Below are 46,008 nucleotides of genomic sequence, written 5' to 3' on the forward strand. Positions count from 1 at the left end.
CCCTCCAACGCGGCGCTGGTGCAACGGGCGGCGGCGCTTTGCGAGACATACGAACGCCCGGTGGCCAGTCCCGCGCAGGCGCGCGAGATACTGGGGCTCAGGGCTGCGGTATGAGAGATTTTGTTGAAACCGACGGGCGGGTGCTTCACGTTGATTTCCGCGCCGGCGCAAGAGGTCGGCGCGCGGTTGTCTTTGCCAACTCGCTTGGCACGGATCTTCGGATCTGGGATGCGGTTGTGGCAGCCCTGCCCGCCGAGACCCCGGTGCTGCGACTCGACAAACGCGGACATGGCCTGAGCGATATGGGGCCGGTCACAATCTCCGGTCTGGCCAATGACACGGGCGCCGCTATAGATCGGTTCGGGATTTCGGACGCGCTGGTTTGCGGTGTTTCGGTGGGTGGCATGGTCGCCCAGTCGCTTGCCGTGGCGCGGCCCGACCTTGTGGCAGGTCTGATCCTGTCAAATACCGGCCTTGCCATCGGCACACCCGAGATCTGGACCCCGAGGATAGAGACGGTGCGCGATGCCGGAATGGAGCCGATTGCCGACGCGGTGCTCGAGCGGTGGTTCTCGGCCCGTTTCATGGAAACAGAAACTGAAACGGTGCGCGGTTACCGCAACATGCTGATCCGCTGCCCGTCAGAGGGCTATGCCCGCACCTGCGAGGCGATCCGGGATACGGACCTGACGGCGCAGGCGGCGCGCATCACGCAACCGGCGATCTGCGTGGCCGGCGGGGCGGATCTGGCCACGCCCCCTGCCCTTGTGACAGCTTTGTGCGAGGCGCTACCGCGTGCGGAATTCCATTTGCTGGAGGATGCGGGGCATCTACCCTGTATCGAAAGCCCGGACCACATCGCCGCACTGATCGCGGATATGTTGGGTCGATTGCCGCCCTCAGTCTCTGGACAGGGCGGCGTCCGATGAACAGAGTAGGTGTTGGACGATGGGTGATCGGCGAGGCTGGCGACAATCGCCATGCCGCGACCGCGCACCACAAATGAAGGGGAGGAAAGAAGTGAAACGTATAGGACTCAAATTCGCGGCGATGTCCGTGATGGCGGGGCTGGTTTCAGCCACGGCAGCACAGGCACAGGACTTCACGTTCAAGCTGCATCATTTTCTCGGGGCCAAAGCGCCCGCGCAGACCCAGATGCTCGAACCCTGGGCGCGTCAGGTGGAGGAAAACTCCGATGGACGCGTGAAGATCGAGATCTACCCGTCGATGACGCTTGGCGGGCGGCCCCCCGAACTCATCCAGCAGGCCCGCGACGGTGTTGTCGATCTGGTCTGGACGGTGAACGGCTATACACCGGGACTTTTCCCGCGCACCGAGGTGTTCGAACTGCCCACCGTATTCAAAAATGATCCGGTGGCAGCGAATCTCGCGATGTTCGACATGTTCGAAGACGACCTGAAAGAGGAATACCAAGGCGTCGAAGTGATGTTCCTGCATGTTCACGCGGGTCAGGGCCTGCATATGCGCAACACGGAAGTGCGCACCCCGGCCGATCTGGATGGCAAGAAGTTGCGCATTCCGACCCGCACCGGCGCCTGGGCGATCGAGGCACTTGGCGCCTCTCCGGTTGCCATGCCGGTGCCGGAACTGCCCCCCGCCCTTCAGAAAGGCGTGGTGGATGGGGCGATGATTCCGTGGGAGATCATCCCGCCGCTGAAGATTCACGAACAGACCGAATATCAGATCGAGGGCCACGACAAGGAACGGTTCGGCAGCACTTCGTTCCAGGTGTCCATGAACGCGGACCGCTGGAATGGCCTGCCCGACGACATTCAGCAGGCGTTCCGGGATGCTTCGGGGCGCGACTGGTGGGGCAAAGTTGGTGAGGTCTGGCGTGGAACGGATAACTTCGGCATCGAGCTTGCCGTGAAGTCCGGAAACACGCATATCACACTGACCGAGGAAGAGACGCAAGCCTTCCGCGATGCGCTGGCCCCGGTGGTCGATCGCTGGATCGAGGATGTGTCCGCCAAAGGAATTGACGGCGACGATTTGGTGGAAAAAGCCCGGGATCTGATCGCCGACAATACCGGGGCAATGTAAGTGTCTGACGTCGAAATGAATAGCCGCCCCGGTCTTGCCGGGGCGGCTGCCCGATTGATCACCCTCTGGGCATTGCTGGGAGGTGTCCTTCTGCTGGTTGTGGTTATTGTCAACGTGGTCTCTGTGATCGGAGGCGTTGTCTGGAAACCCTTTCCGGGGGACTTCGAACTGACCGAAATCGGGGTTGCGGTGGCGGCGTTCGCCTTTCTGCCCTATTGCGAACTGATTGGCGGCAACGTCACAGCTGATATCTTCACCGCCCGCGCCGGACCGCGCCTTATCGCGTTTTTCAAGTTTCTGGCCTCGCTCATGGCGCTGATCTTCGCCTGCATCCTGCTTTGGCGGATGTATCATGGCTTGCTGAACCAGAAGGATTATAACTACACCACCGCGATCCTTCAGATTCCGCTCTGGTGGGGGTTCGTTCCGATCCTGATCTCTCTGGCGTTGCTGGCCGTCGCGGCGGGTTTGTCCCTGCGCGATAGCCTGCACAGTTTTGCAGAGGCGAAACACGCATGATCGACTCCCTTTCCCTGGGCATCGGCTCTCTGGTGGTGCTGGTTCTGCTGATCGCCATCCGCATACCGATCGCCTACGCGATGATTTTTGTCGGCGGGGTCGGAATCGCAATCGTGAACGGGAGCGACCTGCTGTTCAATCAGCTCAAGACGCTGGCCTATGGGCAGTTCTCGATCTACGACCTGTCGGTGGTGCCAATGTTCATCCTGATGGGCAGTCTCGCCTCACGCGCGGGGCTGAGCGCGGCGCTTTTCCGGTGGGCCAATGCCTGGCTTGGATGGTTGCGCGGCGGCACGGCCATGGCCGCAATCGCGGGATGCGCGGGCTTCGGGGCGGTTTGCGGGTCATCACTGGCGACCGCGTCGACCATGGGGCGCGTCGCGCTGCCCGAGCTGAGGCGATATCGTTATTCCGGCGCGCTTGCCACCGGATCTCTGGCCGCGGGAGGGGTTCTGGGCATTCTGATCCCGCCCTCTGTCGTGCTTATCATCTATGCGATCATCGTCGAGGCGAATGTGGTGACGATGTTCGCCGCGGCCATGCTCCCCGGTTTGCTCGCCGTGGTTCTGTTTTTGCTGACCATCGCGGTCTATGTTGCGATCTGGCCCGATGCCGCGCCTCGCCACGGCGGTGTGGACCGGCAGGAGTTTCGCGCGGCAACCATCGGCGTCCTGCCGGTCCTGCTGATTTTCGGAATCGTGCTCGGCGGGATATACGCCGGGTTCTACAATCCGACCCCTGCGGCGGCTGTGGGTGTGGCACTGGTGTGGGCCTATGGCGCGCTGTCGCGTGAGCTGTCTTTTGGCGATCTGATTGATGCGCTGAAGGAGACGGCCAGCACCACCGGCATGATCTATCTGATCCTGCTTGGCGCGGAGTTGATGAAGATCTACATGTCGCGCATCGGTCTGCCACAGGCCACCGCCGAATGGATCATTGCCACAGGCATGTCACCTATGCTGGTCATGGCGCTTCTCCTGCTTGGTCTCATCTTTCTCGGGTGCCTGATGGACAGCCTTTCGATGATCCTTCTGGTGATCCCCTTCTTCTGGCCGGTTCTCGTCGACCTCAACGGCGGGCTTTACATGACTGCCGAGGGTTCAGGTTTCGGCATGTCCACCGAAGACCTGAAGATCTGGTTCGGAATCCTTGCTCTGGTGGTGGTGGAGCTTGGCCTCATCACGCCGCCGGTCGGAATGAATGTCTTTGTGATCTCTGCGCTCGCCAAGGACACCCCCATGATCGAGACGTTCAAGGGCGTGATACCGTTCTTCGCGGCAGAGATTATCCGGGTGCTGCTGCTTCTGAGCTTTCCGATTCTGGTGCTCTGGGTGCCCCGGTTGCTCAGCGGGTAGAGCCCCGTTCAGGGCTTTGCCCGGCCCCGATGTGGCCCGAATGCCACCTTCACAGCCGAGGCTGCCATCAATTGAAGAGAGATGAATGTAGCGGCGCAACTGACGCTAGACAGCGCCAACCCTGCGCGTTTATGAATAAATGTGCAATATGGGGACTTCGATGGCGTCTTTTCTCGTTCTTAACGGACCTAATCTGAATCTGCTCGGGCAACGGCAGCCGGATATCTATGGCAGCACAACCCTAGACCAGATCGAGGCCCAATGCCTCGACCATGGTGCGAGGCTCGGACACGATGTCGTCTGTGTCCAAAGCAATCATGAGGGCGCCCTCATCGACGCCATTCATCAGGCGCGCGGTGTTCACGCGGGCTGTGTGCTGAATGCTGGCGCCTATACCCATACGTCCATCGGCCTTATGGATGCGATTGCCGCGACCGAACTGCCAGTGGTGGAGTTGCACCTGTCCAACATTCACGCACGCGAACCCTTCCGGCACAAATCTTATATCGCGTCAGTCGCCATCGGGCAGATCTGCGGATTCGGCCCGCGCGGGTATCTGCTCGCGCTCGATGCGCTTGTCGGAAATCTGCGGGATCGAGGCGGATGATTTTCGAATATCTCTGCAATCTGACCAATGCCCCCACGCTGGAAGAGCTGTGGCGCATGCATACTGCCAAGATGGCGGAGTTCGGGTTTGATCGGTTGCTTTACGGCTATACGAATTTTGTATCACGGCACTCTATCGGAGATCCCGACGACTTTGTTGTCCTGAGCAATCATGACCGGGCCTATGTCGATGCCTTTATCGGAGACAGACTGTACCTGAACGCGCCGATGGTGCGTTGGGCCCTGAGGAATCACGGCGCACAAAGTTGGCGCATTCTGTCCGAACAGGTCAAATGCCACGCGTTGAGCAGGGCGGAACAAGAGGTTCTCGAATTCAACCGGCGTATGGGCGTGACCGCCGGTTACACGATCAGCTTCAACTCGGTCTCTGTTCGGGCGAAAGCAGCGATCGCGTTGACCGCACGGTGCGGCATGACACAGGACGATGTGGATGCCATCTGGCAGAAACATGGCGATGAGATCGTCCTGATGAATAATGTCGCGCACCTGAAAATCCTGACGCTGCCATACACCCATTTCAAACGTGTACTGACCAAGCGACAACGGGAGGTTCTCGAATGGGTGAGCGATGGCAAGACCGTGCAGGACATTGCCGTTCTGATGCAGCGCAAGCCGGCCACTGTTGAAAAGCACCTGCGACTTGCACGAGAGGCGCTCAACGTCGAAACAACCGCACAGGCCGTTCTAAAAGCGACGTTCCAGAACCAGATTTTCGTTCTGGAGCAGTGACCTCAAAAGCTTTCATATTTTTCCAAAAGGTCAGGATTCCCCCACTTTCCTAATATTTGGTTAACTGCAAAAATCGAGAGGTTCCGTGAGTGGTGGCTTTGGCCTGGGAACAACGGTCGGAAAATCCCTGTGATTTCAGGGCGCTTCCGATCGCCGGTTTGACCGGAAGTCGGTCTTCGGGGTGTATTGATCCGCCTCGGCGGCCGGCGCCATCGGGTGCGTCGTTTCATCCCCATGTTTGATGCTTCCGAGTTTGAACGGTGTCGCACAGCAGTGCGGCACCGTTTTTCTTTCTATAGTTGACAAAAATTGGGCGCCGTGGTTTTGCCACAGCGCCCTGACTTCGATCTTGAGGCAGTTGCGTCAGCTTTGCGCGACCTTGGCCACTTCGGCAGCAAAATCTTCCTGCTCTTTCTCGATCCCCTCACCAACTTCGAGACGGACGAACCCAAGGATTTCCACCCCCGCTTCCTGCGCGGCCTTTTCCACCGTGAGGTCGGGATTGATCACGAAAGACTGTCCTAGAAGTGTGACTTCGCCGAAAAACTTGTTCATCCGGCCGACAATCATCTTCTCGATCACGTTCTCGGGCTTACCCGATTCACGGGCCTGCTCCGTCAGGACGGCCTTTTCACGCTCGACAAGGGCCGGGTCCAGATCGCTTTGACCAAGAGAGGCGGGATTCACGGCGGCGATATGCATCGCCACCTGCTTGCCGAACGACTCATCGTTCCCTTTGAGAGCGACCAGAACACCGATCTTGCCCATATCATTGGCCGCAGCATTGTGAACGTAAGAGACAACAGTCTCACCCTCGACCGAGGCCATGCGGCGCAGGGTCATGTTCTCGCCAATCGTCGCGATCTTGTCGGTGATGGTGTCAGCAACGGTCTTGCCGCCGAGATCGGCAGCAGCCAGCGCTTCGATATCGTCCACCTTCAGCGCAGCGGCGGCAATGTCACCAACCATCGACTGGAAGTCGGCATTTTTTGCGACAAAGTCGGTTTCGGCGTTCACTTCGACAGCGACGCCTTTTCCACCCTCGACCTTGACGGCCACGAGACCTTCAGCCGCGGTGCGACCGGATTTCTTGGCGGCCTTGGCAAGACCCTTGGTGCGCAGCCAGTCAATCGCCGCCTCCTTGTCACCATCGGTTTCCGTCAGGGCCTTCTTCGCATCCATCATGCCTGCGCCGGTCATTTCGCGCAGTTCCTTGACCATAGCTGCTGTGATCGCCATGCTGGCTCTCCTCGTTCTAATGGGGTCATGTGCCGGGGCCGGGCTTATCCTGCCCCGGTATCAGAAATGTAAAACCTACGCGTTGGCGTTGGCGTCAGCATCGGTGGCCGGAGCCTCCTCTGCGACGGCCTCTTCGGTCGGGGCATCTTCGAGCTCGCCAAGATCGACGCCAGCGGCGCCAAGCTGAGCGGTCATACCGTCAAGCGCGGCGCGGCTCACCAGATCGCAATAGAGCGCAATGGCCCGGGCGGCATCGTCATTGCCCGGAATGATATAATCGATCCCCTCGGGCGCGCAGTTGGTATCGACCACGGCCACGACGGGAATACCGAGCTTGTTGGCCTCGGCGACGGCAAGCGCCTCTTTCTTGACGTCGATGACAAAGAGCATATCGGGCACGCCGCCCATTTCGCGAATACCGCCGAGTGATGCTTGCAGTTTCTGCTGATCACGCTCCATTCCGAGACGCTCTTTCTTGGTCAGCCCTTCGGCACCACCGGCCATACGCTCGTCAATTTCCTTCAGACGGTTGATCGACCGCGACACGGTTTGCCAGTTGGTCAGCGTGCCACCCAGCCAGCGGTGGTTCATGTAATACTGCGCGCATTTTTCGGCGGCATCGGCGATCGGGCCAGAGGCCTGACGCTTGGTGCCGACGAACAGCACCCGTCCATTCTTGGCGACGGTCTCGCGGATCGCGTTCAGGGCCGCGTCGAGCATCGGAACGGTCTGTGTCAGGTCGATGATATGGATGCCGTTGCGCGCGCCATAGATGAACTCGCCCATGCGGGGGTTCCAGCGTTGCGTCTGGTGGCCGAAGTGAACGCCTGCTTCGAGAAGCTGGCGCATGGAAAACTCGGGAAGAGCCATGCGTGTATTTCCTTTTCCGGTTTGCGCCTTGACGGGGGAGTGTAAGAGCGGATGCTCCAACCGGCGGACCGACAGGGATGTCTCCCCTGCACGAGCCCAAACCCCGCCTGCGGATTTGAATACGCGCGAGGTATGTCATTTGTCACGAGGACGCAAGGCCAATCGGTATATTTTCGCGGTCAGGCAACGGCCTGTGCCAAACCCGCGCGCACAGTTTCCTCGCAATAGGCGGCAAGCGCCTTGCGGTCGTGGAAATCGATCACCGCGACCGGCGGATGGTAGACAACGGTGACCGATGCTCCGCCACCATGTGCGAGCACCTGAAGGGCATGCGCAGCGAACTCCATGTCCCCCCACCAGCACAGAAAACGAGGATCGTGGTGCGCCGAAGCGCGATAGGCCACGCTCACGGGTTGAACCATCATGCGATCCCGCAATGGGGGGTCGAAGAAGGCCGCGAACAGCGTCGATTTGAAACGCAGCACGCGCTGTCCGTCGCTCGACGTGCCTTCGGGAAAGAAGAGCAGGCGATGACCGACCGCCAGCCGTTCGCGGAATTGATCGGTTTGCACCCGCGCGTCGCGGGGATTTCGCGTGATGAAAAGCGTACCGACGACACGGGCCAGACCGCCGATCAACGGCCATTCGGCGACCTCGGACTTTGAGACGAAGAAGACGCGTTTGCGCGTGTTGAGCACGAAAATATCGAGCCAGGAACAGTGATTGGCCACCAGCACACCGGGCTGGCGCATGGGCGCGCCCTGTGTGCGCAAACGCAATCCCAGCAACACAAGCATCAGCCGGCTTACGACCTGAACAGGATAGGCGGACAGGGGGCGGCCGGCACCGCAAAACGGGCGCTCGGCCATCCGCAACAGCAGAAGAATGACCAACCCGGTCAGGATCAGGATCAGTGCAAGAAACCCGCGCAGGGCAACACGCGCCCAGCCTGCCACCGTGATGCGTGGAAAATCGGGATAGGTCCCTTCCCCTTTCCAGGTCGGATTCACGCTGTCGCCCCGCGCATGTAGAGGGATTTCTGCCGCGTATTGAGCCGTTCGGTATCCATCACGAGACAGACATCGGTCGTATTGAAGACATGATCGACATAAGCCCCGTCGCCAACAAAGCCCCCAAGTCGGAGATATGCCTTGATCAGCGCCGGGGTATTGAGCGTTGCGCGGCGCCTGTCGATTCGCGCCTCGGGGATCAGGTTCATCGGCTGGTAGTGCCACGAATGGGCCTGCACGCGCAGGTCCTCGGGCGCGAGATGCCGATGATAAAGCAGGCTGAGCGGCTCGGCGAGCGCGGCGATATCGGTGCCATGAAAGCTGGCCGTTCCAAAAAGGATCTCGACCTCATGTCGCGCGACATAATCGGCAAGGCCCTGCCACATGTGAAACATCGCAGATCCACCGCGATAATCGGCATGAAGACAGGACCGGCCCAGCTCCAGCAGCTTTCGCTCGCTTCGGCGCAGCGTCGAGAGATCGAATTCATCCTCTGAATAGAACTGTCCGATCTGTTTTGCCTGATCGCACCGCAGCAATCGGTAAACGGCCACAACGCGATCCTCGGGCGGGACGCTGCGGGCCTCGTCGATCAGGATCAGATGGTCGAAATACGGATCGAAGCGGTCGCGTTCCAGACGGTTTTCATGGTCCACCATGTCCCCTGAGCCACCGAGTTCTTCCACGAACACCCGGTAGCGCAGCCGCTGCGCCGCGACCAGATCGGCGTCGGTTTCGGCCAGTTTCAAAGTAAAGACGGGGGCAGAACCGGTCATGCGCGAGGGCCTTTTGATCAGTGAACCCGCTTTTAGGCAAGACGAAATGCAAGCACAACCAACCAAGTGCCGCCGGCAAGGCGACGACGTTGTTCACAAAGGCTGAATTTACCTTTAGTCAATCTTTCGGTGGTTCCATCACCGGGATCAACGTAACTCTGGAGCCGTCAATGACGACCTTGCCCTCCTCTCGGAAATTGACGGTGATCCGGCCACCGATATTCGACTGCACCTGCCCGGTCCCCCAATCGGGCCGGTCGGGGTGGCGCACCAGCATTCCCGGCTCGAGAAAATCGTTCAGTTCATGCATGACAAGGGCTCACCTCCGAGGGAAATATGGATCAGCCTAAAGTGAAACTCGCCGCTCTGGTAGGCTCTCGTATCTGCCATGACCTAGTCAGCCCGGTGGGCGCGATTGGCAATGGGCTTGAGCTTCTGGAAATGTCCGGCGGCGCGGCGGGGCCGGAACTCGATCTCATCCGCGAAAGCGTCGAGAACGCCAATGCGCGTATCCGCTTTTTCCGCGTGGCCTTTGGACATGCCGGTCTGACAGAATTGGTCGGAGAGCCGGAGGTGCGCGCCATGCTGCGCGATATGGGCAATGGCGGACGTGTGCAGTATGATTGGCATCCTGCTGGCGATATCCTTCGGATGGAGCTGTGCCCCATCTTCCTTGCGATCATGTGCGTGGAAAGCGCCCTGCCCTATGGCGGGGCGATCTCGGTGCACCATACCCATGGCAAATGGGAGGTGGAGGGCGCCCACGAAAAACTCAGGGTCGAAGACACCCTTTGGTCTGACCTTGAACGCGGCAAAGTCGCGGACACCATCACGCCGGCGCGGGTGCAATTCGCCCTTTTGCCCGAGAGTGTTGCCAACCTTCGACGAAAGCTGACAATCGAGCTGGCTGAAAACCGGGTCACGCTCGGCTTCTGAACACCGCTGCCGGATCAGGTTCGCACCGTACCGTCGCCATCCACAAGATACTTGAAGCTCGTCAACTGCTCCGCCCCGACGGGGCCGCGCGCGTGCAGCTTGCCGGTGGCAATGCCAATCTCCGCCCCCATCCCGAACTCCCCGCCATCGGCAAACTGGGTTGAGGCGTTTCGCATCAGGATCGCGCTATCGAGACGCTGAAAGAAGCGGTCGGCCGCCGCGTCATCCTCCGTGAGGATGCAATCGGTGTGGCCGGAGCCATAGCGCCGGATATGGGCAATGGCATCGTCGACCGTGTTCACCACCTTTGCCGCAATATCCATGTCAAGGTATTCGCGCCCCCAATCGTCCTCCATGGCCGGGATCGTGCCTTCGATCTTTTGCAACGCGGTGTCGGCATGAACCCGCACACCCGCGTCCAGAAGCGCGCGGATGACCCCCTGCCCCACCGTCTCCACGATGTCGCGGTGAAGGAGAAGGCACTCCGCCGCGCCGCAAATTCCGGCGCGGCGGGTCTTGGCATTCATGACCACATCAAGCGCCTTCGCGGGATCGGCTTCGGCATCAATATAGATATGCACGATGCCTTCGAGATGCGCGAAGACAGGCACCCGCGCCTCGCGTTGCACCAGGTCGACAAGACCCTTACCGCCGCGCGGCACGATCACATCCACCGTTCCGGTCATGGTCAGAAGCTCCGAAACGGCGGCGCGATCGCGCGTCGGGATAAGCTGGATCGCGTGTTCCGGCAGACCGGCGGCCTTCAGCCCCTCGACAAGACAGGCATGGATCACGCTGGAGGAATGGAAACTTTCCGATCCGCCGCGCAGGATCACGGCGTTTCCCGATTTCAGGCAGAGCGCCCCGGCGTCGGCGGTGACATTGGGGCGGCTTTCATAAATGACACCAACCACGCCAAGCGGCGTGCGCACACGGCGGATGTGCAGACCGGACGGCATGTCCCATTCAGCCATCACCTTGCCCACGGGATCAGGTTGCGCCGCGACGGCCCGAAGCCCGTCAACAATGCCCTGAATGCGCCTCTCATCGAGCATCAGCCGATCCATCATGGCCGGGCTCAGCCCCTTTTCGCGGCCAAAGGCCATATCCTCTTCATTGGCAGCGATGATGTCGGCTCGCCGGGTCCACACGGTTTCGGCGGCCGTCAGAAGCGCCTTTTCCTTGGCGTCTGACGGGGCGAAGGCAAGCTCGGCTGCCGCGGTGCGGGCCTTGGTGCCAATTTCCGCCATCAGCGCGGGGATGTTTTCTATGTCTTTCATCATGAGAGGCCTTTGAGCGTGCGATCTGGATGCCTTGAACGGACGTACTGTAATACGAGAGAGATCAAAGGGCCATGTCATCGCGGTGGATGAGCGCGGCGCGGCCCGGATAGCCAAGCGTTTCCTCGATCTCGGTACTGCGGCGGCCCAGAATGCGGACGGCCTCCGCCGCGCTGTAGGCCACGAGCCCTTGCCCAATTCGACGCCCGTCCGGCCCCAGAATGGCAACGGGATCGCCCCGCGTAAAAACGCCGGCAACCAAGGTCACACCCGCAGGCAGAAGGCTTTTGCCTTTGCGAAGTGCGGTGGCCGCCCCCGCATCAATGGATATCTCGCCCTGCGGCTTCATCGAACTGATCCAGCGTTTGCGGGCCTGTTGCGGCGTGCCCTGAGCGGTAAACCACGTGGCGGGCGCCCCCTCCTGAAGAGCCTTGATCGGGCGCATCACGCCCCCTTCGGTGATCACCATGGCGCATCCGCCGGACGTGGCCGTCTTGGCCGCCATGAGCTTCGTGACCATGCCGCCCTTGGACAGGCCGGAAGTGCCTTCGCCGGCCATTGCCTCCATCTCGGGTGTGATGGTCTCAATCACATCGAAACGCCGCGCGGCCGGATCTGTCATCGGATTGCCGGAATAAAACCCATCCACGTCGGACAGGAGTATCAGGTGATCTGCCCCAGTGGTCAGTGCCACCTGTGCGGCAAGCCGGTCATTGTCGCCATAGCGGATCTCGTCCGTGGCGACGGTATCGTTCTCGTTCACGATGGGAACAACGCCCAGTGCAAGCAATTGCGCCAGCGTGGCCCGCGAATTGAGATAGCGCCGCCGGTTCGCGCTGTCCTCCAAAGTCACGAGCACCTGTCCCGTCGTGATGCCATGCGGAGCCAGCGCTTCTTCATAGGCCCGCGCGAGCTGAATCTGGCCAACGGCGGCGGCTGCCTGGCTCTGTTCCAGCGGCAACTCTGTGCGCGGCAATCCCAGAACCCCGCGACCCAGTGCAATGGACCCCGAGGAGACAAGTATCACATCGACGCCATTACGCTTCAGGCCCGCCACATCCTCCGCCACTCCGCGCAACCACTCGCCGCGCAACCTGCCGCTGTCCCTGTCGACAAGAAGGGATGAGCCGATCTTGATGACAACGCGCTGCGCCGTGCTCAGGGGCGCCACGACTCGGTTTCCTCTTGTTCGGGTTCACGGTGACGCAGACGGTCGTCGTCGATCCGGGCGCGCAGGGCGCGCAACACCTCCGGAATGCCCTCGCCCGAAACGCCCGACATGAGCAGAACCGGCGAACCTGCCGCGGCCTCCAGCTCGTCGCGAAGGAAACCGCGCTCTTCCTCATCCAGTGAATCGATCTTGTTCAGGACAGTGACGCGCGGTTTTTCAGCGAGAAACCCGCCATAGGCCTCGATCTCTCGAATAATCGTGTGATAATTCTCGATGAGCGTGCCGGAGGTGCCATCCACAAGGTGCAACAGCACAGCGCAGCGTTCCACATGCCCCAGAAACAGATCGCCCAGCCCCCTGCCCTCGCTCGCGCCCTCGATCAGGCCGGGAATATCGGCAACGACAAACTCTGTATTGTCGATGCCGACCACCCCGAGGTTGGGATAAAGCGTGGTGAAGGGATAGTCGGCGACCTTGGGCCGTGCATTCGATGTGGCCGCAAGGAAGGTGGATTTGCCCGCATTGGGCAAGCCAAGCAACCCGACATCGGCGATCAGCTTCAGCCGAAGCCAGAGCGTGCGCTCCACCCCCGGCTGGCCGGCATTGGCGCGGCGCGGAGCCTGATTGGTGGAGGTCTTGAAATGCAGGTTCCCGAAACCGCCATTGCCACCACGGGCCAGCAACACGCGCTGGCCCACCTCGGTCATGTCGGCGACGACCGTTTCCTGATCCTCTTCAAGAAGTTCGGTGCCCACGGGCACCCGAAGAACGATGTCCTCGCCCGTGCGGCCCGTACGTTGCTGGCCGCGCCCCGGCTGCCCGTTGTCGGCAAAGAAATGCTGCTGATAGCGAAAGTCGATCAGCGTGTTCAGACCATCCACGGCCTCGGCCCAGACAGACCCGCCATTGCCGCCATCGCCACCATCCGGACCGCCGAATTCGATGTATTTCTCGCGCCGGAATGACACGCAGCCGCCGCCCCCGCTACCCGAGCGGATATAGACCTTCGACAGATCGAGAAACTTCATGGGGCGTCATCCTTGCAAGGCCGTGCGCCCCCGTCTGATAACGCAGGGGCGGTGGCGACCACAATCATCTTGTCATTTCATTTTGCGGCTGTAGGTCCAGGTCGGCACCGTGGCTTGTCTCGCAACCGAATAGCTCTCGGCATCGCCCAGGTACTGGAAACCGCAATGTGTCAGCACCCGTGCCGACGCCGGGTTGTCCTGAAACACAGAGGCGAACATGGTGCCGTGTTCGCAGGGGTTCGCGTCGATCAGGGCCTGAACGGCGGCAGAGGCAAGCCCGGTATTCCAGAATGCCGGTGCAACCCAAAATCCGACTTCACATTGCTTTTCAACTTCACTCAGACGCTTGAGACCGATGACCCCCATCAGTTCCTCTCCGCCATCCTTCGTGCCATCGATGGCCCACACATCTTCGGTCCGTTCGGCAGAGAGCGCGCGCTCTATATAGGCTTCGGTCATGCCCGGCGGCAGGGGGTGGGGGATGGATGTCGTCATGCGCGCCACCGCCAGGTCGCCGGCATGAAGCTCGATCAACCCCTTGTCGGAACGCCGCAAAGGGCGCAGCATGAAGCGGTCGGTGTCCACCACCGGCTGAGTCACGATCGCGTCGTGTTTCATGCGTCATTTCCTCCCATCAGATCACGGCTGCACTCGGGACCTGTCGGACCGGCAGCCTTCAAGATTGATGCACCGCAGAGTCGCACGGCGCGTGGATGACCCCGAAACAGAAAAGGGACCGGCGGTTTCGCCGATCCCTCTTTGTCTCAAGAGCCTGTTAAGGTCGGCTTACTCTGCGGCCTCCGCAGCTGGCTGCACCGAGATAAAGGTGCGCCCCTTGAGGCCCTTGTGGAACTTCACGGCGCCCTGGGACGTGGCAAAGATGGTGTGATCCTTGCCCATGCCCACGCCCTGACCCGGCCACCACTTGGTGCCGCGCTGGCGCGCGATGATGTTGCCGGGAATGACCGCTTCGCCACCGAACTTCTTGACGCCAAGGCGGCGACCGGCGGAGTCGCGGCCGTTACGGGATGAACCGCCAGCTTTCTTGTGTGCCATATCGCTTCTCTCCTATCCTCGGGCCTTACTTGGCCAGATCTTTGGCCTGTTCAACCCATTCGGGTTTGATTTTCACGGTGTCGATCGCTGCGATCGCGTCTTCGCTCATGGCCGCAAGCTGGGCGAAGCTGGTGATCCCGGCGTCCTGAAGCTTGGCGGCAGCGGCGGGGCCGACACCAGTCAGTGCGGTCAGATCGTCCTTGGCACCCTGATCGGTCGCCGGTGCGGCGCTTTTCGCGGCCGGTTTCTTCGCGGCCGGTTTCGATTTGGCAGCGACCGGCGTTGCCGAAGCCGGTGCGGTCCCCGCACCCAAGGCAGCCTTCACACCCGACTTGTCGCCGCCTTCGGCCAGAATATCGGTGACCCGCACGAGCGTCAGTTTCTGACGGTGGCCGACCGTGCGCTTGGAACTGTGCTTGCGGCGGCGCTTGACGAACTTGATGACCTTGTCGCCCTTGATCTGATCGATCACCTCGGCCTGCACGGCAGCGCCGGCAACGAAGGGGGCGCCGACGACGGTCTTGTCACCGCCCAGCATCAGAACGTCGTTGAATTGTACCTTGTCACCGGCATCGGCTGCGAGCTTTTCCACCTGAAGCATATCGCCAGAATGGACCTTGTATTGCTTGCCGCCGGTTTTCAGAACCGCGAACATCTCTGTCTTCCTTTGCGTATCCCGCGTCCTGTGGCCCCGTTTCCGGTGTTACCGGCTCTTGCCGCCTCGGACTGCGCGCCCTTGATGGGCTGATGTGTCAACAAAACACGGCGCAAGGGGACTCCTTACGCCGGGATGCCCGCTTATCGTGCGATCATCGGACCAAGTCAACCCCCCATGGCGCGACCTCGCACGCTCAGAGTCGTTCTCCCTCGATCGCATGCGCCATGGCAAGCCCGAGGGCATAGTTGATCTGTGAATACATCCGGTCGAACCCGTCAAAAAGCGCATGGTTCAGGGCCTGACCAGCGGGCGTGATGGAGAACGCGATGTATCGCTGCAATTCTGCGTCACTGAGGGCCTCGTACGCCAAAAGCCCGTATCCGTCGAGCCACTCTTCGGTTTGCGCGCGCAACTCCGGCTCCTGCCGCCAAACGGTGGAGAGAATGTCCTCTTCGGTCATCTCGGACCCGCCCCCGACGGAAAGCCCCCGGAAGAAGCTGTATCGGGAATTGAGGGCGCCCTCGACATTCAAGTCAATGAGATCGTTGACCCGTCCGAGCTTCTGCACAAGCGCAAGGCGCGGATCGTCTGGGGACAACAGGTCCGGGGCGGCCATCGCGGATTTTTCCAGCGCGGGATTGAGGATCTCCCAGCGGGCTTCGATCTCATAGGCGATGATCTGCTGTCCCAGGTCCGACTCGAAGAATTTCAGAACAGCCGGAACATGGACCGGCGCAAGTCGCGCCACGATCCCCTCGCGAACGGAGTCCGTCATGCGGTCTTCATTCAGGATGCGCCCGACATCAGAGGTCCATCCGTCAGTGTTGCCGCCGAGCAGATCCCCGGCGATCTCGTCCGCCTGCGCAAGCAACTCCACCCGCATGACCGCGACGAATCCGGGAATGTCCAGTGCCGTCATCACGGCGTCGATGCCCCGGCCCGGTTCGGCCCTGGCTGCCGCGACAGGCAGACACAGCAACGCCAGCAATACGCAGACAGGACCCCGCAGGCGGATCACAGATCCTGTCCCGGATGAAGCTCTCCCATGCGGTGCGCCAAGACCTCGAAACGATTGGTCATGATCTCATAGTGGACCGCATTCATCAGCTCATAAACCGTCTGCATGTCCGGATGCTCAAGCGCCTCGGTATAGGTCAGTATCTCGTCATCCGAAAAGTCGCGGTAGGTATAGGCGGCGCTTCTGAGGGCGGAGGCCGCCATCTGCTCGCGCAGCGCCTCTTCGTTTTCGGCCATCATTGCGCGCAACCCCTCCTCGTCCAGACGCAACTGCACCACCCCCGACGCGGCGGCGGCCATCAGGAACCGGATCTGCACCTCCTGAAGCGCGCGAACTGCGATGCCTTCGGGATCAATGGCATGATTCATCCGTTCATAATACGCCAGCCGGGCAGGATTTTCCTCGCGCAGCCGGTCGACGATTTCCTGACCTTCGATCCGGATCGTCCGATCATCGGCCCTGTGGGCCCGGTTTTCGGCTTGCACCAATCGGCGGCCCAGGGCGCCCCCATAGAACTGCGATGCGTGTTCGAGAAGATCGTCCTCCAGCGTGGCGTCGAGAATGTCGAGCGCCCTGTCCAGCATGACCTCACGGTCGAACACCTCTTCCGAGAGCCGGGTCCAGTCGGCCCCGAAGGCATTGTCGGGCAGGCCAAGCATTTCAGGCGCCTCGCCAGCCGCATCGGCGATCGACCCAAGCGCCACATCGAAGCCTGTCACCTCAAGAAACCCTTCAAGTCGGTCGCGACCGTCCGCGCGCGCCTCCAACGTCGACGTACAGATCGTCAGAACGATACAGGCGAATACAGCGATAAAGCGATAGATCGGCAACGACATGGCAGACTCCTTCGGACCTTTGGGACCACTTGACTCAGAGGGTAAAGCAAACGGATCCGCAGACAATGAAAACCCCCTTGCACGCCTTGGAAAAGACCATTACACGACGCCTCCAGACCCCCGCGGAGAGGTGCCGGAGTGGTCGAACGGGGCGGTCTCGAAAACCGTTGACCCTTCACGGGGTCCCAGGGTTCGAATCCCTGTCTCTCCGCCACGATCACCCTGTTGTAGTACTGTTTTCCCATGGCCGGGACAGGTTCCCGAACCGTTCGTTTCCGACAGGAAACGTCATATTATGACGCCCTCCTGCGTTTTCGTATGCACCCCGTTTGCAGGCCGTCGCGGGGCGCCGATCGGACTTCCGGGCACCTCGCGCTGAGGATTGGAAACCCGGCTGCTGTCCCGTCATTGTCCTCTGGGTGGATACTACGACAGTTGCGCCTGCACTGTCTCGGTCAGATCGGCAAGGGAAAAGGGTTTGGGCAGGAAGACGGAATTTGGAATGCGTGCCTGATTCTCCGCTAAGCTGTCCTCGGCATACCCTGAGACAAACACCACCCCCACGTCTGGGCGCGTTTCGCGTGCCCGGCGAACCCAACTGGGCCCGTCCATGCCGGGCATCACCACATCGGTCACGAAAAGATCGACGTTCAGGGAGTCATCGTCCAGGGCCTCAAGCGCGGCCTCTGCCGAGCCGACTTCGATCACCGTATACCCGCTGAGCCGAAGCGCCCGGGCGGCAAAGGTGCGCACGGGGGCTTCATCCTCGACCAGAAGGATCACCCCCTCACCCTGATGCTTCGCCCGTGTCTTCCGGGGCTCGCGGGCAATCGTGCCGGGCAACTCGTAGACGTCATGCATCGGGAAAAGCAGGGTGAAATTGCTGCCTGCCCCGAGCACGCTGTCAACGAAAATATAGCCGCCCGTCTGCTTGACGATGCCATATGCGGTCGACAGGCCAAGCCCCGTGCCCTCGCCCGTGCGCTTGGTGGTATAGAACGGCTCGAACACCTTCTGGATCTTGTCCGGCGCGATGCCACGACCGACGTCCGAGACCTTGACGGAAACGTAGCGGCCCGGAGGCACGACAGCCCGGTCACGGGTCAGCGGCTCATGGAGCGCAAGGCATTCGGTTCTGATCGTGATCTCGCCCCCGTCGGGCATGGCGTCGCGCGCATTGACCACGAGGTTCATCAACACCTGTTCAAGCTGACGCTTGTCCGCACGGATCGAATCGAGCACCGGGTCATGATACAGCGAGAGCGTCACCTTTTCGCCCACGAGCCGGTTGAGAAGATGGGTCAGGTCCGCAAGCGTGTCACGCAGATCGATCACCTCCGGGCGCAGGGTCTGCTTGCGCGAAAAGGCCAGTAACTGTCCAACAAGCGACGCCGCGCGATTGGCGTTCTGGTTGATCTGCACAAGATCCGCGTAATCCGGATCGCCCTGATCGTGGCGCAGCAGCAGAAGGTCGCAATGGCCTGAAATCGCGGTCAGAAGGTTGTTGAAATCATGCGCCACCCCGCCGGCAAGCTGCCCGATCGCCTGCATTTTCTGGCTCTGGACGAACTGTGCTTCCAGTGTCTTGAGTTCGGTCGCGTCGTTCAATACCGCGATTAGAGTGACATCCGAGCCTTCCACCACGCGGGTCAGCGTGACCTGGATGAAAACCTCACGATCCGTTCTTCTCAGGCGCAGGAATTCCGAATGATGCAGGCCGTGCCCGACCGCCGCCTCCGCCAGCCAGTCGGAAATCGCGCGTCCCAATCCTTCCATGAGATCGCTCATTTCCGTGTCGCGCGTAATCTCCCGATCCACGAGTTCACGGGCCATGCGATTGGCCAGAAGCACCCGCCCGTCCGGCGCCACCTTCAGCAGGGGAACCGGAAGCTCGTCGAACACAACCACCCCGCCGCGCACCGCCGGAACATCCGCCGGAAGCAGGTATATCTCGCGGCGGCCCGCGCTTGCCTCGAATTCGGCCACAAGACATTGCCGCGGCCCATCGCGCGTGAGCACGTCATTGGCCTCTCCGATGCGGATCCGACCGCTGGCAAAAACCTCCGGCAAGCTCTTGGGGCGTGCCCCGAGAAAATCGCGCGCTGCGGCGTTGATGAAGAGGACCGTCCCGTCCCGTCCGGTTGTCAGCATCGGAAGGCGCGGCACCCCTCCAGGCTGGGTTGCGCGGTCCTCCGGTTCATCGAGTTCCCACAGAACGGCGTTTCCAGCCACTCGCGTTGCGTGCAGATCGAGAATGCCGCGCCGCGTCTCGATCTGCTCACGCCCGGTGCCAGTGGCGAGCGCGGATGCCTGCAACCGCTCGATCACCAGACCCGGGGCGGCAATTCGTGTGTGCAAAAGGGCCAGAAGCCCCCCGTCCCCTTCCGGCATCAGCGCGCGCGCCGGGCCGTTGGCATGACACATGGCGCCATCAGTATCGCAGAGCAATCGGGGGGCCGCGCTGTTGTCGATCGCGTCTATCAGCGCGGAAAACCCGTAGCGTCGTTTCATCCGGATCGCCCGGCTCAGCGCCCACAAAAGCACGATCAGCGCACATGCGACGCCGCCGCCCATCGTCAGCAGCGCCTTCAGACGGCTATCGCCACTGAGATAGGCCAGCACGAAGAACCCGACCGCCACGATAGCGATAGCCCCGACCCTGCGATAAAGCCGGTCGGACATCCGGGCCAGGGGCCCCGACGTGAGTCCGGTATCGGTCAAGACCTGCCCTTACGCGTGATTCCAAACTGTCCCATATATGGCAGGCTAACGGTTAAGCAGATATTAAGAGATCCCAAAATCAGCTCCTGCAACGATCGGTGTGCCCGCAATTACCGCGTCATGTGAGCGGTAAAGAACCCATCGCCGCCATCCTCAAGCCGCCATTGCCGCGAAAACGTCTGATGCCAGCGCGGCCGCGCATCTGTAAAAGCGGTGATCCGCGCGTCGTTCTCCTCGCGGAGCAGCGAACAGGTGGCATAGACCAGCACACCGCCCGGCGCGACCAGTTCCGCGGCCTCCGACAGGATCGCGTCCTGCACGCGCGTCAGCTCCGAAAGCCGGTCCGGCGTCAGGCGCCACTTGCCTTCGGGGTCACGCCGCCAGCTTCCGGAACCCGAGCAGGGCACGTCACAGAACACCAGATCAAATGGGGCCTCGCCCCGGCACTCCTCCGCGCGCAGGATTCGCGCCTCGACCCCGGCGCGCGCCGCCCGGTCAGGAAGATCCCGGAGCCGTGCGGGGACCGCATCATACGCATGAAACCGCGCGTCACAGCGCCCGGCCATCGCTAGAAGTTTTCCACCTCCCCCGGCACAGTAATCCAGCACCTTCATCCCGCGGCAGAGCGGCAGCGCCTCCACCGCCGCTTGGCTTGCGCCGTCCTGCAATTCTACCAGACCGCCGCGATAGGCCGCGCCCTGCGCCACGCGCCGGGCCCCGTCGGTCACGACAAGGGCAGTCTCGGCAATCTCGTGCGGCTGCGCGCATACCCCGTCAGCGGACAACGCGGCAATGGCCGTTTCGCGATCCGCCTTGCGCAGGTTCACCCGAAGCATCACCGGCGCGCGATGGCGCAGTGCCCCGGCCTCGGCCTCCAGCGCTTCGCCCAGCGATGCGCGCATCTCCGGCAGGAGCCAGTCGGGCAGATCGAGACGCTCCCCCTCCGCCGCCGGCGGGCGCCCGGCCATGCGTTCGGCCTCCGTCAGCGGCGCGGGGGCGTAACCTGCCCCCGAAAACAGGTCGTCGAGCGGCAGCCCGTCATCGCGGCACAGTCCGATCAGAAGGGCGCGCCCGTTCTCTCCCCCGCCGAGCGCGGCAAGCGACCGCCTGCGCCGCAGCACGTCATAGACATGGTCGCGCACCGCCGCGCGATCCTTCGATCCGGCGAAGCGGCTTGCGCGCGCCCAGCCGGTCAACGCCTTTTCCGCCGCCGTCCCGGCAAGGATCTCGTCCAGTATGCCGATTGCCGCCTGAATCCGCGCGCCGGGTGTCATCGGCCCCCCTCCGGGAAATGATGTGCGGTCATCTTTCAGATCTTTCCTGCTGATCCATCGGCTGGTCGGCACCGATTGCGGGGGCCATCATCCCTTCATCATTTGCCCGGCGGCGGAGGTCAAGACATTGCGGCAGCGGCATTCCCCCGCGAACTGAACAAGCGTGCAATAATTCCGATTGCGTGGCGTGCCCCATGCGATAGTCTGCGCGCCGGGAGGACATCATGACAGACACGATCGGGGCATTTTTCGATACTGCGGTGCGCGCCCATGGCGCGCGGGCCTTCATTGCCGTGCCGGCGGACGAGGAGCGGCCCTATCACCCGGCGGGGCTGGAGTGGAGCTATGCCGAGGCGGCGGCGCAGGTGGGCACGCTCCGCGCGGCGCTTGAAGGCGCGGGATACGGGCATGGGGACCGCATCGCGGTGCTACTGGGCAACCGGCCGGAGATGGTGTTGTTCAAGCTGGCGTGCAACATCCTCGGGATATCCTGGGTGCCGGTGAACCCCGACTACCGCCCGGCCGAAACCGCCTATCTGCTTGAAGACAGCGGTGCGGGGCTGACCGTCGCGGCGCCGGAGTTCATCGAGCAGATGCGCGCCGGGATTGCCGAGAGCGGGCGCGATGTGCCCCTGTGCGAACTGGACACGGCGACGGCCTTCGCGCCGACGCCCAAAGGTGCCGCGCGCACCGTTAACGGCTTGGTCACTCCCGAGACGGAAGCCAGCCTGATCTACACATCCGGCACGACGGGACGGCCCAAGGGCTGCATCCTCAGCCATGCGTATGAAATCAGCCTTGGCGAATGGTACGCCAGCCGCGGGGGGCTGATCCGGCTCGAACCCGGCCATACGCGGATATACTGCCCGCTTCCCTTGTTTCACGTTAACGCGGGGATCTTTCTGACCTTCGCGGTGATGGCGACGGGCAGTTGCCAGATCGTGCCGGAACGGTTCCGCGCCTCCGCCTGGTGGCGCGAGATCGTGGAGAGCCGCGCCACGGCGGCGCATTACCTCGGCATCATCATTCCGGCGCTGATGAAACGCGACCCGGACGAATGGGAGCGCAGGCACACGCTCGAATGGGCGCTTGGCGCGGGGGTGGAGCCGACGCTGCACCGCCCCTTCGAGGACCGGTTCGGCCTCCCGCTGATCGAGGTCTGGGGCATGACGGAGATGTGCCGCATCCTGACCGACAACGAGGAGCCGCGCCGCATCGACACCCGTGCCATGGGCCGCCCGCAACCGGGGCTGGAGGTCAGGGTGGTGGATGACAACGACCACGAGGTGCCGCGCGGAACGCCCGGTGAAATGGTGCTGCGCCATTCCGCGCAAACTCCGAGAAAGGGGGCGTTTTCCGGCTATCTCAACCTGCCCGAGGCGACCGAGGAGGCCTGGCGCGGCGGCTGGTTTCACACCGGCGACACGGTGGAGATGGACGAGACGGACATGATCACCTTCGTGGACCGCAAGAAGAACATCATCCGCCGCAGCGGCGAGAATATCGCCGCCGCCGAGATCGAGGCCTGCCTTCTCGATCACCCGTCGGTGCGATCGGTGGCGGTGCTCGCGGTGCCCGATCCGCTGCGCGACGAAGAGGTGATGGCCTGCGTGGTCTGCGACCGGGCGGGCGACGCGGCGCTGGCCGAAGCGCTTTTCGCATGGTGTTTCGAGCGGCTGGCCTACTACAAGGCGCCCGGCTGGGTGCAGTTCCGCGATATGATCCCGGTGACCGGCACGCAGAAGATCCAGAAACACGCGCTGTTCGCGCCGGGAAGCGACCCGACCACCCTGCCCCGCACCCATGATTTCCGCGCCTTGAAGCGTCGCGAGACAAAAGCCGGTTAATGCGCTGAACTGAAGGGAAAATCTCCTTTCTGCATCACGTCGGTAAAACGTCGGTATTACGTCGGTATCGACCACCGACATCGCGCCAGATCGCGCGATGTGAACGCAGCGCGCGTTGCGCGATGGTGCGCCGGGCCACGCTGGAGCATACGCAGCCCGGCAGATCCCCCGCCCTCCTGGGGGCGAAGGCGGGGAATCGAGTCACGTCGTCAGTCGGTCATAGGGGCTTCCATCAGACCGGCGGCCTTTGCGGCTTCGACTTCGGCGTCATCGAGTGCACCGTCGCCATTGGTGTCCAGATTCTCGAAGTCTTCCTCGGTCATCTCCGGATAGGCGGCTTGAACCTCTTCGAAGCTGACGGTGCCGTCGCCATCGGTATCCATCTCACTCACGCTCTGAGCAACGGCAAGCGCCGGGATCATCAGAGCACCGAGAGTGACGATGGTGGAAGTCATTTTTGTCATGGTGCGTCTCCTCATTTGGCTGAAGAAGGCCTCTTGCCTTCACGGGAAATGAAACGCGTGGCTCAGGGGTGGGAAAGAGGGCCGCCACACACGAGGACATTCCGGGCCAAAACCTGCCCATCTGCGGGGAGCGACTCGGCAAAGGGTTGCCGGGCAAAATCATGCCGCCGAAGTTGCGCGGAGTTTGTCCGCTGCAACCGGAGGTTTTCAGCAAAGAATGGCCGGAGAAGCCCGCCATCCCTGCTTCGGTGGTCAATGGCTCACGCGGCCCGGGACCGATTCGAGGAGATGAAAAAAAGGGGGGCCCGGAGACCCCCCTTCAGTTTCGCCGTTCAGGCTCACTCATTTCTTACCGCCCGGTTTCTGCCTGCGGCCTGAACGCCGTCAGGGGCGAGCGCACCCGCCCCGGAACCTTAGCTGCAGCCGCTCGTCGCGCCGCAGGTGTTGCACTTCATGCAGGTGCCGTTGCGCACCATCGTATAGTTGCCGCATTCCCCGCAAGCTTCGCCTTCATAGCCCTGCATACGGGCCTTGGTCCGCTCATCAATGCGCATCGAGGTTGTCGTGGTCGTCGTCGCACTCATCGCGGCGGTCGCGGCGGTCGTGGTGGTTTCGGGCACCAGCGTCTGAAGCGCCGCCTGCGGATCGGCCCCGCCTCTGAAGGACATCGCTTGCGCCTGACCGCCGTTGAACACCACCAGTTCCTGCGGCAGGCGCTTGCGCAGATAGCCGCTCGAACTGATCTGCTTGAGCACTTCGAGCGAGCGGGTGGCGGCGGCGTCGCTCATCTCGGTGATGTTGCTGACGCCCTCTTCCTCGCCCCGGCCCAGATCGTCAAAGCTGGCCCCTTCGGGTTTCACATGCGCCAGATCGGTCCGGTCGAGGTAGCTGACCGCCAGCTCGCGGAAGATGTAATCGAGGATCGACGTGGCGTTCTTGATGCTGTCGTTGCCCTGCACCATGCCCGCAGGCTCGAACTTGGTGAAGGTGAAGGCGTCCACGAACTCTTCCAGCGGCACGCCGTATTGCAGGCCGACGGAGATCGCGATGGCGAAGTTGTTCATCATCGCACGGAATCCCGCGCCTTCCTTGTGCATGTCGATGAAGATCTCGCCCAGAGAGCCGTCACCATATTCGCCGGTCCGCAGATATACCTTGTGCCCGCCGACAATCGCCTTCTGGGTGTAGCCCTTGCGCCGTTCGGGCAGCTTGTCGCGCCCGGCGCGCGCCACTTCCTTCACGATCACCTTCTCGACGATCTTCTCGGCCAGCACCTGCGCCTTGTCGGGGATCGAGCCGGTTTCAAGCGCCTCGGCGGCCTCGTCGTCATCCTCCACCAGCGCGGAGGCGAGCGGCTGCGACAGCTTGGAGCCGTCACGATAGAGCGCGTTGGCCTTCACGCCGAGCGACCAGCTCAGTTCATAGGCGCTCTGGCAATCCTCGATCGTGGCGTCGTTGGGCATGTTGATCGTCTTGGAGATCGCCCCCGAGATGAAGCTTTGCGCCGCGGCCATCATGTAGATGTGGCTATCCACGCTCAGATACCGCGTGCCGGTCTTGCCGCAGGGGTTGGCGCAATCGAAGATGTGGTAATGCTCTTCGCGCAGATGCGGCGCCCCCTCCAGCGTCATGGTCCCGCAGACATGGTTGTTCGCGGCCTCCACGTCGGCCTTTGAAAAGCCCAGATGCGCCAACAGGTCGAAGGTCGGATCGCAGAGTTTCTCCTCGTCGATGCCAAGGATGTTGGTGCAGAACTCCGCGCCAAGCGTCCATTGGTTGAACACGAAGCGGATGTCGAACGCCGAGGCGAGCGAGGATTCGACCTTCTCGATCTCGTTCGGCCCGAAGCCGCGCGCATGAAGCGAGGCGTGGTTGATCGCCGGCGCGTTCGCAATGGTGCCATGCCCTTCGGCATGGGCCACGATCTCTTCGATCTGCGCCGAGCCGTAGCCCAGCTTTTCCAGCGCCGCGGGCACCGACTGGTTGATGATCTTGAAGTATCCCCCGCCGGCGAGCTTCTTGAACTTCACCAGTGCAAAATCGGGTTCGATCCCGGTTGTGTCGCAATCCATCACCAGCCCGATGGTGCCGGTGGGCGCGATCACGCTGACCTGCGCGTTGCGATAGCCGTGCGTCTCGCCAAGGCTGAGCGCCTCGTCCCAGCTCGACATCGCCAGATCGACCAGCCGCCGGTCCGGGCAGTTGGCATGATCGAGCGGCACCGGCGGCACCGCCAGCCCCTCGTAGCCCTCGGCCGCCCCCGTGGCGGCGGTGCGGTGGTTGCGGATCACCCGCAGCATGTGCGCGCTGTTGCGCTCATACCCCGGAAAGGCGCCAAGCTCGCCCGCCATCTCGGCGCTGGTGGCATAGGCCACGCCGGTCATGATCGCGGTCAGCGCGCCGGTGATGGCCCGGCCCTCGTCGCTGTCATAGCCGTGGCCCATGTTCATCAGCAGCCCGCCGATATTGGCATAGCCAAGTCCCAGCGTGCGGAACTCATAGGAAAGCTGCGCGATCTCCTTCGACGGGAACTGCGCCATCAGTACCGAAATCTCCAGCGTGATGGTCCAGAGCCGGGTGGCGTGCATGTACTCCTCGGCCTGAAACTCCCCGTCGCGCAGGAATGTCAGAAGGTTCATCGAGGCGAGGTTGCAGGCCGTGTCGTCGAGGAACATGTATTCCGAGCACGGGTTGGACGCGCGGATCGCCCCGTCCTCGGGGCAGGTATGCCACGCGTTGATCGTATCGTGGAACTGAATCCCCGGATCGGCGCAGGCCCATGCGGCGTGCCCCACATCCTCCCAAAGCGCGCGCGCCTTGATGGTTTTGGCCACGGACCCGTCGGTGCGCCGGATCAGCTCCCAGTCGGCATCGTCCCTGACCGCCTGAAGGAAGGCGTCCGTCACCCGGATCGAGTTGTTGGAGTTCTGGCCCGACACGCTGGCATAGGCCTCGGAATCCCAATCGGTGTCATAGGTCGGGAACTCGATGCTGCCGTATCCCTGCCGGGCGTAGTCGAGCACCCGCTTGATGTAGGTCTCGGGGATCGAATCGCGCTTGGCGTTGCGGATCGCCGTCTTCAGCCCGTCGTTCACCTTCGGATCATAGGCATCCGCTTCGGCCCCGTCCCAGGCCCGGATCGCGGCGAAGATCTCGTTGAGTTTTCTCTCGTGCATCTTGGAGCCGGCGACGATGCTCGCCACCTTCTGCTCTTCGCGCACCTTCCAGTTGATGAATTCCTCGATGTCGGGATGATCGGCATCGCAGATCACCATCTTCGCGGCGCGGCGGGTTGTCCCGCCGGACTTGATCGCGCCCGCCGCGCGGTCCCCAATCTTCAGAAAGCCCATGAGACCGGAGGACTTCCCGCCCCCCGACAGCGATTCGCCTTCCGCGCGCAGCGACGAGAAGTTGGTGCCGGTGCCTGAGCCGTATTTGAACAGGCGCGCCTCGCGCACCCAGAGATCCATGATCCCGCCATCGCCCACAAGATCGTCCCCGACCGATTGAATGAAGCAGGCATGCGGCTGCGGATGCTCATAGGCCGAGGTCGAGCGCGTCAGCTCGCCGCTTTCGTGATCGACGTAATAGTGCCCCTGGCTCGGACCGTCGATGCCATAGGCCCAGTGCAGCCCGGTGTTGAACCACTGCGGAGAGTTCGGCGCCGCGCGCTGCGTCGCCAGCATGTGCCGCATCTCGTCGTAATAGGCCTGCGCGTCCTCTTCGGTGGTGAAATAGCCACCCTTCCAGCCCCAGTAGGCCCAGGCCCCCGCAAGCCGGTCGAACACCTGCTTGGCGCTGGTCTCTCCGGTCCGCTCGGACCCGACGGGAACAGAGCGCCAGAGAAACTCGGGAACACCCTTTTCCTTTACCCTCTTGCTTTTAACCGGAACGCCGGCCTTGCGGAAATACTTCTGCGCGATGACATCGCTGGCGACCTGGCTCCAGCTTGCCGGCACCTCGATCTCGTCAAGGCGGAACACGATGGTGCCATCGGGATTGCGGATCTCCGACGCCGTGGTGGCGAACTCCAGATCCGCATATGCATCCTGGCCTGCCTTGGTGAACTTTCTTTCAATCTTCATGATCTGCCTCTTTGTCCCGTTTTGTCCCGTGCGTCCCGGTCTCTGCCCCAAGCCGTCGTTGCGGTTCGGATGCGCCTTGCGCAGGTACGCAAATTCCCTTGTCCGGCAAACACAGCTTGCCGACATCTGTCCGGGCCTGTCGCCCGGTGATACTCTGCTAACGAACCCCGTTCCCTTGATAGGGCTACTATATATTGTGTGCCCTACAAGTTACCCACACAACTTGGAGCAAGATCGCCGGTCCGGTCAACGCCTTTATTTCGGATTCGCATGGTTTTTCCGGGTTGACCCACGACCGGGTTCTTGTCCCGCAATCGGTGCATTGCGATTCCAAAAGTTAACGCGCACGGCAGGAGGTGAATCCGACACACGAGCGTCGGACCCCAAACGCCTTGATTTATTGGAAAATCATCTTTGGGGCGTGGACCGATCCATATTATCCACAACATCTGGGGATAACCTGCTGCCAACCACCACATCTATGCGGCATCCGCGCAACACCCCGAGGCGCCCGGTGATTCTCTTCGGGCGGATGGTGTCCGTGCTCATGATGGAAAATGGTCGGGGCGGCGAGATTCGAACTCACGACCCCCTGTACCCAAAACAGGTGCGCTACCAGACTGCGCTACGCCCCGGACCATGCTCGCGTTTAGCGCCGCGCCGAACGATTGAAAAGCGAAAAATCACTCCTCGCAGGGCCAGGCCGCGTCGCTGGCCTCAATGCCGGGATGGCGCAGCTCGCTGCCGGGCGCGATGCCGAGAGATCCGGCCAGCCCGCCATTGATCTCCAGCACATATTGCACCGCCGCGCCGCCTTCGATGGGGGTTTCATCGCCCGGCGTCGCAGTGTCATGCACCCGCTGCACCACCCCCCGCGCGTCGGCGAAAATCATGTCGAGCGGAATAAGCGTGTTCTTCATCCAGAAGGCCACCCGTTGCGGACGCTCATAGATGAAGAGCATCCCGGCAGAGGACGGAAGATGCGCCCGCTCCATCAATCCGCGCGCGCGGGTCTGCGCGTCATCCGCGACCTCGACCCGGAACCGGGCCTGTCCCCAGTCCCCGCGCACCCAGATCTCATCGGGTGCGCAGGCCGCAGAAGCCGCGCCGCTCAGGCCCGCCAGCACGAGTGCCCCAAGAACCAGCGCGCGCACCGGCTCAGGTCTCCGCCCGGGAGTCGAGCGCGCATTCCCACGCGCAGATTTCCGTCGCCATCCGCCCGCGCTTGCCTTCGATTACACGCATGGACAGCGCCTCGCCCGGTTGCAGATCCGCAAGACCCGAACGGCGCAGAATCTCCACATGCACGAACACATCCTCCTCTCGTCCGAAGATATTGGCGAACCCGAACCCTTTGGCCTTGTCGAACCACTTCACCCGCGCCGGCTGAAGCGGCGCGTTGCGGATCAGTTCGGGATCAATCTCCTGAAAATCGCTGAGCGGCACCTCGGTGGCGCTGATTGGCGGCTCGATACGGAACACCTCCACAGCTTGCACACCCCGGCTGGTTTCCTGCACCGCGATTTCAACCTGCGCGGCATCGGCCACCGAACTCTGCCCAAAGTTGCGCAACACATTCGCGTGCAAGAGAATATCCGGCCCACCCTCATTCGAGACCACAAAGCCAAACCCCTTGATCGGGTCGAACCACTTCACCTGCCCGATGATTCGCGGGGCAGTTTTTTCATTCATGCTCAAAGCCTTACCTTAGGTCACTTCACCCCCAACCCCGAACTCTTCTGCTGCAAAACTGAACGAACGGCAAGTAAATGTTACCAAATATTTCATGCACTTGCATTTGACGTGACGTGAATTTCACGGGCTCAGACGGGTGATTTCCCAAGCATCAGAGGGGCTTGCGCGCCGCCACTGGAACCTGTCGTGAAGACGATAGGCCCCGTCGGCCCAGAACTCAACCTCCACGGGAACAATGCGAAACCCGCCCCAGTAGGGTGGACGGTGTGGCGCGGTGCCGTGGCGCGCCGTGACCCTGGCTACCTCCGCGAGAAGCGCACCCCGGCTGGAGAGCGGTTGTGACTGCCGCGACGCCCATGCCCCCAGCCGGCTCTTGAGCGAGCGGGAGGAGAAATAGGCATCCGCCTGCGGCCCCTCCTCGCGCGTCACGGTTCCGCGCACCCGAATCTGGCGGCGCAGGCTTTTCCAGTGCATCACGAAGGCCGCCTTGCCGGTGTCGGCAAGCTCGCGGCCCTTGGCGCTTTCGTAATTGGTGTAGAAGACGAAGGCCGCCTCCTCTATCTCCTTGAGCAGAACCATGCGCGCATTGGGCATCCCGTCTGCGTCCACCGTCGAGAGCGCTATCGCATTGGGATCGTTGGGCTCGCTCTTCTCGGCCTCCGCCAGCCAGGCCCGCGCAATGGCAAACGGATCGTCTCCGGCGAAAATCCCGTCTCTGTCGCTCATGCCATTCCCTTTTCGCTGCAGATGTAATCCTTTCCGTTCTAGGCTGCACCGCCCTTGATGCAATAGGGCGTATCGCCTAAAGCTGCCTCTTACGTATATGGGGACGGACGGAGTGGACGGAATGTCGAACCAACTGATGGCGGGCAAACGCGGCCTGATCATGGGACTTGCCAATGACAAGTCCATCGCCTGGGGCATCGCCCGCGCCTGCGCGGAGGCGGGTGCCGAGATGGCCTTCACCTACATGGGCGATCAATTCAAGAAACGGGTGAAACCGCTTGCCGATCAGCTTGGCGTGACACGGCTTTACGATTGCAATGTCTCGGATGAGGCCTCGATCGACGCCACCTTCGACGCGCTCAAGGCGGATCTGGGAGAGATCGACTTCATCGTGCACGCCATCGGCTTTTCCGACAAGAGCGAGCTGCGCGGCCGCTACCTGGAAACGAGCCGCGACAATTTCCTGATGACGATGGATGTGAGCTGCTACAGCTTCACCGCCGTGATGCAGCGCGCCGAAAAGATGATGCGTCCGGGCGGCAGCGCGCTCACCCTCACCTATTACGGCGCTGAACAGGTGATGCCGCATTACAACGTGATGGGCGTGGCCAAGGCGGCGCTTGAGGCATCGGTGAAATATCTGGCCGAGGATCTGGGCAAGGACGGCATTCGCGTCAACGCCATCTCCGCCGGTCCGATCAAGACGCTGGCCGCCTCCGGCATTGGCGATTTCCGCTATATCCTGAAGTGGAACGAGCTGAATTCGCCGCTGCGCCGCAACGTGACGATTGACGATGTGGGCAAATCGGCGCTCTACATCCTGTCGGATCTGGCCTCCGGCGTGACGGGCGAGACGCTGCATGTCGACGCGGGCTATCACATCGTCGGCATGAAGGCGGTCGATGCCCCCGACATCGACGCAACCTCCTGAGCCCGGAATAGAGCATTGGACGCAGCTTCGCTCATAGCCTTCAACCTCGCGGTGCTTGGCGCATTGGCCTCGCCCGGTCCCGCGGTCGTGGCGATGCTGCGCGCCGCATTGTCGGGCGGGCGCAGGACGGGATTGGCCTGCGGTCTGGGCCTTGCGCTCGGGGCGCTGAGCTGGAGCGCCCTGGCCGTGCTGGGGCTGACGGCGCTGTTCGCAGTTGCTCCCTGGGCCTTCATGACGCTGAAACTGTGCGGGGCGGCCTATCTGATCTGGCTGGCGGTATCGCTCTGGCGAAACGCCGACGCCGCCGCCGACGCCAAAGCGCCGGGGGGCGTGAACGGGTTTCGGCTCGGACTGCTGACCAACTGGGCCAATCCCAAGGCGGTGGTTTTCATCGCGGCCATTTTCACCACCGTGTTTCCGGCGATGCCCACCGGCTCCGAGGCGTTGCTGGTTCTGGGCAATCATCTGGCGCTGGAATTGGTGTTCTACACCCTGCTCACGATGGGCCTGACCATACCCGCAATCCAACGCGCCTATCTGAAATTCAAGTCCGTGTTCGACCGGGCGGCGGCAGCCGTTCTTGGTGCAATGGCACTGCGAGTCGCAACCTGATCGTCCACACCACCATCCGCTGCCTGCCAGACCGAAAGGATCACCCATGAGCGAACGCCTGCCGCACGAAAAGGGGTTTCACATAAGCTGGGACCAGATTCACCGCGACAGCCGCGCGCTCGCCTGGCGGTTACAGGGCTTCGGCCCCGAGGACGGAAGCTGGCGAATGGTGGTGGCGATCACGCGCGGCGGCATGGCCCCGGCGATGATCGTCGCGCGGGAGCTGGACATCCGCACCGTCGACACGATCAGCGTGAAGTCCTATCACCACCAGTCGCAGGGCGAGGCGCAGGTGCTCAAGTTCCCCGACGCCGGCCTCATGGGCGATGGTGCGGGGGTGCTGATCGTCGACGACCTCGTGGACAGCGGCAAGACGCTGCAACTTGTGCGCAACCTCTATCCGCGCGCGCATTTCGCCACCGTCTATGCCAAGCCCGAGGGGCGGGAGCAGGTCGATACTTTCATCACCGAGGTGAGCCAGGACACATGGATCTTCTTTCCGTGGGATATGGCGCTGCAATATGTGGAACCCTATCGCGGCACCGACTGATCCGGCGCCAAGGACAGCTTTACCGACTTCGCAATCAGGATTCGCCCGATGACCCAGACGCGGACCGCCGCCAGCTTCGCCCCGCCCGTGATGGAGGCACGCCGCTGGCTCGACGGTGTGGATTTCCCCGCCGATCGCCCGCTGATCAACGTCAGCCAGGCCGCGCCCGTCGCCCCACCCCCCGAAGCCTTGCGCCGCCACATCGCCGAGACCGCGCTGCATGTGCCCGAGGCGCATCTTTATGGCCCCGTTCTCGGCCTGCCGGACCTGCGCGAGGAACTGGCGGCGCAGTGGTCGGCGGCCTATGGCGGCGCGATCGCACCCGCGCATGTCGCCATCACCTCGGGCTGCAATCAGGCGTTCTGCGCGGCCATCGCCGCCCTGACCGGACAGGGCGACGAGGTGATCCTCCCGACCCCGTGGTACTTCAATCACAAGATGTGGCTCGACATGGCCGGGGTGGGCGCCGTGCCGCTGCCCACCGACGCGGCGCTGCTGCCCGATCCCGACCGCGCCGCCTCCCTGATCACGGACCGCACCCGCGCCATCGTGCTGGTCACGCCCAACAACCCCGGCGGCGTGGAATATCCCGCCGATCTGGTCCGCGCCTTCTTCGATCTGGCCCGCGCGCACGGGCTGGCGCTGATCGTGGATGAAACCTACCGCGATTTCGACTCCCGCAGCGGCGCGCCGCACGATCTGTTCGCCGACCCGGGCTGGGCTGACACGCTCATCCACCTTTACTCCTTCTCCAAGGCGTACCGGCTGACCGGGCACCGCGTCGGCGCCCTGATCGCCGGCCCCGAGCGGCTGGCGGAGGTGGAGAAGTTCCTCGATACGGTGACGATCTGCCCCAATCAGCTTGCACAGCACGCGGCGCTCTGGGGGATGCGCAACCTTGGCCCGTGGCTGGCCGGGGAACGCGGCGAGATTCTGGACCGCCGCGCCGCGATTGCCGAGAACATGCCGCGCCTCGCCGCGCAGGGCTGGCGCCTGATGGGCGTGGGCGCCTATTTCGCCTATCTCGAACACCCCTTCGACATGCCTTCGGACACGCTGGCCCGCGATCTTGTCGCACGCGCGCATGTGCTCACCCTGCCCGGCACCATGTTCACGCCCGCAGGCGATGCCGCCGGCGCGCGCGCGTTGCGCATCGCCTTCGCCAACGTGGACCGCGCCGGGATTGCCACGCTCTTCGACCGGCTCGCCAATCTCTAGGCGCACGCCCTCAATTCGAAGGCACCCGGTCCGCCCCCTCTTGCTCCCCATCGACCTTGCGCGTAGGTATCGGCGCAGAGCGCATGACACAACGCCGCGACAGGGGGGCCCATGTTCAAATCCAAACTTTCCAAGACCTTCGTCTGGATTCTCATGGGGCTTCTGATCCTCGGGCTGGGGGGCTTTGGCATCACCAATCTGGGCGGCACCGTGCGCACCGTCGGCACCGTCGGCGACAAGGATATCGACGTGGACGCCTATGCGCGCGAGATTCAGGAAGAAATGCGCGCGATCGAGGCGCAGTCCGGGCAATCCTTCACCTTCGAGCAGCTGCAATCCTTCGGCATGGATCGTGCCGTGCTCGACCGGCTGATCACACAGCGCGCGCTTGACCATGAAACCGACCGTCTTGGCATCTCTCTCGGCGATGAGAACCTGCGCGAGCAGATCCTCAACATTTCCGCCTTTCAGGGGCTCGACGGCAGTTTCGACCGCGAGTCCTATCGTTTCGCCATTCAGCAGGCCGGGCTGAGCGAGAGCGAGTTCGAAAATTCGCTGCGCGAGGACTCCGCCCGCTCCTTGCTGCAAAGCGCGATCCTGTCGGGCACCACCATGCCCGAAACCTATATCGACACGCTCCTCACATATCTGGCCGAGCGGCGCGATTTTACGTGGACGCGCCTTGCGCCCGAAGACCTTCAGACCGCGGTTCTCGCCCCGACCGAGGCCGAGATCAAGGCGCACTACGAGGCGGAGATTGACAGCTTCACCCGTCCCGCCGCCAAGGACATCACCTATGCCTGGCTTTCGCCCGACATGATCCTTGACGACGTGGAGGTTTCCGAAGACGTCGTGCGCGCGCTCTACGAGGACCGCGAAGCGCAGTTCAACCGCCCCGAGCGCCGCCTGACCGAACGACTTGTCTTTGGCTCGATGGAAGAGGCGCGCGCCGCGCGGGGCCGGCTCGACCGTGGTGAGATCGGCTTTGACGCGCTGGTGGAAGAGCGCGGGCTGGAGCTGTCGGACATCGACCTTGGCGATGTGAGCGCCGCCGATCTGGGCCCGGCGTCCGAGGCAGTGTTCGACGCCGCTCCCGGAAGCATTGTCGGCCCGGTGCAATCGGATCTCGGCCCTGCGCTGTTCCGCATCAACGGCATTCTTGAAGCGCAGGAAACCCCCTTTGAAGAGGTACGCGACGATCTGCGCACCGAACTGGCCGCCGACCGCGCCCGCCGTGTCGTGGACAGCCGCATCGACGACATCGACGACCTGCTTGCCGCCGGCGCCACGCTCGAAGAGGTGGCGCGCGAAACCGACATGCAGCTTGGCCAGATCGCATGGCACGAGGGGGTCAGCGACGGCATCGCCGCCTATGACGGGTTCCGCTCCGCTGCCCAGGCGGTGCAGGACGACGATTTTCCGCAGATCGAACGGCTTGACGACGGCAGCATCTTTGCGCTGCGTCTCGATGCCGAACGCGCCGCGACACCAATCCCGCTCGAAGACATCCGCGATGAGGTTGCCGCCGACTGGAAAGAAAGCGAAACCGTGGCCCGTCTTACCGAACAGGCCACGGACATCGCCAACCAGCTTAGTGAGGTGTCCGGCTTCACAGAACAGGGCCTGACCGCGCGCGAGGAAAAGGATCTGACCCGCAACGATTTCGTGCCCGACACGCCAGAGCGTTTTCTTGAGGAGGTTTTCGCCATGGACCTCGGCGAAATCCGCGTCATTCCCGCCGAAACATCCGTGTTCATTGCCCGGCTCGACGCGATTGAAGCGCCCGACGAGGATGATCCAGAGGTGCAGTCGCTGCGCAGCAATGTCCGCGAGCAGACCAACTCCGCCCTCGCGGAGGATATCTTCAACGCCTATGCCACGGCCATTCGCAACGCGGCCGGGGTCAGTATCAACCAAACCGCGCTGAATGCCGTGCACAGCCAGTTTCAGTAACGACAGATGGCCCTGACCCCGGACTTCGAGACCTTTCGCGCCGCCTATGACGCGGGGCGTCATCAGGTCGTCCACATCCGGCTGGCCGCCGATCTCGACACGCCGGTGTCACTGATGCTGAAATTGGCGGGCGCGGCGCGCGACGCCTTCATGCTCGAGTCCGTGACAGGCGGAGAGGTGCGCGGGCGCTATTCGATCATCGGCATGAAGCCCGATCTGATCTGGCAATGCCACGGCACCACGAGCCGCATCAACCGGCAGGCCCGATTCGATCCCGCCGCCTTCGAGGAGGAACCGGGCGATCCGCTCGCCAATCTGCGCGCGCTCATCGGTGAAAGCCGGATCGACCTGCCCGATGATCTGCCGCAGGCCGCCGCCGGGCTTTTCGGCTATCTCGGCTATGACATGATCCGGCTCGTGGAGCATCTGCCGGACGTGAACCCCGACCCGCTCGGCCTGCCCGACGCCTGCCTGCTGCGCCCCTCGGTGGTGGCGGTACTCGATGGCGTGAAGGGTGAGGTGACGGTCGTCTCCCCCGCATGGGTGAGCGCGGGGCAATCGGCGCGCGCCGCCTATGCGCAGGCCGCCGAACGTGTGATGGACGCGGTGCGCGACCTCGAACGCGCCCTGCCGCAATCCAGCCGCGAGATGGGCGACGCGCAGGAAGTCGCGCCGCCCGTGTCGAACTTCACCAAGGAAGGCTACATGGCCGCCGTGGAAAAGGCGAAAGACTATATCTGCGCCGGCGATATCTTTCAGGTCGTGCCCGCGCAGCGCTGGACACAGGCGTTCCCCCTGCCCCCCTTCGCGCTCTATCGCTCATTGCGGCGCACCAACCCCTCGCCCTTCATGTTCTATTTCAATTTCGGCGGCTTTCAGGTCGTCGGCGCCTCGCCCGAGATTCTCGTGCGGGTGTTCGGCGGCGAGGTGACGGTGCGCCCGATCGCGGGCACCCGGCCGCGCGGCGCCACGCCGCAGGAGGACAAGGCGCTGGAGGCCGATCTTCTCGCCGATCCCAAGGAACGCGCCGAACATCTGATGCTGCTCGATCTGGGGCGCAACGACGTGGGGCGCGTCTCGCGGCCCGGCACCGTGCGCCCGACAGAGCAATTCATCATCGAACGCTATTCCCACGTCATGCACATCGTGTCGAACGTGGTGGGGGAGCTGTCACCCGGGCATGACGCGCTCTCGGCCTTCTTCGCGGGAATGCCCGCGGGCACCGTCTCGGGCGCGCCGAAGGTGCGGGCGATGCAGATCATTGACGAGCTGGAGCCGGAAAAGCGCGGCATCTATGGCGGCGGTGTCGGTTATTTCAGCGCCGGCGGCGATATGGACATGTGCATCGCGTTGCGCACCGCACTGGTGAAGGATCGCAAGCTCTATATTCAGGCCGGCGGCGGCGTTGTCCACGACAGCGACCCGGAGGCCGAATACATGGAGACTGTGCACAAATCGAACGCCATCCGCCGCGCCGCCGCCGATGCCGCGCGCTTTACCGGAAGCGGCAACGGCTAGGCAGCGCCGCCGCGACACTCTCGCGGAGACCCTTTCGGGGACGGGCCCCGCCGAACGTCATGACAGCGATCAGGTATCGCTGCCCATTTCCTCGGTCTGGCCTGCGGCATCCTCGTCAGCGGCGCTCCAGGCGTCCGAAAACCTGTCCCAAGCGTCAGAGAAACCGGCCTTGAGGTCGGACCAGACGTCGCTGGCCCCCGATTGAAGCGCGCCGAACCGCTCACCAAGCGCATTGCGCGCCTGACGCAGATCGCGCATCCGCTCGCGGGCGGTTTCCTGCGCGGCCTCTGACATCTCCGACCAGTTCTCGCGCAGCGCCTGTTCACGGCGCGCGATTTCGGCGTCCAGCTGGTTCAGCATCTCGCGTCCCTGCGCCAGCGCCTGGTCGCGTTGCTGTGCGCTATAGTCGACGATCGCTTCCATCGTCTCGGACACTTCTGCGCGTAACTCCTGGGTCGTGGTCAACCCGTCATCATCGTCCTGTGCTGCGGCCGGCAGCGCCACGACGGACAACGCAACCGCGGCGACACCGGCTTTCAAGTGCTTGAAGTACAACAAAGAATCCCTCCTTTCACCTGAACCGCGCCATGGCGTCGTTGAAAGCTTTGGTCATGCTGTCCCAAGCCTTGTCGAGGCCGGACTTCATGTCGCTCCACGCCTTGTCGCTGGCCTCCTGCATTTCCTTCATCTTCGCTTCGGCCTCGTCCCTCTGGGCCCGCATCTCCTCAATCTGCTTTTCATACTTGACCTTTGCATCGGCCTCAGCCTCGTCGGCCTTGGCCTTCAGCTTCTTGATTTCGGCGTTCCACTGATCAATGCGCGCCTTCGCCTTTTCGATATATTCGTCACGTTCAGACATTATCAAACTCCTTTTCAGCGTGCGGCAGTCAATTCTACCGCACCCCCAAGGTAAGAGCTTATACCAAATTTCCAAATGATGCGCGTCAATACCGGCTGTCCCCGGCCGATCACAACGATCCGGCCGCGACGACAGAACCGGCAGAGACGCGCGCCTACCCGATCCGGTAGTTCGGGCTCTCGCGTGTGATCTGCACGTCGTGGACATGGCTTTCACGAAGCCCCGCGCCGGTGATCTTCACGAAATTGCAGTTGTGGCGCATCTCGTCCACGGTGGCGCAGCCGGTGTATCCCATGGCCGCGCGCAGACCGCCGAGAAGCTGATGGATCACCGCGTTGGCCGTCCCCTTGTAGGGCACCTGCCCCTCGATCCCCTCGGGCACGAGCTTGTCGCTCGCCGCGTCGGCCTGGAAATACCGATCGGCCGAGCCGCGCGCCATCGCGCCAAGGCTGCCCATCCCGCGATAGGATTTGTACGACCGCCCCTGATAGAGGATCACCTCGCCCGGGCTTTCATCCGTCCCGGCGATCATGCTGCCCACCATCGCGCAGGAGGCGCCGGCGGCGATCGCCTTGGCAAAATCGCCCGAGAACTTGATGCCGCCATCGGCGATCACCGGCACGTCGCCCGCCGCCCCGGCGCAGTCCATCACGGCGGTCAACTGCGGCATCCCCACGCCCGCGACCATCCGCGTGGTGCAGATCGAGCCGGGCCCGATACCCACCTTCACCGCGTCCGCCCCTGCCCCGATCAGCGCGCGCGTCGCCTCGGCCGTGGCGACATTGCCCGCCACCACCTGCACCTCGTTCGTGAGCGCCTTGACCCGCTCCACCGCCTGCGCGACGCCTTCGGAATGGCCGTGCGCGGTGTCGATCACCACCATGTCCACGCCCGCGTCGATCAGCGCCTGCGTGCGCTCGAACCCGGCATCCCCCACGGTGGAGGCCGCAGCCACCCGCAACCGGCCAAGATCGTCCTTGCACGCCGTGGGGTTGAGCACCGCCTGCTCGGTATCCTTCAGGGTCAGAAGCCCGGTCAGCTTGCCGTTGCCGTCCGTGACCAGAAGTTTCTCGATCCGCCGTGCCTGCATCAGCGATTTCGCCTCGTCCCGGTCGGCCGGTTCGCGAAGGATGGCAAGGTTCTCGCTCGTCATCATCACCTTGACGGGCGTGTCGTCGGAGGAGGCAAAGCGCATGTCGCGATTGGTCAGAATGCCGACCACGTGGCCCTGCTCGTCCACCACCGGAAAGCCGGTGAAATTGTATCGCTCGATCAGCGCCTTGGCGTCGGCCAGCGTCTGATCGACCCGAAGCGTGACCGGGTTGTAGACGATACCGCTCTCGAAGCGTTTGACGCGGCGCACCTCGCGGGCCTGTTGTTCGACCGTCAGGTTGCGGTGAATGACGCCGATACCGCCCGCTTGCGCCATGGTGATCGCCATGCGGCTTTCGGTCACCGTGTCCATGGCACTGGACATCAGGGGAATGTTGAGCGCGATGGATTTCGTCACCCGGGTGCGAATGTCAGCCGTGCTTGGAAGCACGTTCGACGCCGCCGGAACCAGCAGAACATCGTCAAAGGTGAGCGCCTCACGAATCTCCATCACACATCTCCTCGGGGTGGCATCGTTTGGCGCGTCTCTATTACATGGATACCGGACAAGGAAAAGGGCCATTCGCCGCACACCCCCGCCGCCTTTGACGCAGGCGATCACGATTCTGCCGCAACGCGCCCTTTCCCTCACCGATGAGAGGCTTATGGTCCCCTCGCGTGAACAGCAAACAGCAGGCAACGGACCATGAGTCACGATCCCCTCGTCGTCTTCACCCCCTCGGGCAAACGCGGCCGTTTTCCACGGGGCACCCCGATCCTGACCGCCGCCCGGCAGCTCGGCGTCGATCTCGATTCGGTCTGCGGCGGGCGCGGCATCTGCTCCAAATGCCAGATCACCCCCGCCTACGGAGAGTTTTCCAAGCACGGCGTGACCGTCGCCCCCGATGCCCTGTCCGACTGGAACGCGGTCGAGGAGCGCTATGACAGCAAGCGCGGGCTGAAGAAGGGCCGCCGCCTTGGCTGTCAGGCCACGGTGCAGGGCGACGTGGTGATCGACGTGCCCCCCGAAAGTCAAGTTCACCGGCAGGTCGTGCGCAAGGAGGCGTCGGCGCGCACGCTGATCATGGACCCGGCGACGCATTTCTATCTCGTCGATGTGGCCGAACCGGACATGCACGAGCCGACGGGCGATCTCGAACGCCTCTCGCGCGCCCTGCGCGAGCAATGGGGCATAGAGGAGATCACCGCCGACCTGCCGATCCTCGCCCGCCTGCAACCGCTGCTGCGCAAGGGCAAGTGGCAGGTCACCGTGGCGCTGCACCGCGATCACCGGGGGGGGCCGGCCAAACTGCTCGAACTCTGGCCCGGTTTTTCCGAGGAACGGCTCTTCGGGTTGGCCATCGACCTTGGCTCCACCACCATCGCCGCGCATCTGTGCGACCTGCGCAATGGCGAGGTCAAGGCCAGCGCCGGGGTCATGAACCCGCAGATCCGCTTTGGCGAGGATCTGATGAGCCGCGTCTCCTACGCGATGATGAATCCCGGCGGCGACAAGGAAATGACCGCCGCCGTGCGCGACGCGATCAACGATCTGACCGCCTCCATCTCCGCCGAGGCCGGGATAGAGCCGCGCCAGATCCTTGAGGCGGTCTTTGTCTGCAACCCGGTGATGCACCATTTGCTTCTCGGCTTTGATCCGGTGGAACTGGGTCAGGCCCCTTTCGCGCTGGTCACCTCCAGTTCGCTGTCTCTGGACGGGCGCGATCTGGGGCTGACGGCGATGAACGACACCGCGCAGGTCTATATCCTGCCCTGCATCGCGGGCCATGTGGGCGCCGACGCCGCCGCCGTCGCACTGGCCGAACAGCCGGGCCAATCCGAAGATCTCGTGCTGATCGTCGATGTGGGCACCAATGCCGAGATCCAGCTTGGCAACACCACCCGTGTTCTGGCCTGTTCCTCACCCACCGGCCCCGCCTTCGAGGGCGCGCAGATCAGCGCCGGGCAACGTGCCGCGCCCGGCGCGATTGACCGGATCGAGATCGACCCGGTGACCAAGGAGCCGCGCTTTCGCGTGATCGGCGGCGATCTGTGGTCCGACGAGGACGGGTTTGACGCGGCCATTGCCACCACCGGCATTACCGGCATCTGCGGCTCCGGCATCATCGAGGCGGTGGCCGAAATGCGCATGGCGGGCCTTCTCGATCCAAGCGGGCTGATCGGATCGGCCGAGCAGACCGGCACCCCCCGCTGCGTCCCCGAAGGGCGCACCCATTCCTATCTCATCCACGACGCCAGCGCCGAGGGCGGCCCCCGCATCGCCGTCACGCAGGGCGACATCCGCGCCATTCAGCTCGCCAAATCCGCCCTTTATGCGGGCGCGCGCCTCCTGATGGATGAAATGGGCGTGGACAAGGTGGACCGCGTCGTGCTTGCCGGCGCGTTCGGCGCGCATATATCGCCCAAACACGCGATGGTGCTGGGCATGATCCCCGACGCGCCGCTGGACAAGGTGACAAGCGCGGGCAACGCCGCCGGCACCGGCGCGCGCATCGCCCTGTCGAGCATCAGCGCGCGGGCGGAGATCGAGCGTATGGTGCGCGAGATCGTGAAGGTCGAAACCGCCATCGAGCCCCGCTTTCAGGAACATTTCGTCAGTGCCAATGCGATCCCGCATGCCACCGCCCCCTTCCCGGAGCTGAAATCCATCGTCACCCTGCCCGACATCAGTTTCAACACCGGCAGCGGCGGCGACGGTGGCAGCGGGGGGCGCAAACGGCGCAGGCGCGTCCGGGGCTGATCCGCCACTGGCCGCCGCGCCGCCGGGCGTTTACCCGATCTTCACGAAATCGGCCCGGCGCGCAACGCGCGCCCTGTTCATCGTGGCTCCGGCGGCCCTCGGCACCGACGCGATACCGACAAAATACCGACGTTTTACCGACATGGGTTTTTCCGCGTTAACAAGGGCTTGACCTGATTCGCGCCGATCTGGCCCGATGGCGCCGCACGCTACCACCCGAAGGACTTGCGCAACATGTTGAACGCCACCAGAAGCAGGAACACCGCGAACGCCCGGCGCAGCGGCTTGGGGTCCATCGCATGGGCAAGCTTCACCCCCAGGGGCGCGGTCAGAAGCGTCATGGCGATGGTGATGGCAAAGGCCACGAGGTTGACCGCCCCGATGGTCAGGGGGGGACGATTTTCCGGTGCGATTTCAACAAGAAGGAACCCCGCCACCGACGGCACCGCGATCAGCACCCCGAACCCCGCCGCCGTCGCCACGGCACGATGAATCGGCGTGTTGTAGAGGGTCATGAGCGGCACGCCAAAGCTGCCCCCGCCGATCCCCATCAGCACCGACAGAAAGCCCACGACCGGGCTCAGCGCGGCGCGGGTCACGCCCTTGGGCATCGCCTGCCCCAGCCGCCAGTGCGTCCGCCCCAGCCCCAGATAAAGCCCGATCACGATCGCCAGCCCGCCGAATATCCCCTGCAACACCGTGGAGCGCAATGAAGTCGCCACCAGCACCCCCAGAACCGCCCCCACCGCGATGCCCGGCGCCCAACCGCGCAGGATCTCCCAGTCCACCGCGCCCCGGCGGTTGTGGCTCAGCACCGATCGCATGGAGGTGACGATGATCGTCGCCAGAGATGTGGCAAGGCAGATCTGCATGAGCTGCGGGCCGCCATATCCAAGCCCATGAAATGTATAGTAAAAAGCGGGCACAAGAACGATGCCGCCCCCGACGCCCAACAGCCCGGCCAGCACACCGGCGAAGCCGCCGATGACCAGCAGCAGAAGGAACATTTGCAGCAGAAGTGCGGGATCGGCGGTCATGTCTGTCAGGCTCCGGTTTTGGATGGTCCCCGTGGTAAACCGCTTTTTCCAACCGATCACAAGGCCCGGCGCTCAGACGGTTGCCCCCGCCCCTTCCACCTCGGCCAGCGCGGCCTCGACAAGCTCCGGCCCCGCACCGGGCTTCACGGCCCCCTCCGACAGCATCCGCCGCCACGCCCGCGCGCCCGGGCGCCCCGCGAACAACCCCAGCATATGCCGGGTGACCTGTTGCAACCGCCCGCCCTGCTCAAGATGCGCTTCGATATACGGCAGCATGGCGCGCGCCGCCGCCTCCGCCGTGGTGGCCTGATCGGCGCCGAAGATTTCCCGATCGGCGGCCAGCAGAATATCGGCCGGGTTGTGATAGGCCGCCCGCCCGACCATCACCCCGTCAAGCCCCGCGGCAAGAAACGCCTTGGCCTGATCGAGCGAGGCGATCCCTCCGTTGACCGACACATGAAGATGCGGGAACTCCGCCTTCATCCGCTGCACGATCCCGTAATCGAGCGGGGGAATATCGCGGTTCTCTTTCGGGCTAAGCCCTTGCAACCAGGCCTTGCGGGCATGGATCGATACGCGCCGCACGCCCGCCTCCGATACCGCGCGCAAGAATGCGGGCAGCACGATTTCAGGGTCCTGATCGTCCACCCCGATCCGGCATTTCACCGTCACCTCGACATCGCAGGCCGCGATCATCGCCGCCATGCAGTCGGCCACGAGATCGGGGGATTTCATCAGCACAGCCCCGAAGGTGCCGGACTGCACCCGGTCGGACGGACAGCCGCAGTTGAGGTTGATCTCGTCGTAGCCGGCCTGCTGTCCCAGCCGCGCGGCCTGCGCCAGTTCGTGCGGATCCGATCCGCCAATCTGAAGCGCAACCGGATGTTCCTGCGGCGAATGTTCCAGCAGATGCAACGCCCCCCCGCGCACCAGCGCCGGGGCAGTCACCATCTCCGTATAAAGCAGCGCCTGACGGCTGAGCAGCCGGTGCAGGTAGCGGCAGTGACGGTCCGTCCAGTCCATCATGGGGGCCACGGACAATCTGGCGTGATAAGGTATCATTCTTTTGTTTATCTTCAAACGGTTGACGGCAGCTATTGCCGCACTGCAACAGGCAGATGGGTGTGCTGGACGAAGACGCGGATAGACCTTGCCTTTCTTCACATAATAGATGTGCGCGAGGTAGGCAAACCGCCGCGCCACGTCTGTCAGGGGCAAAGGGCCGGACCTGTTCCTGCAAGAGCTGCCGGATAGCGAGCGGCAGATCGTGGAATTCGAGCTTCCCGGCGATTTCCTCGGGGTTGCGCAGTATTCTGTTTCGCACCGCCGACCACTCCACTAAACCCAGCCGCCCTGCCCAGCCTACGCTTGTTGCGTCTGTCAATGCCGCCCGAGCGTTCCGAAAGCGGGCCAGGACCAGATCCGGATCATGAGGTGATCGCATGATGCGACCGAGCGGCCGGGCGTCCATAGAGAAATCCCTGAATCGTTTGACAGCCGTTCATGCGCAGCCATTCGGATTGCTGGGCCAACTCCACTCCCTCCGCGACGACCCGCAGACCCAGATTCGAGGCGAGATCGATCGTGGCGCTGAGAATCGCGGCGTCCCGATGCCGGTGGGGAAGCCCCGAGACGAAACTGCGATCCAGCTTGATCTCTTGGATCGGCAGGGTTCTCAAGTGAAAAAGCGACGAATAGCCCGTGCCGAAATCATCAAGTGACAGTGAGATACCTATCTCTCGCAGGGCATGGATGTTGCTGAATGTCGTTTCGTCCTCGTCCAGCACGGCTCGTTCCGTAATCTCCAGCACAAGGCAGGATGGATCGACGCCCGTTCGGGTCAGGATCTCAGCGACGGATTTCGCAAAGTGCTTTTGCCCGAACTGCTTCGAGCTGACATTGACCGCCATGCTGAGCGAACGCGAAGCGTCGTCCGTCTTCACCCGAGCCATTTCCCTGCAGACCGCGTCGATCACCCATATGTCGAGCGTCAGTATCAGCCCGCAATCCTCGGCGACCGGAATGAACCGATCTGGCGGGACGAAACGACCGTCCGGGAGCGGCCAGCGCGACAGCGCCTCGTATCCGATGACCTCGGGCCAGCGCCCCGAAACATTCACCTGCGGTTGATAGTGCAGCAGCAGATCACCGTCATCGAAGGCTCTGATCAGATCCGCCCGCTCAACCGGCATCGATGGCGGCGCTGTGATCGCGGTCGTGGCTCCTTCGCTACTCGCATTCTCTGTTGCTTGTGGCAGGTCATATGGGCGCAACTCAGTTGAAGAATCCACAGTCATGACGCGAACACACGGTTGCGACCCAGTCGTTTCGCCTCATAAAGAGCGCTATCGGCCATATGCGTGATCGCGTCCGAAGTCGTCTGTGTTTCGCCGAACTCGGCCAGACCAAGGCTCACCGTCAACTTTATCGCGTTGCTTCCGTCGAACCGGCTTTCGGCCACCTGCTTTCGCATTCTGTCCGCCCAGAGTTTGGCGGTGTCGAGATCGCTGTCCATCAGCAATACAGCGAATTCCTCGCCTCCTAGGCGCGCGACCAGATCGGTCTGGCGGCATTGTCCTGTGACCACTTCAGCAAGCTCCCTCAAGACACGGTCCCCGACCGGGTGACCGAAAGTGTCGTTTATCCGTTTGAAATGGTCGATGTCGAGGAACGCGAGAACCGCGGTTCCCTTGCTTCGGCGTAGCCGGGCCAGTTCGCGATCCAGTCCGGACACAAAGCTGCGCCGGTTATAGACATTGGTCAGGAAATCCAGGTTGGCCTGACTGCGCAGTTCCAACTGGTTCATAACAAGCTCGGCGCATGTTCGAACGATATCGAAATCCCGCGGAATAAAGTGACGCGGCTTGGAATCAAACGCGCAAATCGTGCCAAGGTTGTATCCATCCGCGGTTGTCAGTGGCGCACCGATGTAGCTGCGCAAGAAGGGCGACCCGGTCACGAATGGGTTGTCGCGAACACGCGCATCGCGATGTGTGTCCTCGATGACAAGCGGTTCGTAGGCGCGGATCGCAATGTTGCAGAACGCCGTCTCTCTTGAACACTGCGCCAGATCAAGCCCTTGTCGCGCCTTCAGCATCTGCTTGTCATCGCCGATAAGGCTGATCGCGACCATTTCCATGTCAAGGCTGAGCTGAAGCAGCCTTGTAATCTGATCGAAACTGGCCTCGGAGCTGTAGGTCAGCGCATCGTGGCGAAGTAGGGCCATGATCCGACTGTCTGACGTCAGCACCTTTGGGACAGATTTGAGGATTTGAACAACGGAGGGTTTCTGGTTCATCATAGCCTTTAAGGAGCGAAGATGAACAAGAAGCCCGGAACATCGAAAGACGCAGCTGACAAGCTGGTCAAAAACATCCGCCGCAAGACCCGCCAGACCTACTCGGCGGAGGAGAAGATCCGCATTGTTTTGGCCGGATTGCGCGGGGAGGAAAGCATCTCGGCGTTATGTCGCCGCGAGGGTATCTCTGACAGC

The 46,008-nt window shown here is 62.8% G+C and carries 44 protein-coding genes and 2 tRNA genes; 18 read left to right on the plus strand and 28 right to left on the minus strand.

What is annotated here, in order from left to right; translation table 11 throughout:
* The 7 genes from BMW66_RS16500 to BMW66_RS16530 form a co-directional block, all read left to right on the plus strand.
* Positions 1–114 (plus strand): 3-keto-5-aminohexanoate cleavage protein (locus BMW66_RS16500; protein WP_139196203.1); only part of this gene is annotated, 114 nt, incomplete at its 5' end.
* Positions 111–929, plus strand: coding sequence for a 3-oxoadipate enol-lactonase (gene pcaD / locus BMW66_RS16505; protein WP_093120083.1), 819 nt, complete (start codon positions 111–113; stop codon positions 927–929). The genes BMW66_RS16500 and pcaD, both read left to right, overlap by 4 nt.
* A gap of 91 nt (positions 930–1,020) precedes the next feature.
* Entirely contained in the window at positions 1,021–2,064 is a 1,044-nt protein-coding gene (locus BMW66_RS16510) for a TRAP transporter substrate-binding protein (RefSeq protein WP_217639328.1), read from the plus strand.
* Positions 2,065–2,583, plus strand: a complete 519-nt coding sequence (locus tag BMW66_RS16515; protein WP_245729522.1) for a TRAP transporter small permease — start codon at positions 2,065–2,067, stop codon at positions 2,581–2,583.
* On the plus strand, positions 2,580–3,938 hold the full coding sequence (locus BMW66_RS16520; protein WP_093120085.1) for a TRAP transporter large permease: 1,359 nt from the start codon (positions 2,580–2,582) through the stop codon (positions 3,936–3,938). Before BMW66_RS16515 ends, BMW66_RS16520 begins: the two co-directional genes overlap by 4 nt.
* Before the next feature lie 160 nt (positions 3,939–4,098).
* Positions 4,099–4,545 carry a type II 3-dehydroquinate dehydratase gene (gene aroQ / locus BMW66_RS16525; RefSeq protein ID WP_093120086.1) on the plus strand — a complete coding sequence of 149 codons (447 nt, stop codon included), beginning with the start codon at positions 4,099–4,101 and terminating at the stop codon, positions 4,543–4,545.
* On the plus strand, positions 4,542–5,294 hold the full coding sequence (locus tag BMW66_RS16530; protein ID WP_093120087.1) for a LuxR family transcriptional regulator: 753 nt from the start codon (positions 4,542–4,544) through the stop codon (positions 5,292–5,294). Before aroQ ends, BMW66_RS16530 begins: the two co-directional genes overlap by 4 nt.
* Positions 5,295–5,657: 363 nt before the next feature.
* Here BMW66_RS16530 and tsf read toward each other — a convergent pair whose 3' ends face one another.
* The 5 genes from tsf to BMW66_RS16555 form a co-directional block, all read right to left on the minus strand.
* Positions 5,658–6,533 (minus strand): translation elongation factor Ts, encoded by an 876-nt coding sequence (gene tsf, locus BMW66_RS16535; RefSeq protein WP_093120088.1) that lies wholly within the window; start codon positions 6,531–6,533, stop codon positions 5,658–5,660.
* A gap of 75 nt (positions 6,534–6,608) precedes the next feature.
* Positions 6,609–7,403 (minus strand): 30S ribosomal protein S2, encoded by a 795-nt coding sequence (gene rpsB, locus BMW66_RS16540; RefSeq protein ID WP_093120089.1) that lies wholly within the window; start codon positions 7,401–7,403, stop codon positions 6,609–6,611.
* A 179-nt stretch (positions 7,404–7,582) separates the two neighbouring features.
* Positions 7,583–8,413: a lyso-ornithine lipid O-acyltransferase gene (gene olsA, locus BMW66_RS16545; protein WP_093120090.1), complete on the minus strand. Its 831-nt coding sequence runs from the start codon at positions 8,411–8,413 to the stop codon at positions 7,583–7,585.
* Positions 8,410–9,189: an L-ornithine N(alpha)-acyltransferase gene (olsB, locus tag BMW66_RS16550; protein WP_093120091.1), complete on the minus strand. Its 780-nt coding sequence runs from the start codon at positions 9,187–9,189 to the stop codon at positions 8,410–8,412. Before olsB ends, olsA begins: the two co-directional genes overlap by 4 nt.
* Positions 9,190–9,307: 118 nt before the next feature.
* Positions 9,308–9,499, minus strand: coding sequence for a DUF3553 domain-containing protein (locus BMW66_RS16555; RefSeq protein WP_093120092.1), 192 nt, complete (start codon positions 9,497–9,499; stop codon positions 9,308–9,310).
* A gap of 26 nt (positions 9,500–9,525) precedes the next feature.
* Here BMW66_RS16555 and BMW66_RS16560 point away from each other — a divergent pair, with 26 nt between their 5' ends.
* Positions 9,526–10,125 carry a histidine phosphotransferase family protein gene (locus BMW66_RS16560; protein WP_093120093.1) on the plus strand — a complete coding sequence of 200 codons (600 nt, stop codon included), beginning with the start codon at positions 9,526–9,528 and terminating at the stop codon, positions 10,123–10,125.
* A 14-nt stretch (positions 10,126–10,139) separates the two neighbouring features.
* Here the strand turns inward: BMW66_RS16560 and BMW66_RS16565 are convergent, their stop codons facing one another.
* The 8 genes from BMW66_RS16565 to BMW66_RS16600 all read right to left on the minus strand — a co-directional run bounded on the left by BMW66_RS16565 (position 10,140) and on the right by BMW66_RS16600 (position 17,172).
* On the minus strand, positions 10,140–11,405 hold the full coding sequence (locus tag BMW66_RS16565) for a glutamate-5-semialdehyde dehydrogenase (protein WP_093120094.1): 1,266 nt from the start codon (positions 11,403–11,405) through the stop codon (positions 10,140–10,142).
* A 64-nt stretch (positions 11,406–11,469) separates the two neighbouring features.
* Positions 11,470–12,576, minus strand: coding sequence for a glutamate 5-kinase (gene proB / locus BMW66_RS16570; protein WP_093120095.1), 1,107 nt, complete (start codon positions 12,574–12,576; stop codon positions 11,470–11,472).
* The gene (obgE, locus tag BMW66_RS16575) at positions 12,564–13,604 is read right to left on the minus strand and encodes a GTPase ObgE (RefSeq protein ID WP_093120097.1); all 1,041 of its coding nucleotides are present in this window, start codon (positions 13,602–13,604) and stop codon (positions 12,564–12,566) included. Before obgE ends, proB begins: the two co-directional genes overlap by 13 nt.
* 72 nt (positions 13,605–13,676) lie before the next feature.
* On the minus strand, positions 13,677–14,222 hold the full coding sequence (locus BMW66_RS16580; RefSeq protein WP_093120098.1) for a GNAT family N-acetyltransferase: 546 nt from the start codon (positions 14,220–14,222) through the stop codon (positions 13,677–13,679).
* Between the two features lie 168 nt (positions 14,223–14,390).
* Positions 14,391–14,660 carry a 50S ribosomal protein L27 gene (rpmA, locus tag BMW66_RS16585; protein ID WP_093120100.1) on the minus strand — a complete coding sequence of 90 codons (270 nt, stop codon included), beginning with the start codon at positions 14,658–14,660 and terminating at the stop codon, positions 14,391–14,393.
* Positions 14,661–14,685: 25 nt separating this feature from the next.
* The gene (locus BMW66_RS16590) at positions 14,686–15,315 is read right to left on the minus strand and encodes a 50S ribosomal protein L21 (RefSeq protein ID WP_093120101.1); all 630 of its coding nucleotides are present in this window, start codon (positions 15,313–15,315) and stop codon (positions 14,686–14,688) included.
* 196 nt (positions 15,316–15,511) lie between these two features.
* On the minus strand, positions 15,512–16,336 hold the full coding sequence (locus BMW66_RS16595) for a hypothetical protein (protein ID WP_139196205.1): 825 nt from the start codon (positions 16,334–16,336) through the stop codon (positions 15,512–15,514).
* Positions 16,333–17,172, minus strand: coding sequence for a DUF2059 domain-containing protein (locus BMW66_RS16600; RefSeq protein ID WP_093120103.1), 840 nt, complete (start codon positions 17,170–17,172; stop codon positions 16,333–16,335). The genes BMW66_RS16595 and BMW66_RS16600 overlap by 4 nt, the downstream gene beginning before the upstream one ends.
* Before the next feature lie 124 nt (positions 17,173–17,296).
* Here BMW66_RS16600 and BMW66_RS16605 point away from each other — a divergent pair.
* Positions 17,297–17,386 (plus strand) — tRNA-Ser (locus BMW66_RS16605).
* A gap of 212 nt (positions 17,387–17,598) precedes the next feature.
* On the opposite strand, the gene BMW66_RS16610 is transcribed toward BMW66_RS16605, so the two are convergent.
* Complete coding sequence (locus tag BMW66_RS16610; RefSeq protein WP_093120105.1) at positions 17,599–19,854, minus strand: hybrid sensor histidine kinase/response regulator; 2,256 nt, start codon at positions 19,852–19,854, stop codon at positions 17,599–17,601.
* 149 nt (positions 19,855–20,003) lie between these two features.
* A complete protein-coding gene (locus BMW66_RS16615; RefSeq protein WP_093120107.1) occupies positions 20,004–21,167 on the minus strand; it encodes an RsmB/NOP family class I SAM-dependent RNA methyltransferase in 1,164 nt (387 codons plus the stop codon).
* A 224-nt stretch (positions 21,168–21,391) separates the two neighbouring features.
* Between BMW66_RS16615 and BMW66_RS16620 the strand changes: the two genes are divergently transcribed.
* Complete coding sequence (locus BMW66_RS16620; RefSeq protein WP_093120108.1) at positions 21,392–23,014, plus strand: AMP-binding protein; 1,623 nt, start codon at positions 21,392–21,394, stop codon at positions 23,012–23,014.
* 209 nt (positions 23,015–23,223) lie between these two features.
* On the opposite strand, the gene BMW66_RS16625 is transcribed toward BMW66_RS16620, so the two are convergent.
* The 6 genes from BMW66_RS16625 to pdxH form a co-directional block, all read right to left on the minus strand.
* Positions 23,224–23,478 carry a penta-EF hand family protein gene (locus BMW66_RS16625; protein ID WP_093120109.1) on the minus strand — a complete coding sequence of 85 codons (255 nt, stop codon included), beginning with the start codon at positions 23,476–23,478 and terminating at the stop codon, positions 23,224–23,226.
* Positions 23,479–23,891: 413 nt separating this feature from the next.
* Positions 23,892–27,563, minus strand: a complete 3,672-nt coding sequence (locus BMW66_RS16630; RefSeq protein WP_093120111.1) for a vitamin B12-dependent ribonucleotide reductase — start codon at positions 27,561–27,563, stop codon at positions 23,892–23,894.
* Between the two features lie 558 nt (positions 27,564–28,121).
* Positions 28,122–28,198: transfer RNA gene (locus tag BMW66_RS16635), tRNA-Pro, on the minus strand.
* Positions 28,199–28,246: 48 nt separating this feature from the next.
* The gene (locus BMW66_RS16640) at positions 28,247–28,717 is read right to left on the minus strand and encodes a DUF192 domain-containing protein (RefSeq protein WP_245729523.1); all 471 of its coding nucleotides are present in this window, start codon (positions 28,715–28,717) and stop codon (positions 28,247–28,249) included.
* 4 nt (positions 28,718–28,721) lie between these two features.
* Positions 28,722–29,255 (minus strand): cold-shock protein, encoded by a 534-nt coding sequence (locus BMW66_RS16645; protein ID WP_093120112.1) that lies wholly within the window; start codon positions 29,253–29,255, stop codon positions 28,722–28,724.
* 123 nt (positions 29,256–29,378) lie between these two features.
* Complete coding sequence (gene pdxH / locus BMW66_RS16650) at positions 29,379–29,984, minus strand: pyridoxamine 5'-phosphate oxidase (RefSeq protein ID WP_093120114.1); 606 nt, start codon at positions 29,982–29,984, stop codon at positions 29,379–29,381.
* Positions 29,985–30,105: 121 nt separating this feature from the next.
* Here pdxH and fabI point away from each other — a divergent pair, with 121 nt between their 5' ends.
* The 6 genes from fabI (at position 30,106) to trpE (ending at position 36,766) form a co-directional block, all read left to right on the plus strand.
* A complete protein-coding gene (gene fabI, locus BMW66_RS16655; RefSeq protein ID WP_093120115.1) occupies positions 30,106–30,915 on the plus strand; it encodes an enoyl-ACP reductase FabI in 810 nt (269 codons plus the stop codon).
* A 15-nt stretch (positions 30,916–30,930) separates the two neighbouring features.
* Positions 30,931–31,527, plus strand: coding sequence for a LysE family translocator (locus BMW66_RS16660; RefSeq protein ID WP_093120117.1), 597 nt, complete (start codon positions 30,931–30,933; stop codon positions 31,525–31,527).
* A 46-nt stretch (positions 31,528–31,573) separates the two neighbouring features.
* Positions 31,574–32,077 carry a xanthine phosphoribosyltransferase gene (gene gpt / locus BMW66_RS16665; RefSeq protein WP_093120119.1) on the plus strand — a complete coding sequence of 168 codons (504 nt, stop codon included), beginning with the start codon at positions 31,574–31,576 and terminating at the stop codon, positions 32,075–32,077.
* A gap of 48 nt (positions 32,078–32,125) precedes the next feature.
* Positions 32,126–33,295, plus strand: a complete 1,170-nt coding sequence (locus BMW66_RS16670; protein ID WP_093120120.1) for an aminotransferase — start codon at positions 32,126–32,128, stop codon at positions 33,293–33,295.
* Positions 33,296–33,406: 111 nt separating this feature from the next.
* Complete coding sequence (locus tag BMW66_RS16675; protein WP_093120122.1) at positions 33,407–35,248, plus strand: SurA N-terminal domain-containing protein; 1,842 nt, start codon at positions 33,407–33,409, stop codon at positions 35,246–35,248.
* Between the two features lie 6 nt (positions 35,249–35,254).
* Positions 35,255–36,766: an anthranilate synthase component I gene (gene trpE, locus BMW66_RS16680; protein WP_093120123.1), complete on the plus strand. Its 1,512-nt coding sequence runs from the start codon at positions 35,255–35,257 to the stop codon at positions 36,764–36,766.
* A 69-nt stretch (positions 36,767–36,835) separates the two neighbouring features.
* Here trpE and BMW66_RS16685 read toward each other — a convergent pair whose 3' ends face one another.
* From BMW66_RS16685 to guaB, 3 genes are all read right to left on the minus strand, one after another.
* A complete protein-coding gene (locus BMW66_RS16685; protein WP_175483282.1) occupies positions 36,836–37,324 on the minus strand; it encodes a sll1863 family stress response protein in 489 nt (162 codons plus the stop codon).
* 13 nt (positions 37,325–37,337) lie between these two features.
* Positions 37,338–37,625: a sll1863 family stress response protein gene (locus tag BMW66_RS16690; RefSeq protein ID WP_093120126.1), complete on the minus strand. Its 288-nt coding sequence runs from the start codon at positions 37,623–37,625 to the stop codon at positions 37,338–37,340.
* A gap of 154 nt (positions 37,626–37,779) precedes the next feature.
* Positions 37,780–39,228 carry an IMP dehydrogenase gene (guaB, locus tag BMW66_RS16695; protein ID WP_093120127.1) on the minus strand — a complete coding sequence of 483 codons (1,449 nt, stop codon included), beginning with the start codon at positions 39,226–39,228 and terminating at the stop codon, positions 37,780–37,782.
* A gap of 195 nt (positions 39,229–39,423) precedes the next feature.
* On the opposite strand from guaB, the gene BMW66_RS16700 reads away from it, so the two are divergent.
* Positions 39,424–41,478: an ASKHA domain-containing protein gene (locus BMW66_RS16700; protein ID WP_093120129.1), complete on the plus strand. Its 2,055-nt coding sequence runs from the start codon at positions 39,424–39,426 to the stop codon at positions 41,476–41,478.
* A gap of 209 nt (positions 41,479–41,687) precedes the next feature.
* On the opposite strand, the gene BMW66_RS16705 is transcribed toward BMW66_RS16700, so the two are convergent.
* The 4 genes from BMW66_RS16705 to BMW66_RS16720 all read right to left on the minus strand — a co-directional run bounded on the left by BMW66_RS16705 (position 41,688) and on the right by BMW66_RS16720 (position 45,741).
* Positions 41,688–42,515, minus strand: coding sequence for a sulfite exporter TauE/SafE family protein (locus BMW66_RS16705; RefSeq protein WP_175483283.1), 828 nt, complete (start codon positions 42,513–42,515; stop codon positions 41,688–41,690).
* A gap of 72 nt (positions 42,516–42,587) precedes the next feature.
* On the minus strand, positions 42,588–43,577 hold the full coding sequence (dusA, locus tag BMW66_RS16710; RefSeq protein WP_093120131.1) for a tRNA dihydrouridine(20/20a) synthase DusA: 990 nt from the start codon (positions 43,575–43,577) through the stop codon (positions 42,588–42,590).
* Positions 43,578–43,942: 365 nt separating this feature from the next.
* Positions 43,943–44,707 (minus strand): putative bifunctional diguanylate cyclase/phosphodiesterase, encoded by a 765-nt coding sequence (locus BMW66_RS16715; RefSeq protein WP_175483284.1) that lies wholly within the window; start codon positions 44,705–44,707, stop codon positions 43,943–43,945.
* Positions 44,708–44,808: 101 nt separating this feature from the next.
* On the minus strand, positions 44,809–45,741 hold the full coding sequence (locus BMW66_RS16720) for a sensor domain-containing diguanylate cyclase (protein ID WP_175483285.1): 933 nt from the start codon (positions 45,739–45,741) through the stop codon (positions 44,809–44,811).
* Positions 45,742–45,834: 93 nt separating this feature from the next.
* On the opposite strand from BMW66_RS16720, the gene BMW66_RS20110 reads away from it, so the two are divergent.
* Positions 45,835–46,008, plus strand: a 174-nt coding sequence (locus BMW66_RS20110) for a transposase (RefSeq protein ID WP_139196209.1), incomplete at its 3' end; no start/stop codon positions are given.

The organism is Salinihabitans flavidus, from assembly GCF_900110425.1.
Taxonomy (GTDB): domain Bacteria; phylum Pseudomonadota; class Alphaproteobacteria; order Rhodobacterales; family Rhodobacteraceae; genus Salinihabitans; species Salinihabitans flavidus.

Coding starts and splice junctions, on each gene's coding strand:
- BMW66_RS16590 (WP_093120101.1), bottom strand. CDS start 15,315: ATGTTCGCGGTTCTGAAAACCGGCGGCAAGCAATACAAGGTCCATTCT.
- dusA (WP_093120131.1), bottom strand. CDS start 43,577: ATGATACCTTATCACGCCAGATTGTCCGTGGCCCCCATGATGGACTGG.
- tsf (WP_093120088.1), bottom strand. CDS start 6,533: ATGGCGATCACAGCAGCTATGGTCAAGGAACTGCGCGAAATGACCGGC.
- pcaD (WP_093120083.1), top strand. CDS start 111: ATGAGAGATTTTGTTGAAACCGACGGGCGGGTGCTTCACGTTGATTTC.
- BMW66_RS16560 (WP_093120093.1), top strand. CDS start 9,526: ATGGATCAGCCTAAAGTGAAACTCGCCGCTCTGGTAGGCTCTCGTATC.
- rpsB (WP_093120089.1), bottom strand. CDS start 7,403: ATGGCTCTTCCCGAGTTTTCCATGCGCCAGCTTCTCGAAGCAGGCGTT.
- BMW66_RS16645 (WP_093120112.1), bottom strand. CDS start 29,255: ATGAATGAAAAAACTGCCCCGCGAATCATCGGGCAGGTGAAGTGGTTC.
- BMW66_RS16565 (WP_093120094.1), bottom strand. CDS start 11,405: ATGAAAGACATAGAAAACATCCCCGCGCTGATGGCGGAAATTGGCACC.
- BMW66_RS16610 (WP_093120105.1), bottom strand. CDS start 19,854: ATGTCCGACCGGCTTTATCGCAGGGTCGGGGCTATCGCTATCGTGGCG.
- BMW66_RS16625 (WP_093120109.1), bottom strand. CDS start 23,478: ATGACAAAAATGACTTCCACCATCGTCACTCTCGGTGCTCTGATGATC.
- BMW66_RS16620 (WP_093120108.1), top strand. CDS start 21,392: ATGACAGACACGATCGGGGCATTTTTCGATACTGCGGTGCGCGCCCAT.
- BMW66_RS16600 (WP_093120103.1), bottom strand. CDS start 17,172: ATGTCGTTGCCGATCTATCGCTTTATCGCTGTATTCGCCTGTATCGTT.
- BMW66_RS16715 (WP_175483284.1), bottom strand. CDS start 44,707: ATGCCGGTTGAGCGGGCGGATCTGATCAGAGCCTTCGATGACGGTGAT.
- BMW66_RS16675 (WP_093120122.1), top strand. CDS start 33,407: ATGTTCAAATCCAAACTTTCCAAGACCTTCGTCTGGATTCTCATGGGG.
- guaB (WP_093120127.1), bottom strand. CDS start 39,228: ATGGAGATTCGTGAGGCGCTCACCTTTGACGATGTTCTGCTGGTTCCG.
- BMW66_RS16520 (WP_093120085.1), top strand. CDS start 2,580: ATGATCGACTCCCTTTCCCTGGGCATCGGCTCTCTGGTGGTGCTGGTT.
- gpt (WP_093120119.1), top strand. CDS start 31,574: ATGAGCGAACGCCTGCCGCACGAAAAGGGGTTTCACATAAGCTGGGAC.
- BMW66_RS16705 (WP_175483283.1), bottom strand. CDS start 42,515: ATGACCGCCGATCCCGCACTTCTGCTGCAAATGTTCCTTCTGCTGCTG.
- aroQ (WP_093120086.1), top strand. CDS start 4,099: ATGGCGTCTTTTCTCGTTCTTAACGGACCTAATCTGAATCTGCTCGGG.
- fabI (WP_093120115.1), top strand. CDS start 30,106: ATGTCGAACCAACTGATGGCGGGCAAACGCGGCCTGATCATGGGACTT.
- BMW66_RS16555 (WP_093120092.1), bottom strand. CDS start 9,499: ATGCATGAACTGAACGATTTTCTCGAGCCGGGAATGCTGGTGCGCCAC.
- BMW66_RS16530 (WP_093120087.1), top strand. CDS start 4,542: ATGATTTTCGAATATCTCTGCAATCTGACCAATGCCCCCACGCTGGAA.
- olsB (WP_093120091.1), bottom strand. CDS start 9,189: ATGACCGGTTCTGCCCCCGTCTTTACTTTGAAACTGGCCGAAACCGAC.
- rpmA (WP_093120100.1), bottom strand. CDS start 14,660: ATGGCACACAAGAAAGCTGGCGGTTCATCCCGTAACGGCCGCGACTCC.
- BMW66_RS16630 (WP_093120111.1), bottom strand. CDS start 27,563: ATGAAGATTGAAAGAAAGTTCACCAAGGCAGGCCAGGATGCATATGCG.
- BMW66_RS16670 (WP_093120120.1), top strand. CDS start 32,126: ATGACCCAGACGCGGACCGCCGCCAGCTTCGCCCCGCCCGTGATGGAG.
- obgE (WP_093120097.1), bottom strand. CDS start 13,604: ATGAAGTTTCTCGATCTGTCGAAGGTCTATATCCGCTCGGGTAGCGGG.
- trpE (WP_093120123.1), top strand. CDS start 35,255: ATGGCCCTGACCCCGGACTTCGAGACCTTTCGCGCCGCCTATGACGCG.
- BMW66_RS16615 (WP_093120107.1), bottom strand. CDS start 21,167: ATGACACCCGGCGCGCGGATTCAGGCGGCAATCGGCATACTGGACGAG.
- BMW66_RS16690 (WP_093120126.1), bottom strand. CDS start 37,625: ATGTCTGAACGTGACGAATATATCGAAAAGGCGAAGGCGCGCATTGAT.
- BMW66_RS16700 (WP_093120129.1), top strand. CDS start 39,424: ATGAGTCACGATCCCCTCGTCGTCTTCACCCCCTCGGGCAAACGCGGC.
- BMW66_RS16580 (WP_093120098.1), bottom strand. CDS start 14,222: ATGAAACACGACGCGATCGTGACTCAGCCGGTGGTGGACACCGACCGC.
- BMW66_RS16720 (WP_175483285.1), bottom strand. CDS start 45,741: ATGGCCCTACTTCGCCACGATGCGCTGACCTACAGCTCCGAGGCCAGT.
- pdxH (WP_093120114.1), bottom strand. CDS start 29,984: ATGAGCGACAGAGACGGGATTTTCGCCGGAGACGATCCGTTTGCCATT.